Source organism: Gemmatimonadaceae bacterium (assembly GCA_019637445.1).
Taxonomy (GTDB): Bacteria; Gemmatimonadota; Gemmatimonadetes; order Gemmatimonadales; family Gemmatimonadaceae; genus Pseudogemmatithrix.
This window is the reverse complement of the sequence record JAHBVS010000002.1, coordinates 169983-227653: the sequence shown is the minus strand read 5'-3', so window position 1 is coordinate 227653 and position 57671 is coordinate 169983. Positions and strand designations below refer to the sequence as shown.

45 protein-coding genes (2 of these 45 cut by a window edge) are annotated in these 57671 nt (G+C 67.6%); 10 read left to right on the top strand and 35 right to left on the bottom strand.

From position 1 onward, the window contains the following. The 5 genes from KF709_11205 to KF709_11185 form a co-directional block, all read right to left on the bottom strand. Positions 1–194 carry the beginning of an ABC transporter permease gene (locus KF709_11205; protein MBX3174972.1) on the bottom strand. The gene continues 2236 nt to the left of window position 1, outside the view, so the window shows 194 of its 2430 coding nt (coding positions 1–194); its start codon is at positions 192–194; its stop codon lies off the left edge, out of view. Continuing rightward, positions 187–2688 carry an ABC transporter permease gene (locus KF709_11200; protein MBX3174971.1) on the bottom strand — a complete coding sequence of 834 codons (2502 nt, stop codon included), beginning with the start codon at positions 2686–2688 and terminating at the stop codon, positions 187–189. The genes KF709_11205 and KF709_11200 overlap by 8 nt, the downstream gene beginning before the upstream one ends. Positions 2689–2976: 288 nt before the next feature. Then, complete coding sequence (locus KF709_11195) at positions 2977–4011, bottom strand: hypothetical protein (protein MBX3174970.1); 1035 nt, start codon at positions 4009–4011, stop codon at positions 2977–2979. Positions 4012–4229: 218 nt separating this feature from the next. Next, positions 4230–4490, bottom strand: a complete 261-nt coding sequence (locus KF709_11190; GenBank protein ID MBX3174969.1) for a DUF4342 domain-containing protein — start codon at positions 4488–4490, stop codon at positions 4230–4232. Between the two features lie 133 nt (positions 4491–4623). After that, a complete protein-coding gene (locus tag KF709_11185; protein MBX3174968.1) occupies positions 4624–5226 on the bottom strand; it encodes a methyltransferase domain-containing protein in 603 nt (200 codons plus the stop codon). Positions 5227–5574: 348 nt separating this feature from the next. On the opposite strand from KF709_11185, the gene KF709_11180 reads away from it, so the two are divergent. Continuing rightward, the gene (locus tag KF709_11180; GenBank protein MBX3174967.1) at positions 5575–7119 is read left to right on the top strand and encodes a DUF3300 domain-containing protein; all 1545 of its coding nucleotides are present in this window, start codon (positions 5575–5577) and stop codon (positions 7117–7119) included. Positions 7120–7200: 81 nt separating this feature from the next. On the opposite strand, the gene KF709_11175 is transcribed toward KF709_11180, so the two are convergent. Continuing rightward, on the bottom strand, positions 7201–8346 hold the full coding sequence (locus KF709_11175; GenBank protein MBX3174966.1) for a PQQ-binding-like beta-propeller repeat protein: 1146 nt from the start codon (positions 8344–8346) through the stop codon (positions 7201–7203). Then, positions 8343–10469 carry a hypothetical protein gene (locus KF709_11170; protein MBX3174965.1) on the bottom strand — a complete coding sequence of 709 codons (2127 nt, stop codon included), beginning with the start codon at positions 10467–10469 and terminating at the stop codon, positions 8343–8345. Before KF709_11170 ends, KF709_11175 begins: the two co-directional genes overlap by 4 nt. Before the next feature lie 179 nt (positions 10470–10648). On the opposite strand from KF709_11170, the gene KF709_11165 reads away from it, so the two are divergent. Continuing rightward, on the top strand, positions 10649–11824 hold the full coding sequence (locus KF709_11165; protein MBX3174964.1) for a PQQ-dependent sugar dehydrogenase: 1176 nt from the start codon (positions 10649–10651) through the stop codon (positions 11822–11824). Between the two features lie 70 nt (positions 11825–11894). On the opposite strand, the gene KF709_11160 is transcribed toward KF709_11165, so the two are convergent. The 8 genes from KF709_11160 to dcm all read right to left on the bottom strand — a co-directional run bounded on the left by KF709_11160 (position 11895) and on the right by dcm (position 20624). Further along, complete coding sequence (locus tag KF709_11160) at positions 11895–12671, bottom strand: rhomboid family intramembrane serine protease (GenBank protein MBX3174963.1); 777 nt, start codon at positions 12669–12671, stop codon at positions 11895–11897. Between the two features lie 11 nt (positions 12672–12682). After that, a complete protein-coding gene (locus KF709_11155) occupies positions 12683–14803 on the bottom strand; it encodes a S9 family peptidase (protein MBX3174962.1) in 2121 nt (706 codons plus the stop codon). A gap of 181 nt (positions 14804–14984) precedes the next feature. Further along, positions 14985–16910: a pyrroloquinoline quinone-dependent dehydrogenase gene (locus KF709_11150; protein ID MBX3174961.1), complete on the bottom strand. Its 1926-nt coding sequence runs from the start codon at positions 16908–16910 to the stop codon at positions 14985–14987. 103 nt (positions 16911–17013) lie between these two features. Then, positions 17014–17871, bottom strand: coding sequence for a serine/threonine-protein phosphatase (locus tag KF709_11145; protein ID MBX3174960.1), 858 nt, complete (start codon positions 17869–17871; stop codon positions 17014–17016). 118 nt (positions 17872–17989) lie between these two features. Further along, positions 17990–18487, bottom strand: a complete 498-nt coding sequence (locus tag KF709_11140; GenBank protein ID MBX3174959.1) for a carboxypeptidase regulatory-like domain-containing protein — start codon at positions 18485–18487, stop codon at positions 17990–17992. Between the two features lie 170 nt (positions 18488–18657). Next, positions 18658–19086 carry a DNA mismatch endonuclease Vsr gene (gene vsr, locus KF709_11135; GenBank protein MBX3174958.1) on the bottom strand — a complete coding sequence of 143 codons (429 nt, stop codon included), beginning with the start codon at positions 19084–19086 and terminating at the stop codon, positions 18658–18660. Between the two features lie 28 nt (positions 19087–19114). After that, positions 19115–19351: a hypothetical protein gene (locus KF709_11130; GenBank protein ID MBX3174957.1), complete on the bottom strand. Its 237-nt coding sequence runs from the start codon at positions 19349–19351 to the stop codon at positions 19115–19117. 7 nt (positions 19352–19358) lie between these two features. Continuing rightward, positions 19359–20624 carry a DNA (cytosine-5-)-methyltransferase gene (gene dcm / locus KF709_11125; GenBank protein MBX3174956.1) on the bottom strand — a complete coding sequence of 422 codons (1266 nt, stop codon included), beginning with the start codon at positions 20622–20624 and terminating at the stop codon, positions 19359–19361. Positions 20625–20695: 71 nt separating this feature from the next. Here dcm and KF709_11120 point away from each other — a divergent pair, with 71 nt between their 5' ends. Continuing rightward, positions 20696–21955, top strand: coding sequence for a hypothetical protein (locus KF709_11120; GenBank protein MBX3174955.1), 1260 nt, complete (start codon positions 20696–20698; stop codon positions 21953–21955). Between the two features lie 140 nt (positions 21956–22095). Here the strand turns inward: KF709_11120 and KF709_11115 are convergent, their stop codons facing one another. From KF709_11115 to KF709_11090, 6 genes are all read right to left on the bottom strand, one after another. Continuing rightward, positions 22096–24207 (bottom strand): ATP-binding protein, encoded by a 2112-nt coding sequence (locus KF709_11115; GenBank protein ID MBX3174954.1) that lies wholly within the window; start codon positions 24205–24207, stop codon positions 22096–22098. Positions 24208–24212: 5 nt separating this feature from the next. After that, positions 24213–25229 (bottom strand): DNA cytosine methyltransferase, encoded by a 1017-nt coding sequence (locus KF709_11110; GenBank protein ID MBX3174953.1) that lies wholly within the window; start codon positions 25227–25229, stop codon positions 24213–24215. A 144-nt stretch (positions 25230–25373) separates the two neighbouring features. Continuing rightward, positions 25374–27878, bottom strand: coding sequence for a vitamin B12-dependent ribonucleotide reductase (locus KF709_11105; protein MBX3174952.1), 2505 nt, complete (start codon positions 27876–27878; stop codon positions 25374–25376). A 505-nt stretch (positions 27879–28383) separates the two neighbouring features. Beyond that, entirely contained in the window at positions 28384–29322 is a 939-nt protein-coding gene (locus KF709_11100; protein ID MBX3174951.1) for an IS110 family transposase, read from the bottom strand. 289 nt (positions 29323–29611) lie between these two features. Then, positions 29612–30130 carry a gamma carbonic anhydrase family protein gene (locus tag KF709_11095; GenBank protein ID MBX3174950.1) on the bottom strand — a complete coding sequence of 173 codons (519 nt, stop codon included), beginning with the start codon at positions 30128–30130 and terminating at the stop codon, positions 29612–29614. Beyond that, a complete protein-coding gene (locus KF709_11090; protein MBX3174949.1) occupies positions 30130–33213 on the bottom strand; it encodes a hypothetical protein in 3084 nt (1027 codons plus the stop codon). The genes KF709_11095 and KF709_11090 overlap by 1 nt, the downstream gene beginning before the upstream one ends. A 192-nt stretch (positions 33214–33405) precedes the next feature. Here KF709_11090 and KF709_11085 point away from each other — a divergent pair, with 192 nt between their 5' ends. The 4 genes from KF709_11085 to KF709_11070 all read left to right on the top strand — a co-directional run bounded on the left by KF709_11085 (position 33406) and on the right by KF709_11070 (position 38924). Continuing rightward, the gene (locus KF709_11085) at positions 33406–34533 is read left to right on the top strand and encodes an FHA domain-containing protein (GenBank protein MBX3174948.1); all 1128 of its coding nucleotides are present in this window, start codon (positions 33406–33408) and stop codon (positions 34531–34533) included. After that, positions 34530–36251, top strand: coding sequence for a protein kinase (locus KF709_11080; protein MBX3174947.1), 1722 nt, complete (start codon positions 34530–34532; stop codon positions 36249–36251). Before KF709_11085 ends, KF709_11080 begins: the two co-directional genes overlap by 4 nt. Before the next feature lie 100 nt (positions 36252–36351). After that, positions 36352–37533, top strand: coding sequence for a Stp1/IreP family PP2C-type Ser/Thr phosphatase (locus KF709_11075; protein ID MBX3174946.1), 1182 nt, complete (start codon positions 36352–36354; stop codon positions 37531–37533). Next, positions 37533–38924 (top strand): trypsin-like peptidase domain-containing protein, encoded by a 1392-nt coding sequence (locus KF709_11070; GenBank protein ID MBX3174945.1) that lies wholly within the window; start codon positions 37533–37535, stop codon positions 38922–38924. Before KF709_11075 ends, KF709_11070 begins: the two co-directional genes overlap by 1 nt. On the opposite strand, the gene KF709_11065 is transcribed toward KF709_11070, so the two are convergent. From KF709_11065 to murQ, 4 genes are all read right to left on the bottom strand, one after another. Continuing rightward, positions 38921–40813, bottom strand: coding sequence for a serine/threonine protein kinase (locus KF709_11065; GenBank protein ID MBX3174944.1), 1893 nt, complete (start codon positions 40811–40813; stop codon positions 38921–38923). The genes KF709_11070 and KF709_11065 overlap by 4 nt on opposite strands. Positions 40814–40876: 63 nt before the next feature. Beyond that, complete coding sequence (locus KF709_11060) at positions 40877–42340, bottom strand: hypothetical protein (GenBank protein ID MBX3174943.1); 1464 nt, start codon at positions 42338–42340, stop codon at positions 40877–40879. After that, positions 42337–43482 (bottom strand): anhydro-N-acetylmuramic acid kinase, encoded by a 1146-nt coding sequence (locus tag KF709_11055; GenBank protein MBX3174942.1) that lies wholly within the window; start codon positions 43480–43482, stop codon positions 42337–42339. Before KF709_11055 ends, KF709_11060 begins: the two co-directional genes overlap by 4 nt. Then, a complete protein-coding gene (gene murQ / locus KF709_11050) occupies positions 43479–44519 on the bottom strand; it encodes an N-acetylmuramic acid 6-phosphate etherase (GenBank protein MBX3174941.1) in 1041 nt (346 codons plus the stop codon). Before murQ ends, KF709_11055 begins: the two co-directional genes overlap by 4 nt. Between murQ and KF709_11045 the strand changes: the two genes are divergently transcribed. Beyond that, positions 44461–45114 carry a hypothetical protein gene (locus KF709_11045; GenBank protein MBX3174940.1) on the top strand — a complete coding sequence of 218 codons (654 nt, stop codon included), beginning with the start codon at positions 44461–44463 and terminating at the stop codon, positions 45112–45114. The genes murQ and KF709_11045 overlap by 59 nt on opposite strands. A gap of 3 nt (positions 45115–45117) precedes the next feature. Further along, positions 45118–46863, top strand: coding sequence for a gamma-glutamyltransferase (ggt, locus tag KF709_11040; GenBank protein ID MBX3174939.1), 1746 nt, complete (start codon positions 45118–45120; stop codon positions 46861–46863). A gap of 99 nt (positions 46864–46962) precedes the next feature. Here ggt and KF709_11035 read toward each other — a convergent pair whose 3' ends face one another. Then, positions 46963–47739 (bottom strand): hypothetical protein, encoded by a 777-nt coding sequence (locus tag KF709_11035; protein MBX3174938.1) that lies wholly within the window; start codon positions 47737–47739, stop codon positions 46963–46965. A 279-nt stretch (positions 47740–48018) separates the two neighbouring features. Here KF709_11035 and KF709_11030 point away from each other — a divergent pair, with 279 nt between their 5' ends. Then, positions 48019–48531, top strand: coding sequence for a porin family protein (locus KF709_11030; GenBank protein MBX3174937.1), 513 nt, complete (start codon positions 48019–48021; stop codon positions 48529–48531). Positions 48532–48611: 80 nt separating this feature from the next. Here KF709_11030 and KF709_11025 read toward each other — a convergent pair whose 3' ends face one another. The 9 genes from KF709_11025 to KF709_10985 all read right to left on the bottom strand — a co-directional run. After that, positions 48612–49340: a sulfite exporter TauE/SafE family protein gene (locus KF709_11025; GenBank protein MBX3174936.1), complete on the bottom strand. Its 729-nt coding sequence runs from the start codon at positions 49338–49340 to the stop codon at positions 48612–48614. Beyond that, positions 49341–49817, bottom strand: a complete 477-nt coding sequence (locus KF709_11020; protein ID MBX3174935.1) for a transcriptional repressor — start codon at positions 49815–49817, stop codon at positions 49341–49343. Beyond that, entirely contained in the window at positions 49799–50269 is a 471-nt protein-coding gene (locus KF709_11015) for a hypothetical protein (GenBank protein ID MBX3174934.1), read from the bottom strand. The genes KF709_11020 and KF709_11015 overlap by 19 nt, the downstream gene beginning before the upstream one ends. 283 nt (positions 50270–50552) lie before the next feature. Continuing rightward, positions 50553–52808, bottom strand: coding sequence for a primosomal protein N' (gene priA / locus KF709_11010; GenBank protein ID MBX3174933.1), 2256 nt, complete (start codon positions 52806–52808; stop codon positions 50553–50555). Next, a complete protein-coding gene (locus KF709_11005) occupies positions 52805–53794 on the bottom strand; it encodes a serine/threonine protein kinase (protein MBX3174932.1) in 990 nt (329 codons plus the stop codon). Before KF709_11005 ends, priA begins: the two co-directional genes overlap by 4 nt. Positions 53795–53810: 16 nt before the next feature. Then, positions 53811–54857 carry a magnesium transporter CorA family protein gene (locus KF709_11000; protein MBX3174931.1) on the bottom strand — a complete coding sequence of 349 codons (1047 nt, stop codon included), beginning with the start codon at positions 54855–54857 and terminating at the stop codon, positions 53811–53813. Between the two features lie 9 nt (positions 54858–54866). Next, complete coding sequence (locus KF709_10995; GenBank protein MBX3174930.1) at positions 54867–55790, bottom strand: histone deacetylase; 924 nt, start codon at positions 55788–55790, stop codon at positions 54867–54869. Continuing rightward, positions 55791–57101 (bottom strand): hypothetical protein, encoded by a 1311-nt coding sequence (locus tag KF709_10990; protein ID MBX3174929.1) that lies wholly within the window; start codon positions 57099–57101, stop codon positions 55791–55793. Then, positions 57085–57671: the 3' portion of a DUF4159 domain-containing protein gene (locus KF709_10985; protein MBX3174928.1), read on the bottom strand. It continues 25 nt past the right edge of the window; 587 of the gene's 612 nt are visible here — the last part of the coding sequence; its start codon lies beyond the right edge, outside the window; the stop codon is at positions 57085–57087. Before KF709_10985 ends, KF709_10990 begins: the two co-directional genes overlap by 17 nt.

The following is a 57671-nucleotide window of genomic DNA, read 5'->3' as shown; positions in this document are numbered from 1 at the left end:
CCCGGATAGGTGCGATAGATCTGCACCAACTCCTCCGGAGCGCGCACACCCTGCAGCGGGCGCAACACCAAGGCCTCCACCGCCGAGAAGACGGCGGTGTTGAGCCCGATGCCCAGCGCCAGCGTCAGGACGACGACGGCAGTGAAGCCCGGGTACTTGGTAACCTGCCGCCAAGCGAACTTGAGGTCAGTCATAGCGAAGGGCGTGCATGGGGTCCACGCGCGAGGCGCGCAGCGCCGGGATGAGCCCTGCCAGCAGCGCCACGCAGGAGAGGAACAGCACCGCCGAACCGAAGACCACGGGATCGTGGCCTTCCAGCTGGAACAGCAGCGATTGCGCCGCGCGCCCGAGCCCGAAGGCTGCCAGCACACCGATGCTGCCGCCGACGACCACCATGAACGCGACCTGCTTGAGGACCAGCGCGCGCACGTTGGAGCCGTCCGCACCCAACGCCATGCGCACGCCGATCTCGCGCGTCCGCTGCGACACCGAGTATGCCAGCACCCCGTACAGCCCGATGCTCGCCAGGATCGTCGCCAGGATCGCGAACGACGCGGAAAGGATGCTGATCATGCGATCGAGGAAGACGTTCTCGCGAATCTGCTGCGGCATCGTCTTGAGGTCCTCCACCGGCATCGCCGGCTCGAGCCGCTTGATCAGCGTCGGGATCGCCGTGAGCAGCTGCTCGGGCGGCAGCGCCGTGCGCACGTAGAAGTTCATGAAATTCGCACGCCCGTCCTGCTGCCAAGCCGCGTAGAACACCGGCGGGATCTCGCCCTTCACCTCGGAATAGACTACGTCCTTCACGTAGCCCACGATCATCGTGCGCAGCGAGTCGCGCTCACGGCCCCAGCCCATGAACTTCCCCACGGGCTCGTCGCCGAGGTTGAACTTGCGGGCGAAGGTCTCGTTGACCACGGCCACCGGGGTGGAGCCATAGATGTCCGACTGCTGGATGCCGCGACCTGCGATGAGCTCGAGGTCCATCACCTCGAAGAAGTCGGGCCCCACCTGCGTGTAGCGCGAGTTGCAGTCCGTGTCGGGCAGGCACTCGAAGCCCTGCACGCGAACGTCCGTGCCCCAGTTGCTGCCAGCAACCATCGGCACCATCGAGCTGGTCACGCCGGTCACGCCGGGAATGGCCTGCAGCTCCTCGCTGATGCGACGCAAGAGTACGCCGGCGCGCAGCGTGTCGTAGCCCACCCGCGAGGGCGTCACCGCGAAGGTGACCACGCCCTCGGTCGCGATGCCCAGGTCCACCGCCGACACATTGCGCAGGCTCTTGAGGAACAGGCCCGCCGAGACCAGCAGCGCCATCGAGAGTGAGATCTGTACGGTGACCAGCACGGTGCGGAAGCGCGACGCCGCCTTGCCGCCCGTCAACTGGCCGGCACCGGCACGAATCGTCGAGATCAAGTCAGCCCGCGTGCTGTGCATCGCCGGGAATAGGCCGAAGATGAGACCCGTCGCCACCGCCAACGCCGCAGCAAACACCACCACGGAGCCGTTCACCGTGAAGCCGATCGCCGTGGCCGCCTCCGGCGGCAGGAAGCTGGCGATGGCATCGAGCGTGAGCTTGGCCACGAGGATGCTGACCACACCGCCGGCCAGCGCGAGAATCACCGCCTCGGTGAGCAGCTGCGTGATCAGGTGACCGCGCTTGGCGCCGAGGGCCAGGCGCACGCCCATCTCGGTGGAGCGATTGGCGCCGCGCGCCAGCAGAAGGTTGGCAATGTTCGCGCAGGCGATCAGCAGCACCACACCGGTCACGCCGAAGAGCATATACAGCGGCGTCCGTGCCTCATCGTTGATGTCGCTCTGGCCCTGGCGGCCAGGCGCCACGAGCACCTGCTTGGACTTGAACAGCTCCAGCGTGGGCTCGCTCATCCCGGCCTGCAGCGGCGCTTCCACATCGAGCAGGATGGGCCGATACACGGCGTTCAGTCCTGCCGCCGCCTGCTCCATCGAACTGCCTTCCTTCAGGCGCCCGAATACATACAGCCAGTAGTCGCGACGGTTCTCGTAGCCGGAGTACGTCGTGGTCTGGAAGGCCCCACGCATGGTGAGCGGCACATACACACTGGGCCGCGTGCCCACCGTGTGGCCCAGGAACGACTGCGGCGTCACGCCGATGATCTCCATCGTCCGGCCGTTCACGATCATCGTCTTGCCCACGACATCCGTGCGCATCCCAAATCGGTCGCGCCAGAGGTCGTGGCTCAGCACCACCACGTCGTGCGCCAGCGGTGTCACGTCGTCCGAGGGGCCGATGAGCCGGCCGAGCGCCGGCTGCACGCCCAGCGTCGAGAAGAACTGGCCGGAGACCCACACGCCCTGCCCGAGGCTGGGCTCGTTGTCGATGGAAAGGCTCGCGCCGAAGATGCGGCTGGCCGCGATTCCGGAGAGCGCCGTCTGCTGGCTCTCGAGGTCCCGGAACATCGGATAGGACCAGACCTCATCACAATCGCCCTGCTGGTTGCAGGAGTTGCTGCCGTACATCACGCCTGGCGCCGTGAGGTTCACCAGCTGCTCCGGCCGGTGCACCGGCAGCGAGCGAATCAGGAGCTGGTCAAAGAGCGAGTAGATCGCGGCATTGGCCCCGATGCCCAGGGCCAGCGAGAGGATCGCTACCGTCGAGACGAAGGGCGTCTTGAGGAGCATCCGGAAGGCGAGCGTGATATTGCGCATCGGCGGTCGGCTGGGGGAGCAGGACGGGACGCCTCCTTGGACAATTCCCGCGCCGCAATGGTTTAACAGTCTATAGATGGCCGCTGGCCGGGCCGGCGGCCGGACCTGGACCCCTACGCGGGGCCGCCTCGGGGGGTTTCCGGGGGGCTCGCCTGCCCAGCGCCACCGGGAGCGCAATCTTCGCCGTTCGCCCCCAGATGCTCGAGGCGCCAGACGCGCGAGGCCCCGGACGCACGACGCCCCCGGGAGCCGAGGCTCCCGGGGGCGTCAGCCACACGACAGGCGCGGTCAGGCGCTGCCGGTGTCCACGTCGAGCAGGGTGTAGAGCGGCGAGAGCAGCACGTCCGGCGCGTCGAACGCGCCCTCGAAGAACTCGAAGATGCGGTCCAGCGTCTCCGCCTGTTCCGGCGTCAGCGGGTTGCCGTCTGCATCGGCGACGGTCGAGCCACCCTCGGCGTCGAAGGTGAGTCGGGCGAAGACCTTGCCGCCGATCCGCACCACGATGATGCCACCGTTCTCGCCCAGTGTGCCGCCCATCTCAACCTTGCGTGCGCCGGCGCGCATCAGCGCCGAGAAGGCGACACCGTTCGAGCCGATGCCGATCTGCACGCGGCTGGCCAGCCCGCGCGAGGGTACCTCGATGCGCCAGGACACGGTCACATTGCCCGAGAACAGCGAGACGCCGAACGTGAGCTCAAAGTTTACACGGTTTGCACCGGTGCCCACGAAGCCCTCGACCGCCATCGTCGGGGCGTTGGTCGTGCCGCCCACGGTCGCCGTGTAGCTCACCAGCTGCGTGCCACCGGTCGCGTAGACGCCGACAGTAGCGGTGTTGGACGAGCGCGTGAAGTCCGCATAGCCGACTTCCACCAGCGGCTCGGCCGGCGCAAACGCGCTGATGTCGAGCGTATAGAGAATGAAGCGGACGCCGTTGGCCGGTGCGCCTGTGCGTGCCGTGGGTTCGTACTGATCGGTCGTGACGTTCCACTCGAAGGTCTTGCCCAGCGCGCTGAGCGGAATTGCGGCCGAGGTGCCCTCGTCTGCCAGCTGCATCATCCGGGCGCTGTGGCGAGCCAGCGGGCGATCGGCGCCCTCCTTCAGCATCTCCATCGGCAAGCGGATGACCGCGCCACCGGCGGTGGCAAGCGCTTCATCCATCAGATAGCCGAGGCCTTCATAGGAATCCACCTGCGGCACGTCAAAGGCCGCATCCACGGCCGCGATGTCAGCGTCGGTGGCCGCCACGTCCAGCGTGGTCGGCAGGGACTCGCCCTCACCGCAGGCAGAGGCCGCGAGGGCCAGGGCCGCGAGGGAGGTAGTCAATCGAAGACGAATGGGAGACAGCATTTTGACTCTCTGTTGGCGTGAATACCAGCGAAAGGCGGGGCGTCGGCCTGAACCCGACGCACAACCTATGATTCCATCATGTCAGACTCTGCCGCAGGGACCTTCGTCACGTAGTGACAGGTGATATCTGTCACCTATGGGTGACGTCAAAGGTTCGACCCAGGGGGAGCAGCGGCGCGGCCGGGCGCGATCAGCTATTTCGTGACGTTCGTGCCGGGATCGCGCTCGACTTGGACTGTATAGTCCGTGGCCAGTACAAGCACGCTGGCGACGGCAGCCCAGAATGGCAGCAGCGCGGTCGCGGCGATGCCGGCGTTGAGCGGCATATCGAGCAGGACTCGGCCCTCGGGATTCCGCAGGATGATGCGGCGGACATTGCCTTCCTTGACCAGTTCCTTCAGCCGCTCCATCAGTTTGGCGCCGCTGACCTTGAACTCTTCCATCGTGCTGCTCATCGCGCCGCTCCGCGTGGGGGTTGCTGGATAGTACGCGGACTGCACGCCGGAGGATTCAGCGCCGCGCACGGGCGCGGGTGCAGCCGAACGGCGCGGAGCGCGCGTTGGCATAGCGGCATCTCACGCCGCGGCCTCAAGTGATCTCGACGAGCGCAATCTGATACGCCGTGGTCCGTTCCCAGTGCAGCAGGCGTCCCACCGGGCGCAGGAAACGGCGAAATGCCAATCCGGTCCAGAAGTTCACGTGACCGGGGTCTTGCCCGATCCCGAGTGCGATGGACAGCGCGCAGAGGCCGCGGAACACTGGCTCGAAGGGCACCGAAACCAGCAGGTGTCGAGACGTGACCCGAGCGAGTTCGTCGCGGACCCTGTCGGGTGTGGGAATGTGCTCCAGCACCTGAGAACAGAGCACGGCATCGAATGTCGAGCTCTCGAACCGGAGCTTGGCTAGGTCCTCGACGCGCCACTCGTGATGTGGGGCGCGATCCCGCGCGAAGCGCACCGCGCCGGGGCTCAGGTCCACCCCAGTCCAACGCCCGCGATATCCGCGGGCCGTCATTCCCCGCTGCACGTAGCCCTCGCCGCAGCCAGCGTCCAACACGTTCTGTGCCCCACATTGATCGAGCAGGCTGCCCATCCGGTCCAGGTAGCGATGCAGCGCACGCTGGTAGAGTCCGTTCCCGTACTCCCACTTCCGCAGGTTGTTGGAATCGTGCGCGAGGACGGATGTCGCCATGGATGAAGTGACCTGTGGTGATGGTCGGCAACGCATCGCGCGTCCGTGACGCGCGCGTGATGCGCCCCAACGTATGGTTACAGAGTCGGGCATCCAGCCTCTCGCAGTACCGTGGCTCAACCGTGACCGCCCCGTGCCACAGGCCCAATCTGTCCCGCCACGGGGACAACTCGCCGTCCCCGCCGTTTCGGAATGCAACACCACTTGCGCCAACGACTTAGCTATCGGAACTTCGGGTTGTCCGCGGGTAAGACGGCACGGAGGCACGCCGACGTGAGTGCGCCTCTTGAGGTGACACGCGTGTCGGGACACACGTCGCCAACGTCTCGCACTGCTGGAGGGCTCATTATGCGATCGCTCATTCGATTCGGACTCGGCCTCGTGGCCCCGCTCGCCCTCACGTCCATCGGCGAGCCGCAGCTGGCGAAGGCGCAGGACGCCGCGGTGCAGGCCACCGCCGACGATCCGTGGACCTCGGAGGAGCTCGAGAACCTGCTCGCGCCGGTCGCGCTGTATCCCGACCCGATTCTCGCGCAGGTGCTCGTCGCCGCCACCTACCCCGACCAGATCCGCGCCGCCGCGGCCTACGTGGAGCGCTACGGCACCGCGGGCCTCGACGAGCAGCCCTGGGAGATCAGCGTCAAGGCGGTCGCGCACTACAAGCCCGTGCTCAACCTGATGGCCGAGGGTGAAGACTGGACGATCGCGCTAGGCCAGGCCTACGCCACCCAGCCGCAGGACGTGATGGACGCCGTGCAGGGCCTGCGCCGGATGGCGAACGCGCAGGGCAACCTGGTCACGGACGAGCGGCAGCGCGTGGTCGTCGAGCGCGAGGTGATCCGCATCGAGCCGGCGCAGCCCCGTGTCATCTACGTGCCGACCTACGATCCGGCGGTCGTGTACTTCCGGCCGATCTACGTCGCGCAGGCGCATCCCTCGTATTGGTCCTGGGGCGTGTCATGGCCGGTGGGCGTGTGGCTGACGTATGACTTCGACTGGTACAGCCACCGCGTCTACCACCACGGCTGGCACGTGCACGGCCCGCACTGGGTCGTCGTTGCGCGGCCCTGGGTGGTGATCTCGCCTTGGTACGTGGCCCCGCGCCACACGACCATCATCGTGAACCGCGGCATCGTGAATCGGCGCTTCAATCCGTATCCACTGCGCCGCTACACGGTCGTGCACAAGAACACGAACTTCGATCGTCGCGGGAACTGGGACCGCCGCGTTGGCAAGAACGACGGCCGCCCCGACCGCGTGAACCGCGCGACTACTGGCGATCGCCGGGCGGCTCCGGTGCCCACGGGCTCGCGCGTGGCGGATCGTCGCCAGGTGTTGCCCGAGCGTGCGCCGACGTCGGCGCGCCGCGTGACGCCGATCTCCGGTGGCCCATCGGACGACCGTCGCACCGATGCCGCGCGTAGCGAGCGTCGCACGCCGACTCCGGTCGGCGGGACCCGTGCCGCCAGCGAGCGCACGAGCAACGGGACCTGGAATCCGCGTGCTGACCGCGGTGATCGTGGTGCGCAGCCGAGCACCAACCGCAGTAGCATGCCAGATCGCAGCCGCTCGGAAGCCACGCCGCGTCCTTCGACCGTTCGCGACGCGGTGAGCGCCACACGGCAGCGCGCACCAAGCGCGCAGCCCTCAGCGCCCTCGCGCAGCTCGACGGCTGCGCCACGTAGTTCGGCACCGAAGCCGTCGGGATCCGCGCGTGGATCCAGCAGCAGCCGTCCCCCGAGCGCCGCGCGTGGCTCGAGCGGCACTCGTTCCAGCGGAAGTGCCCGTCCTTCCAGCAGCGGCAGCCGCTCCAGCGGTTCCGCCCGCAGCTCCAGCGGGAGCGGCAGCCGCAGCAGCAGTGGCCGGGGCAGCAGCAGCCGTCGCCCGGAGTAGGCTGAACGCAGGGCGGTAGCAGTGGTCGAACGGGGGCGGTCACCACACGGTGGCCGCCCCCGTTCGCTTCGTGCCGAGTGTCTAGCGCGAGCACACCAGCTTGGCCGCATGCTGCCAGCCAAGGATCCAGGCCGTGTCGCCCACAACCACGGGACGCGTGGAGGGCACGAGATCAAGCGGCCAGGAGTCGTTGATGTTCTCGCCGATGACCGCCCCAGTGCGGGAGTCCAGTGTGTGAAGGGAAAAGTTGTTGGCCAGGAGGACGGCACCGCAGTTCGCCAACCCGCGGAGGCTCCCGTCGAACTGCGTTTCCCAGATCGTGCTTCCGGTGCCGAGGTCCAGGGCGCGCACGGTCTTGTCCACCGAGGCAAAGAACACCGTGTCGCCACGGATGATCGGCGGCGCGCGCGAGCCGTACCATCCGAACGGGCCACGGAAGTGCCAGCGCTGCTCGCCGGTGGCCCGATCCAGGGCCATCACGTTGTTGCTCCCGTAGTCGGCCACGACAACCGCATCGTCCGCCACCGACGGTTCGGATATGCAGTAGTTGTACTCTTCCTCGAACTTGATGATGTGCGTCCAGAGCACCTCGCCGGTCGTGGCGTCCATCGCCACCACCGGGCCCTGGGTCAGCGCGCCGTTCATCGTGAGCGCCTGTTCGCCGCAGATGTACAGCACACCTCCGGCGACGGTGATCGCACGGGCGAGGGCGGGATACGGATCCGTGCCGGCGAAGGTTTGCCGCCAGCGCTCGTCGCCGGTCTGGACGTCGAGCGCGAGGACTTCGTTGCCCACGCCGACATACCACACTCCGTTCGCCGTCGCGGTGACGTGATAGATGGCGCTGGACGGGAGGGCGATGCTCCATCGTTCGACGCCGGTCGCCGCGTCGTGTGCGCGCGCCCGATCCGTGGCGGCGAGGACCAGGCCGTCCGCGTACACGGGGGTGCCGGCCCAATAGTCCTCACTGAACGGAATGGACCAGAGCACGGCCCCAGTCTCCATCGACAGCGCCACCAAGTCGCCGTCCGCTGACTCGGCGAACAGGCGCGTGCCGTCCGTGGCCACCGGTGACGCGAGGAAGATGAACGGGTTTGGCACCTGGTAGACCAGCGATGTCGACTGTGGCCGGCCGCCCGTACCGGCGATGCGGGAAGGCTCGAACAAGTCGCACCCCGCCACGAGAACCGTGGCGAGGGCGACCAATGGGCGGAGGCGGGAGCTCACGGCGTCGTTCCCTTGCTGAAGGACGCGAGGGCCTCCCGTGTCGACAGCAGCACGCGCGGGCTCTTGGTCTGCCCAGAGTGCGAGTCGGATTCCTTGGGAGACGCAGCGAAGCGCCGAGGTTCGTACCGGCCCGGTGCGTCGGGATACCGCTGAGACGGCGCGTGCACGAGGCCGTCTGCGGCTTCGCCGTTGCGCGCCACCAGATAGTTCCAGGTCGCGTCCACCCGATTCATCAAGTTCATGATGCGCCCCGTGAGGTCGTAGATCAGGTACAGCAGGTAGGACTGGTACTGCTGGGTGTACCACTGCACCACCGAGGTGGCGTAGCTGCAGCCCGGCCAGAAGTCGCCGAAGTCCACGCGCTGGCAGGTCGGCGCGCTGGAGCGATGCACCGTGAACAACAGGAACTGACTGATGGCGTTCGCGAACTGCAAGCTGCTGTAGACCTTCTCCACGTCCGTCACCAGGGCGTCACCGCCGGGCCGGCGGCCGGCCTGCAGGTTCTCGTAGGGGCTGCGGTCATCACCGATCATGCGGGCGAGACTCCAGCGCGCCTTCGGGGTGGTCTCGATGCTGGCACGCTGGAACTGCTCGTATCCGGCGTTGAGCTGTGCCAGGAACGGCGAGCCCGTGCGGAGGTTCCCAAGGGCCGGAAAGGTGCGATCCAGTCCCAAGGTGATCTCGCCGACGAGGACTTCGTATGCCCAAGTCGAGATGAAGTTGCAGACGATGTCGAGATAGCAGGACGGTGCCATCGCCTGCAGCATCGCGTCCGAGACGAACTCCGACGGCACGTCTGCGAGGTAGGCGCCGCGATTCGGCGTACCGATGGTAATGACCGAGTTCACCAGCTCGGGATAGCGTTGGCCGAAGCGACGGGCCACCAGTCCACCCTGACTGTGCCCGATGAACACTTGGGGCACGGTTGACTTCGACGTCAGCTTTTGGCGCAGGTCGGTGACCTGGTCCTCGACTGAGCGGCTGGACTCGAGACTGAAGGCGCGACTGCGGGAGATCGGAATCGACGCCGATAGCGCGTAGTCGAACACCGAGAAGGTGCTGGCATCCGAGCACAGGCCGTGCTGATAGACGACCTGGATGCCGTTCTGCACATTGCGCACTCGGTCGAAGTCTCCACCACCACGCGGGCAGCTAAGGATGTTTCCCTCTGGGTCCGGCGAAGGCCGATGCAGGACGCTCGAGACGATCGCGGGTGCGGCGGCAGCGGGTGCTGGCCGCACCGCCTCGATGACCCCGGGGCCGGTCGGCGCGGCAGACCTCCGCTCCTTCCGCTCCTTTCGCCTCTTCTCGCGCTCATCCTCGCGCTCCGGATTGCGATGGAAGCTGCGGTACCTGATGCGGCTGACCTGCTTCCTCGCGCCCTTTCCGCGTGCATCCGCACGCGTGACGCTAGACGTCTCGATCAGCTGCCAATCCGGCTCCGCACCGAACGCCGATGGCACCTTACGGTAGCGCTGCAGCATCTCTGAAGGTCCGCCCCGCGTGGCGGCCGAGGCATCGGCTTGCCAGCGCACCTCGCGGATGCCGCCGACGTCTGTCACGGTGGCGCCGCCAGGCGCATCGCGGAGCTCGGCCATCGGGAGGCAGCTCGGGTCGCCGGGCTGGCAGCCAGGCTGCGGCAGTGGCGCGAAGGGGAAGTAGGCGTCGTCGAGCGTGCTGGGCGGCAGGCCGAGCAATGCCATGAACGACTCGTAGAGCTCGCTGAACTGGCGATCACCGGCGTAGTCGTAGAGGTTCACGCGGCCGTACTCCAACCGCGCCGACGCGATCGTGGGGTTCTTGTTCTGATCCTCGAACCAGGTGCCGAAGCGAACGGATCCATCCACGGCATAGCCGCCCTCGACGTAGACCGCCTCGCTCTCACTGCGAGGTAGCGGCAGGCCGGCCGGCGCTTCGTCCAAGTACTCCGTCGTCGTCTCGACCACCGCGCTGAAGTGTGAGTCACTGAGGTCGATGCCCTCGTCGCGCATCTGGAAGGCGGACGTCACTCCATTGTGGAGCTGGGCCGGGCTCGCAGTCGGTGCCTCGAGGGAATCGGTGCAGGCCGCCAGCAGCGTGAGGCTGAGGGCCAAGGGAACAACAGGGCGTCGCGGACTGCGCATAGAAACCTCCGGGGTGGGTTGCGGTGGATCGCGCTCCCGGACGCGCGACGGCGAACGCGCGAAGGTGTCCCTGCGTTTCTCTCCCTGTGGCATCGTTCCCACGCCGTCACCGGCTTGTCATCGCCGCGGATGCCGCCATCTTCCTAGGCGTCACTTCCCCCAGACCTCCCGGAGTCCTGATGTCATCCCGTCTGCGCAGCCTCCTCGCCCTCGTCACGCTGGCCGCCGCGCCGGTCATCGCGACCGCCCAGGGCAACGCCATGCACTCGATGCACCACCAGTTCCGGCTGGTGAAGGTCGTCGATTCGCTGGTGGTGCCGTGGAGCATGGCCTTCCTGCCGAACGGCGACATGTTGGTGACGGAGCGGCCCGGGCGCCTGCGCATCGTGCGCGGCGGCAAGCTGATGCCGACGCCGGTGGCTGGTGTGCCGGAGGTCGTCAGCGGTAACCAGGCCGGCTTGCTCGACGTGGTGCTGCACCCGCGTTTCGCGCAGAACCGGCTCGTGTACATCTCCTACTCCAAGCCGGAGTCAGGCGGCGCGCGCAACACCACCGCCGTCATTCGCGCGCGCTTCGAGAACGACCGCCTCAACGACGTGCAGGAGATCTTCCAGGCCAACGCCTGGTCGCAGGGCCGCGGCCACTACGGCTCGCGCCTGGCCTTCGACCGCGACGGCTACCTCTTCATCACAGTCGGCGACCGGCAGGTGCCACCGCAGGGTGATCTGGACGCGCTGATGGCGCACCCGGCGCAGGGCCTAATGACGCACCACGGCAAGGTCATCCGTCTGCACGACGATGGCCGCGTGCCGGCCGACAATCCCTTCGTGGGACGCAGTGACGCGCTGCCGGAGATCTACAGCTACGGCCATCGCAACCTGCAGGGCCTCATCGTGCATCCCGTCACCAACCAGGTCTGGGAGACGGAGCACGGCCCGCAGGGCGGCGACGAACTCAACCTCATCGAGGCCGGCAAGAACTACGGCTGGCCCGTGATCGGCTTCGGCGTGAACTACCGCACGGGCACGCAGATCCATCCGTCCACGGTGCGCGAGGGCATGGAGCAGCCAGTGAAGGTGTGGGTGCCGAGCATCGCGACGTCGGGCCTGATGGCCTACACGGGCAATCGCTTCCCGGGCTGGCAGGGCAGCGTGTTCTCCGGCGGCCTCAACGGCCAGCAGCTGGTGCGCATCAAGCTCGACGGCAACCGCGTGGTCGAGGAAGAGATCGTGCTGCGCGACCAAGGCCGCATCCGCGACGTGCGCCAGGGGCTGGACGGGCTCGTGTACATCGCGGTCGAGGACCGCGGCGGCGCGCCGACAGCGATCTGGCGGCTGGAGCCGGTCGGGCGCTAAGGCACGATTCGCCGGACACTCCCGCGCCCCGCTGCGGCGACAATCTCGAGCGAAAACGCCGCCGCTGAGCCTAGCTCACCGGCGGCGTCTTTCTGTCATCCAGTGGCGCGAAGTTCGAAAGGAAGCGCAGCTCCTCCGCCGACAGGCTCTGCATCCCCTCCGCGTTGATCTTGTCGAGGATGCGGTCCACCTCCTCGCGCGTGAGTTGGTGCACGCCCTCGAGATTGAGGTTCTCCTTCCGCAGCGTGGGGGCGCGCATCTTCATCACGCGGGGCTCCACGGCGTTGACGCGCTCGCGGAAGCGCCGATGACCCGAGTTGCGCTGCACATACCAGAGATAGGCCCAGGCGCCGACGTAGCCGCCTAGGTGGGCGAAGTGCGCCACGCCGTCCCCGCGCTGGCCGATGCCGAACCAGAGGGCCATCACCGTGGTGATGATCACCAGGACGCGCGCCTCGAGGGGAATGATGCCCCAGATGTAGATGCGCTCGCGGGGCCAGAACATCGCGAAGGCCATCATCACGCCGAACACGCCCGCCGAGGCGCCGATGATCGCCGCCCGGGGCGTGAAGGCCAGCGAGGCCAATGCGCCGGTGATGCCGCTGATGAAGTACAGCAGCAGGAAGCGGCGTTCCCCGAGGCGGGCCTCCACGCGCGAGGCGAAGAAGAACAGCCCCAGCATGTTGAACAGCAGATGCGTGAGGCTGCCGTGCAGAAACATGTAGGTGACGATGGACCACGGCCGCACGAGGATGAGCCGCGGCACGAAGACCATCAGGTCGAGCAGCGCCGCCGGCAGGAAGCCCTGCAGCGCGAAGATCGCCACGTTGGCGATCAGCAATCGCATGACCCAAGGTGTCATGGAACGGGCTTGTCCATCAGTTGGCGTGACAGGTAGGTGTACTCCAGCGCAGAGCGCCGCGCGGTCTCCACGAGATTCGCCGCCGCCGAGTGTCCGCCGTCCGTGTTCTCATAGTAGAGATACGGGTACCCCAGCGACTCCAGTTTCGCCGCCGCCTTGCGCGCGTGACCAGGATGTACGCGGTCATCCTTGGTCGACGTGAAGATGAACGGCGTTGGATAGTTCTTGCCCGCGGCCAGCGCCTGGTAGGGCGAGTACTTCGCGATCCACGCCCGCTGCTCGGGGATATCCGGATTGCCGTACTCGCCGATCCAGCTCGCACCGGCGAGCAACTTGTGGAAGCGCATCATGTCGAACAGCGGCACGCCGATGATGACCGCGCTGAACAGGTCGGGGCGCCGCGTCATCGCCACGCCCATGAAGAGGCCGCCCTGGCTGCCGCCACGAATGCCGAGTCGCCGCGGCGAGGTGAAACCCCTGGCGATCAGGTCCTCTGCCACGGCAATGAAGTCCTCGTGCGCGCGGTCGCGGTTCGGCCCCAGCGCCGCCTGGTGCCAGGCCGGTCCGAACTCGCCGCCGCCGCGCGTGTTGGCCACGGCGTATGCCCCGCCCCGCTCCAGCCAAAGCTTGCCGAGCACGGCGCTGTATCCCGGAAGCTGCGAGATCTGGAATCCGCCGTAGCCGTAGAGAAGCGTCGGCGTGGATCCGTCGCGCGGTGCGCCTTCGCGACGCACGAGGAAGTACGGGATCTTCGTGCCATCGGCGCTGGTGGCTTCGTGCTGCTCCACGATCAGGCCCGTGGCGTCGAACTTGGCCGGCGCCGCCTTGACCGTCTCCGCCGTGCCGCGCTCCGCGTTCACGTAGAGCAGCGTCTGGGGCGTGAGATACCCGGACACGGTCACAAAGAGATTGTCATCAAGCCGTGAGGCCGCACCCAAGCCTACCGTGACGTTCTCGGGAATAGGCAGCTTGCTGCGCGCCCAGCCGCTGCCCTCACGGCGATACGCGTATGCGGCGCCACGCACATTCTCGTAGAGCGCAATCACCGCGCGCGTGCGCGTCAGGCGAATGGACTCGATCGACTCGCGCGGTCCCGGGTGCAGCATCAACTCCGGCACCGACGCATCGGGTCGCGTGAGCAGCGTCCGCAGGTCATAGCTCAGCACGTCGCCGGCGACGAAACCCTGCCAGGCCTCGTTGGTCGTGAACAGCACTCGGTCACCGAGAATCCCGTGGATCTGGTGTCGCTCGGGGAACGGCAGTCGGCGCGTGCCCGTCGCCGTCAGGTGGTGGATCTCGCGCTCGTAGAAGGTCCGACCTCGCGAGAGCAGCGTGGCCTGCACCACGCCCGCCGCATCACGCAGCACGAAGGCGCCCGCCGAGACATCGCTGCGCTCGCCGCGGTACACCTCGGTGGCGCGTTCAATGGGCTGGCCGCGAATCACGCGCTTCACCACATAGGCATAGCCCGACGACGTGAGCTCGCCCGGCGCCCATTCGCGCGACACGAGCAGTGTGTTGCGGTCCACCCAACTCGCGCCCTGCTTGCCTTCGGGGAAGCTGAAGCCGCCCTCGATGAAGCGGCGCTCAACGGCATCGTACTCGCGGATCGTCACCGCGTCCTTGCCACCGTCGGAGAGCGAGACCAAGCAATAACGCTCCGCCGGCTCGAGGCAATTCGCCCCACGATAGACCCAGTTCCTGTCCTCGGCCTTGGCCAAGGCATCCACGTCGAGCGTGACCTGCCAGTTGGGGCTGTCCGTGCGATAGCTCGCCAAATCCGTGCGGCGCCAGATGCCGCGCACGTGCTCGGCGTCCTGCCAGAAGTTCGTGATGACCGAGCCGCTGAAGCTTGGGAAGGCGATGCGATCCGTGGCATTCACGATCTCGAGCGCGTTGCGCTGCAGGCCTTCGAAGCGTGCGTCACCCTGCAAAACACCAAGCGAGCGCGCGTTGCGCTCGTGCACCCAGGCCAGCGAACGCTCTCCCTCGACGTCCTCGAGCCAGATGAAGGGGTCGTCAGGCGTCGCCGCAGGAGCCGGCGGTTGCTGGGCCACGAGGGCCAGCGGGACCAACGAGAGGGCGGCGAGCGCCGCGCGGAGCGAGAATCTCGGCATCGCGGGGGTCCGGGAAGAATGGGACAACGTGGGAAAGATACCCGGCGGACCCCTGAGTTGAACCCGACGCGGCGACGAAGAACGAAGTGCGGCGCCTCCTGAAGTTTGAGGCTGATCCCGCGGCGCGTCCGTGCGGCACAACTCCGGTGGCGGCCCCATATGGGGGCCGCGCCGTGCCATCCTACGGCGAAGGCGGAGTGATTGCCGTCGAATCCGGCAGGGCGAACGCGACGATGCTGTCGGCCTCGCCCCAAAACCCGCCACCGCCGGCAGCAATGACGACGTACTGCTTGCCGCCGTGCGAGTAGGTCATCGGCGTGGCCTTGGCGCCGGCGGGCACGTCGCCGCGCCAAAGTTCGCGGCCGCTACGCGAATCGAAGGCGCGGAACGAACGGTCGGCCGAGGCGCCGATGAACACAAGGCCGCCCGCGGTGACAATCGCACCACCGAGATTCGGCGAACCCCACTCGGCGGGGCCCAGATTGCCGTCCGGCAGGCGCAGCGTGCCGAGCGGCACCTTCCAGGCGATGTTGCCGTCGCGCAGGCTGACCGCGACCAGCGATCCAAAAGGTGGTGGCGAACAGGGCAGCCCACTTGGCGCGCGCAGGATGCTGCGGCGCATCACGTAGCCCGTGCCGCGCATCCGCGTGAACTGGTCGCCGGTGCGCGAGGAGATCTCACGCGCCGCGTCGGCATCGAACTCGCGATCGGGAATCAGCTGCACGTCGGCGATGAGCTCGTTGACGGGCACGATGGCCAGGTCATTGAGCGCGTCAACCGCCACGCCGCCCCAGTGCGCGCCGCCGATGTTCGACGGCGTGACCAAGGTGCCGCGACGGCTCGGTGGCGAGAAGATCGTGCCGCCATCGAGCGCGCGCAGCGCATTCTCGCAGAAGCTGCGGTCCTCCTCGTTGATGCCCCAGGCGTCCGCTGCCGTGCGCCGGTGCGGCGACAGCGGCGGCGTTCGCACGGTAAACGGCTGCGTCGGCCAGGCCTCCTCGGTGGAAATGCTGCTCGGCGGCACCGGGCGCTCCTCGACGGGAAACACCGCATCGCCAGTCTCGCGATGCAGCACGAAGAGCATTCCCGTCTTGGTCGCCTGCAGCACCACCGGCACGCGCGCGCCATTCTCGCGTACGACTTCCGCCAGCGCGGGCGGCGATGCGTTGTCGTAGTCCCAGAGATCGTGATGCACCGTCTGGAAGTGCCAGGCGACCTCGCCCGTGCGGGCGCGCAACGCGACGATGGAGTTGGCGTAGCGATTGTCGCCGGGCCGAAGCCCACCGTAGTAGTCGGGCGCTGGGCTCGAGGTGGGCACGAAGATCAGTCCGCGCGCCACATCCGCGACGAGCACCGACCAAGCGTTCGCACCGCCCGTGCGCCGCGCCGACCCGCCGCGCCAACTCCGCTCCTGCATCGCCTCGTCGTCCTGCGGAATCGGGTACCAGGTCCATCGCAAGGCGCCCGTGCGGGCGTCGAAGGCGCGCACCTCGCCGCTCGCGGGGTTTGCGCGCGAGTTGTCGGCAATCGAACTGCCCACCACGACCAGGTCGCCGATCACCAGCGGCGGCGAGGTCTGCTGGTACGCCTGAAACTCGAAGGGGGCGATGCGCAGACGGCGGCGCAGGTCGACTTCCCCGTCGCGACCGAATCGTTCGCAGGGCACGCCCGTGAGTGCGTCGAGCGCGATCAGGCGGGCATCGATGGTGGCGACGAAGATGCGGCGGCGACAGGCGCCACCCGGCGCGGCGGCCGGGTCGAGATACGTGGACACGCCTCGACTCGTGAAGTCGCCGTAGCCGGCGTTGATGTTCACTTGCGCGTCGTAGCGCCAGCGCACAGCCCCTGTGCCTGGGTCCAGCGCAATGACGCGCCCGAGCGGCGTGCTGATATACATCACGCCATCCACCACGATGGGCGTGACCTCAAGCGATGGCGGTGAGCCGCGCTCGACGCGTGTCCCGAGCTCACCGGTCTGGAAGGTCCACGCGACCGTGAGCGCGGAGACGTTCGCCGTATCGATCAGCGCGAGCGGTGAGAAGCGCGACCCGCCGGCATCACGGCCGTAGTTCGGCCACTGCGCGGCGGTCTGCGCCTGGACGGACACGCTGGCACCTGCGAGGATCGACAGGGCGACAAGTGCGCGCCGGGGCGCGTCCCGTAGCATAGTGCTGAGAATGTGCGGCAGGCCGCGGACGACCGCAACGCCGTTACTTGGGCGTCGTGCGTCCCACGATGACGGTGATGTTGTCCGTCCCGCCGTCGTCGAGCGCGGCCTGCACCAGCCGCTCACACGATTCCTTGGCCGTGGACGCAGACTCGAGGATCTCCGTGATGCGCTCGTCGCTCACGTGCTTCGTGAGCCCGTCGCTGCAGAGCAGATGGATGTTGCGCCAGTCGGCGTTCATCGGCGTGACGACGGGCACGCTCTCGTCCGAACCGAGCGCGCTGGAGAGCACGTTCGCCAGCTTCGACGTCTTGGCCGCCTCGCGCGTCATCGCGCCGACTTCAATCAACGACTCCGCGAAGGTCTGGTCGCGCGTCACCTGCGTGAGCACGCCCTCGCGCAGCAGGTAGTAGCGGGAGTCGCCGAGCTGCAGGAGGTAGTAGCGCGGCCAGACGCCGAGGAAGAGCGTCAGCGTGGTGGCCATCGTGCCCGTGGCACCGGTGGCGGCGCGACGCGCCAGGATGGCCTCGTGCGAGCTCAGCGCCGCGCGCTGCAGCGCCTCGGCGAAACCCGACTCATTGTCCTCGCGCCCGAGATAGCAGGCCATCGAGTCGTTCACGTAGGTCAGGGCCGACTGCAGCGCGGTGGCACTGGCCTCTTCCCCACCCACCCCGCCGCCGACGCCGTCGGCCACCATCGCAATGAACGCCACCCGGTCTTCCCCCACCGAAAAGGCTTCGGTGTCGGGCAGGCTGGTGGCGTTGATCTGCAGGCGCTTGTAGACCGAGGCCAGGAGGTAGTGGTCCTGGTTGTTCTTGCGCACGCGCCCGGGATGCGTCATCCCGAAGACGTCGATCTCGTCGTCGCGGGGCTTGCGGCTAACCGGCGGAAAGTCGGCCATACGGACCTCCAGCTTTGGCTCGCCCAAATGGGCACGGCGGGGGCGTGGGTCCCGAACGTACCCCCGGGACCCGCAGCTCGCTAGCACGACGCGGCGCGGGTCCGGACCGGTTCGCGGCCTACGATCTCGGCAGCGTCACCCACCACGGAAAATCGTGGCTTGTGGCGTGGACCGCAGTCGTCACCCAGATGCCTTGGTATCCCGATGCGGCCGGCGGCGTGAACGTGACCGCATAGTCGCCGCCCGGAATCGTCGGGAAGGTGAACTGTCCCTGGGCGTCCGTGGTGGTCTGGCCGGCCATCTCACCGAGCTGCATGCCACCGGTGGTGTTGGCGGTCAGGGGAAACGCGCGCACGATCACGCCGGCGATGCGCGGCGAGGTGGCGAGCGTGTCACCGCCGGTGCCCGGTGCGTTCGGGCCGCGGACCGTGCCGCGGAAGTAGCCCGGGCTCAGCTCGCCGGTCGGCGGGGTGACGGGGTTGCCGCTGCTGTCCTGAGGTGAGCCGAGGACGAGTCCGGCGAGCGGCGAGCGCTCGGCGGGGCCGGTGGCATCCTGGCAGGCCGTGATGGCGACGGCGGTAAGCACTGCAAGCAGCGCGCGGCGAGGCGTGCGCATAGGGATCTCGGGTCTGGACTGTCTCGGGGGGCGGGCACCGGCAGGTGCTCGCGGAGCGCAGAGGCTCGACTGCATTACCCCTGAGGGTCGACCGTTGTCACCTGTGGCTTGATCTAGCGTTCCGGCGGCGTGGAGCGGCTGCGGGACCTCTCGGCGCCCATTGCTGAGCGCTACACGTCCGCGTCGCGTCGGCGCAGCAGCGTTCGTACGAGGCGGGCGAGCACCGGCCCCTGCTTCAGCTCACACTCCCAGACCACGTGCACGTGCCAGCCGGCGGCGCGTAGGAATGTCCGCACCCGGCGGTCGCGAGCGACGTTTGTCTCGATCTTGTTGCGCCAGAACGCGGCGCGGGTCTTGGGCCACTGTCGTCTGCGACCGCCGCAGTCGTGATGGTGCCAGAAACAGCCGTGCACGAAGACCACCGTGCGAATGCGCGTGAGGACGATGTCGGGGCTGCCGGGGAGGTCGCGCTGGTGGAGGCGGAAGCGAAGGCCAGCGGAGTGGATGGCGCGGCGGACGATCAGCTCGGGCGTGGTGTCCTTGCCGCGGATCGCGGCCATGATGCGGCTACGGGTGGCGGAGACTCGGCCTCGGGGCATGGTCGGAATCTACGCCCCTACCCCGCTGCTACCGCCGGCCGCGCTCGATGTCCCGCAGGATCTCGTCGATATCGCCGGAGGGTGGTCCGGAACGCGCTGCAGCCGCCTGCAGCGCGGCACGCTGGCGTTCCGAGCGCGCCTCTGCGGCCGCGCCGGCGAGTACACGCCGCGCCCAAAGCTCGGGGGATACGCCGTCGCGCTCGGCGGCCCGACGGAGGTCCGCCAACTCGTGGTCGTCCAGTGAAAGTTCAAATCGGTGCTGCATCGTTCTGCTATCCTGCCGCCAGCTCCAGTTCGGGAGCGGTCGGCGCAAATCGTTCTGGGTGGAGCAGTCGCGGGACCAACTCCTTGGCGATTGCCCGTACGACGGGCACCGCGACCGAGTTGCCGAACTGCCGATAGGCCTGCGTGTCCGAGACCGGGATGGTCATTTGCTTCCCCTCCCGCTTCTCGAACCCCATCAGTCGCGCGCACTCACGCGGCGTGAGCCGACGGGGATTCTTTCCTTCTTGGTGAATCAATATCTCGCTGCCATCCTTGTGGTACCGGGCGGACAGAGTTCGGGCGACGTCGTCCGGTCCGAAGACTGAACAACCGAATCCATTGCCCTTGTCGCGATGTTTCGCCGCGTACGCCTGCAGGTAGCCCCACAGGTGGTCGCTGAGCGTGTAGCGATCCGAGACCACCGTGCGGCCCCTGACGCGAGTCGTGTACGGCTCTTCCGGAGTCTCGTCGTGCTTGTGCAGGACGACGTCGCCCAAAGTCGGCGCATGCCGCGGCCGCTTGATGGCTTCAAAGTCGAAGCCAACGTTCAGCGACCTGCGGAACCCAACCAGAAAGACACGCTCCCGACGCTGCGGCACCCAAGACGCTGCGGAGATAACTCGGGTCTCGACTGTGTACCCAAGCTCCCGCAGCGCCCCTACGATGACCTGGAACGTGCGCCCGCCGTCGTGCCCCTGAAGATTCTTCACGTTCTCCAGCAGGAACGCCTTCGGTTTCTTCGCCTTCAGTATCTCGACGATGTTGAAGAAGAGTGTGCCTTGGGTCTTGTCGAGAAACCCATGCGCCCGGCCTAGGCTGTTCTTCTTCGACACCCCCGCCAGGCTGAACGGCTGACAGGGGAACCCCGCGAGGAGCAAGTCGTGGTCCGGAACCTCCTTGGGGTCCTTCTTCGTGATGTCGCCCCAGAGCTGGTGCCCGTCGGGAAAGTTCGCCGTGTAGGTTCTCGCGGCGTGGGCGTCCCATTCAGAAGTGAACACACAGCGGCCGTTCAGCTCCTCGAAGGGCCTCCGGAGGCCACCGATGCCGGCGAACAGGTCAATGAAGGTGAAGTCAGGCTGGCGCGGACGTTCGTCGCGTGCTAGTTCATCCTCGATGCTGCGGACCACGCCCCACTTTGGAGTCGACTCTCCAGCTACCCAGCGCCGAACGGTCCGCGGCTGCACGCCGAGGCGTTCGGCGAGTTCGGCTTGGGTCCAGAAGCGCAGCGCGTGGTGCACCGCGCGGAGTGCCGGATTCTCTTCGGTGGGAGACATGGCGGACAATATGTCCTCTGTTGTTCCCGCCGTCAATATTGCGATTCTCGATGCGGCCGCCTGAGGTCTCCATGAAGTGGAAGTCGCTAACGAGTCAGTTCATAGGCATCGCGTGGAAGCGACTCACGGATCACGAAGTCGACCCGAGAGTCTCGCATGGACATGAATTCCAAGGAGTCGCTTCTCTGCGCGCTTTGCTCGGATCCGACTCCCGGATGGATGTTCCTGCAACGTTTGTCGTGCTGGACGACGACGCAGAACGCTCCATCACGGTTCCTGCAACGGTGAGCTGGTACGACTCTCGGGCGAAGGACACCACGCGATCGGCAGAGTGGCGCCTCTACTACTCCAAGGGCGCGGGCGCGATTCAGTCGCGAATGACCGCCGGCGACCTCATGGTCATAGGCGTTCGCCCGAAAGGTGAGATAGCGGTACTCCTAGCTCGCGCAGGCTCGTCAACCGAGCTTCAACTACGGACGCTATTCGACCTGGGGCCGGTCTCCACTTCTGCCGTAGAGGTGAGGCGGTTCCTAGAAGGCGAGTCACTAGACTTTGTTGCTGCTTCCTTGCTTGAGCGACTGGGGCTCGGCCGGCCCGATCTCGAGCAGACTGCGGAGGCGAGTCAAGCTGCGAGAGTGGCCGAAAGACTCATTGACATGTATTCCGACCGACTGCCGTCCGGCAATGATGTCTCGAGCCTAGTTGCCGAGCACGTTGTCGACGTTGACCCGATTGCCGATCCCGATCACGCTCTAATTAGGTGGATTGAGACTGAAGCCGCCGCATTTCGCCAGTGGGAGGATTGCCTCATCGAGCGGCGCCTGCAACTCGGGTTCAGGACTTCCGGTGACGCGATCGACGTGGGTGCGTTTCGATCCTTCGCTATGACGTTGCGGCAGAGCCGCGTCTCGAGGGCCGGTGGGGCACTTCAGAATCACGTCGCCCGGATTCTGCTCGCGCATCGAATCGAGTTCGAGCCGCAGGCAAAGACCGAGAAAGGCGAGACGCCAGACTTTCTCTTTCCCGGAGCGAAGGCCTACGCGGACACCAGTTATCCCACGGCGAGCCTGCGCCATCTTGCGGCGAAGTTCACGGTTAAGGAACGCTGGCGCCAAGTACTCAACGAAGCCGCGAGAATCCCGCAGAAACACCTCCTGACAGTCGACGCCGCAGTCACGGAACCGACACTCGACGCGATGCTTGCGTCCGGAGTCAGCCTGTGCGTCCCGGAGCTGATCGCGCGGCGCTACCCCAGTTCACTGGGCTCGCGACTCGTGTCCGTTCGCGAATTGCTTGAAGGTCCCCTTAGCGTACACCGCCAAGAGCGCTGATCGTCAGTCTGTGCTCGGTTGCATGTCCACGGTCAGCACTGCTCGCATTCCCGTGCCTCAAGGCAACTCGCGGCCAATCGAAGATGTGCAGCGCTGGTACTCCCTACTGGTTGCTAACGCGGTTTACCTCGCGCATGCAATCAGCCCTCCGGCTTAGTTGCGCTTCTGCGCGCTCGCCGGGTTGGAGCAGGCGACCCGGCTGGACCAAACTCTTCCATCAGCTCTCGCAACTCATCGTGTTCCGCAGAGAGCCGAGCAAGCATCTCCTGCGCCTCCTTGCCGCCCAGTTCAATGGCGTCGGCCAATCGTGAGTCCGTGGCTCCAGAGCCGCCAGTCGCGAGAATCATGGCTGCGAGCAGTTCAAGGTTGCGTGTGCGCGAGACTCTCAATACCTCTGTCCACTCGACGGCAACCATTCTCGCGTCATGAGTCTGGAATCCTTGAGGACGGCTGCCGATCAGGAATCCCTTCAGACTGGCGCTAGAGTAATGCTGCTCGAACCAAGCCATGTAGTCCGACAATTGCTGTCTGTTCGCGATCGTCAACTCCTCTTGAGGATTCTTGAGTTCGACAATTACGATCTGTCTCTCCTCGGGACTGGACATGAAGACGAAATCGGGACGATTCTGATCCGGAACTGTCGCGAGTGACCTGCGACCTGTCGGCACCTGACCACTCGCCTCCGCTCGCGTCAATGCGGTTCGCAGGCTCTCATTGGCTGTCAACACCGCCAAGTCAGGCTCTACGATCCAAGGAAACCGCGTGATAAGCTTCTGCAAGTCCGTCTCGACTCCATGATGTACGAAGTCGTGAAGCCTTGAGAGAGCGAAAGCACGCTGAGCAAAGACAACCGCGAGGTTCAGCGACTCCGGCACCGCCGCGGTCGATAGCCGCGAAATTAGGTCCGTGAAGCCCTGCGGGGGCATCTTTCCTGACGCGCCCAACGAGCTCCACAAGTCCTTGACCAAACGGCGCATAGGCTTCTGCACCCACGCGTCCGAAATCGTCGCTACAAGTTGCTCCTTGCCTTCCTCGTCAGCCCCAAAGGACGGAGTAATGCGACTCACAAGCTCGACAATCTGCTCTTGCTCCGCGTCCGTGACCTTGGCCGCTCCGCCTGACTCGACCGCTGCCTTCACCAACTCTCGGTTGCGGCCCTTCTCCTCCTTCTCGCGCCACTCTGCGAAGTCCGCAATCCAGCGACGGACAGCTTCTTGACCCCAGATGAAGAGATCCTGCACCTCCGCCGAGTCCCAGTTCACGCTGGTGCGATCCGTTGAAATGAGATCTTCAGGCAGCTCGTCGAGCCAATCTGCCTCGACTACAGCGTACATGTAGCGCGTCCAGATCTCTTTGCCCTTGACGCCAAAGAAGAAGGGTCGATCCTGTGCAATTTTTCCGTGAGCGTAGACCCCGACGCCAGCGGCATCCTGAGGCCAGCTCGCCTTGCCGGCGAATCCGGCCCACGCGCGCACCTCGCGTCCACCCACATGGACGGCTTCTACGCCAACCGGCGGAACGCGGAACTCGAGTCTCGGCAGCGATGTCTCAACTGTAGCCTTCTTCTGGTTCACGTGAACCACGAAACCCCGGTCGAGCGCGACGGTGAATCGCTCGCCGAGCGAACTCAATAGTGCGGCCTCGGGAATCGCGCGCGCGAGACTCAAATCGGTCATCAGCACAAGTGTTCCAGATCCGGCCTTCCCGAGACTATCGGCCCATTGCTGGACCTGTCCTGTGTCATCGGTGCGAGGCGGAATCGACAGTGGCCATGCCGCGTCGACAATAACCTCGGGAGGATACTCTACCTGCCCTTCACCTTTTCCTAGTAGATCTGGGAGGCGGAACCTCAGCCAAGTAGCCAAGCCTGGACGCTGCTTCGATCCCTTCGGCCGCGTCACGACATCAACTGTGCGTGCAATCCCAAACGGTGCGAGCTTTCCGATGCCTTTCCGTCCCATTAAAGGCCTTCCGCCTCTACTCCGCTCGCTGGCACTTCTACGCTTCGGCAGGCCGACGACCAGATACTGCCTCGCGAGGTCGTCACGGCTCATTCCGACACCCGAATCATGAACAGCAATCCATTCCTTGCCCGAGTCGCTGGAAAGATTGATTCGCACTGACTCAGCATCCGCGTCCCACGAGTTCGAAACGAGTTCGGCGATGACCCTGGTCGGTCGATTCTGATACAGCTTGAGACCGAGATGCTCTACGACGTTGTGGCTAAAGCGAAGCAGGAGAGGCGAATTCACGAGAGTCAGCCTTTGAGTAGGTGCGCCAGACGGCCGGCCACGACTTCCACGAGCTTCGCTGGGACGGCGTTCCCGATCTGCCGCTCAATCGTTCCGTGAGAACCCACGAACTTGTAGGTAGGGGGAAACGACTGAAGAACCGCAGCCTCGCGAAGAGTGAGCCCTCGATTCCGATCCGGATGCACGAATCGGCCACAGCTAACGGTGGTGCATCGGGTGGTGATGGTGGCGCAGGGTCCCGTTGATCGAATGCGACCATAAGCCTCAGCCGCGGAACGTGAGTCCAGCCGCTGGTGGCACTTGAGCTGCAGGTGCTTTGGCAAGTCGAATCGCGATCCGTTCTGTGGGATTAGATTGACGCGCCGTTGTACCATCGCCGAGAGCTTTCGAGGGCGATCCAAGAGTTCATCCTGGCCTTCGAGCTTCAGCATGCCCCTCAGAATCGCTGCCGCGCTCCGAACACGCTGCGCGACGGGCGTCCAGAAGTCTTCTCCCAGTCCATCGCTATGACCCTTTAGGGCGACGAGGATTAGTCGACGCCGCTTCTGGGGGACGCCGAACTGAGCGGCGTTCAGCACCCGCCAATCCACGTCGTACTCACGAGCACGGAGTCCTTTAACCAAGTCCTTGAAGCCATTGGACGTCGCGACCCCTGGGACGTTTTCAAACATGACGGAGGTAGGTTCGAACGCGTCGACCCACTCCACTGTCGACCGAACTAGCTCTGAGCCAAGTCTTCTGTCCTTGCTCCTGCTTAGGCTGGAGTACGGCTGACACGGTGGACAGGTCTTCAGAAGCGCGAGTTCCCCTGGAGCAAGGTAAAGCGCATCGCGAACTGAGCATGGGCTTAGCTCGCGGATGTCAGCTACTTCAACTTGCGTTCCAGCATGATTTGCGCAGTACGACGCCGCCGCTTCGGCGTCAGAGTCTACGGCGTAGACTACCTGGAAGCCGGCTCCGCGTAGTCCCGCTGTCGCGCCCCCGGCGCCGGCGAACAGATCAACAGCCTTCAAAGTCTGCATCGCGATCCCGAGGGCAGTGGGCTTGTTGGCTGGCTGTGCGCAGTCAGAGTGCATGCAGGTGCGAGGTCGCGCAAGCCCAACACGAAGGCGGACCGGTCCCCGAGGACCGGCCCGCCGTTGATCGCCCTAGGCCGCGAATCTACCTCAGCCGCACTCGCTGAACCCACAGACGTGGCACTTCACGCAGCCCTCAGCGAACTCCAGCTGCGACCCGCAGTCGGGGCAGGTCCCGATGAACGCATCCCCGCTGTTCACCGCCTCGAACTGCATCTGCATCCCACCGGCCGCCGACACTGGCGCAGCCTTGGGCGCAGGCGCGGGAGCAGCCGGGATCTGCTGCTCGGCCGTCGTCGTGAGCAGCTCCTGCTGCACGCCCTGCTTGGAGCGCATCCAGTCCTCGAGCGCGAGACCGATCGCGTCCGGCACCGAGAGCACCTTGTTCGGGCCCAGGCCCACGGCGCGATCCGACGAGATGCCGCGCAGCTGACGGTGCACCTGCTGGATCGGAATCCCCGAGCGCAGCGCGAGTGACACGAGGCGCCCCATCGCCTCGGCGTCAGCCATGGCCGAGCCACCCGCCTTACCGAGGTTGATGAAGACCTCGAAGGGCTGACCCTTATCGTCCTCAGTGATGTGCACGAACATCGTGCCCAGCGGCGTCTCCTTGCGGATGGCCGTGGACTTGAGGACGTCCGGGCGCGAGCGCTTCTGGCGGCGCTGGAGATTCTCGGCTTCAGCATCGAACAGCAGCTTCTGCAGGCGATCGTTGGCGGCGCTCAACTCACCGATGCGCTCGTTGAGGTCGGCGAGCTCCTGACGCGCGGCGGCGTCATCCGCCTTCCCATCACGCTTGGCCGCGGCCTCGGCGGTTGCACCAGTCGAGAGCACCTGGCCATCGCGCGAGCCGTCGCGGTAGACCGTGACGCCCTTGCACTTCATCTCGTAGGCCTGCTCGTAGATGGCGCGGACGTCTTCCTTCGTCGCGGTGTGTGCGAAGTTGGTGGTCTTGGAGATGGCCGAGTCGCAGTGGAGCTGGAAGGCGCCCTGCATCTTGATGTGCCACTCGGGCGCGATGTTATTGGCCGTGGCGAAGACCTGCTGCCACTTGGCCGGTACTTCCGGCTGAATCACCGAGCCGGTCTTGGCGATGCGCTCCATCAGCGCGTCGGAGTACCAGCCTTCCTTCTTGGCGATGGCGACGAAGTCCTCGTTCACGTCGGGCATCATCACGCCGGCCTGGTTGCGCATGAAGGCCACGGCGAAGAGCGGCTCGAGGCCCGACGAGCAACCGGCGATGATGGAAATCGTGCCCGTGGGCGCGACGGTGGTGACGTTGCAGTTGCGGAGCTTCTGCTCGGGACGGATGCGGTTGCCCGCCTCGTCACGCGCAGCCGTAGCATCGGGACCCCAGATCGACTGCGCCCACTCGGGGAACGCACCGCGCTCCTCGGCCAGCTGCTGCGAGGCCTTCTTGGCCTCGACGTCGACGAACTCCATGACCTTGCGGCCGAACTCCACGCCTTCCGGGGAGTCATAGACGATGCCGAGACGGATGAGCGCGTCGGCGAAACCCATCACGCCGAGGCCGATGCGGCGGATGCGCTTGCTGAGCGCGTCGATCTCCGGCAGCGGGTACTTGTTGGCGTCGATGACGTTGTCGAGGAAGCGCGTCGAGAGGTGGATGTCCTTGGCGAAGGCCTTCCAGTCCATCTTCCCGTTCTCGACGTAGAACCCGACGTTGATCGAGCCGAGGTTGCAGACGTCGTACGCGAGCAGCGGCTGCTCGCCGCAGGGGTTCGTGGCTTCGTAGGCGCCGAGGTGCGGCACCGGGTTGTACTTGTTGGCCTCGTCGATGAAGAACACGCCGGGCTCGCCGGTGCGCCAGGCACCGTCGATCATCTTGTCCCAGACCATCTTCGCGTCGAGCTGGCCCGTCACCTTCTTGCTGATGGGATCGATGAGGTCATAGGAGCCGCCGGCCTTCAGCGCCTCCATGAACTTCGTGGTGACCGCGACGGAGATGTTGAAGTTCGTGATCTTCGTCAGGTCTTCCTTGCAGGTGATGAACTCCATCACGTCGGGGTGGTCGACGCGCAGGATGCCCATGTTGGCGCCGCGGCGCGTGCCGCCCTGCTTGACGGCGTCCGTGGACGCGTCATAGAGCTGCATGAAGGAGATGGGGCCGCTGGCAACGCCGGTGGTGGAGCGCACCATCGATCCGCGCGCCCGCAGACGCGAGAACGAGAAGCCCGTGCCGCCACCCGACTGGTGGATGAGCGCCATCGAGCGCAGCGTGTCGTAGATGCCGCTGTGGCCGTTGGACAGCGCGTCGTCGACGGGCAGCACGAAGCAGGCCGAGAGCTGGCCGAGCGGGCGGCCGGCGTTCATCAGGGTCGGCGAGTTCGGCTCGAAGCGCCGCTGCGTCATCAGTTCATAGAACTGATTGGCGGTCTTCTCGATCTGCTTGTCGGTCGCCCCGTACTTGCGGTCGGCCTCCGCGATCGTCGTCGCGACGCGCCAGAACATGTCTTCTGGCGTCTCCACCGACTTGCCGGACTTGTCCTTGACCAGGTAGCGCTTCTCGAGAACGGTGCGGGCGTTCTGCGAGAGCGTGGCCGGCGTGGCGGGAGGATTCGCGGGGAGGGGCATTTCGTACTTCTCCAACAGAAAGGTATGGGGCCGAACCTGAGGGGTTCCGGCAATGTCCGATACGCGGACTGTCCGGCTCAGGGGTTGAGGGCGTCCAAGCTACCGCACACGAGATTCCGCGCAAGAACTTTGGAACGCCTTCACTGACAAGCACTTACGAGCAAGCAATCACGAAACGGTCACGCCTTCGGAATTATCCACGCGGTTTCCACTGTCGCTTCACCCGACCACTTTGACGACAGCGACACGACACGGAAACACCCTCTCGTGATGATCACTCAAATGTTTACACAGCAATGACTTACGACTGCAGTCCCTGTGGCGATTTTCGGGGCATTTTCGCAGGGGGGAGGAACGTATCCCGATTGATCCGGCAATGCTAGGGCTTGCTTCGAGGCACTAGTTCGACTTCGTGATTCTTGGATTCGCAACTTCAGTGCGTGTAACGGATGGATATGTGTTGGGACGGTTCGGTGTGGATGCCACAGAGTGGCTGTGTTGAAGTTCAAGCGGTGGTGGGCGTCACGGACGCCTGCCACCGCGTGTTCGTTCTGACCATGGCGTTGACGATGACGAGCAGGTGCCGGAGGCAGGCGGTGAGCGCGACCTTCTTCGGCTTGCCGGCGGCGACCAGCCGCTGGTAGTGGGCGCTGAGCACCGGGTTCTTGTGCGCGGCGGTCAGCGCCGCCATGTACAGCCCGGTGCGCACGTCCGCACGTCCGCCGCGGATCCGCCGTTGGCCGCGCCAGCGCCCCGACTCCTGCGCGAAGGGCGCCACGCCGACCAGCGCGGCGATCTCCTTCCCCGAGAGCGCGCCCAGCTCGCCGAGCCGCGCGATGAGCAGCCGCGCCGTCTGCGGCCCGATGCCGGGCACCGAGCGCAGCAGGTCCTCCTTCGCCCGCCACGCCGGCGAGTCCTGGATCCAGCGGTCCGTCTCGTCCTCCAGCGCATCGAGCGCCCGCTTGAGCGCGCGGATGGTCTGCTTCACGCTCGGGAGCACGCTGCGCCGCGCCACCGTGAGCCGGTTCTGCTCCATCGTCAGCATCTCGACCAGCTGCTGCCGCCGCAGCACCAGCGCGCCGAGCTCCTGCGTCGCCGCGTCCGGCAGGGGCCGCGGCTCGGGCTTGACCGCCGCCGCGAAGCGCGCGAGCAGCGCCGCGTCCAGCCGGTCCGTCTTCGCCAGCTGGCCCACGCTCTCCGCGAAGCGCCGCACCTGCCGCGGGTTCACGACCGCCACCGGCAGCCCCGCCGCCACGAGCGCGCTCGTCACGCGCCCGTGGTAGGCGCCCGTCGCCTCCAGCACGACCAGCGCCGGCCCGAGGGCCGCGAGCCGCGCCACCGTCGCGGCGATGCCCGCCGCGTCGTTCGCCTCAGCCCACGTCACGCCGCCGTCCGTCGCCCCGTCGAGCGCCGTGGAGCTCACATCGATCCCGACATACGCCATCGTGCCCTCGCCGCGTGGGGATCGCGCGCGCCCGGTCTTGCGCCATGCGGGCTCCAGGCCCCAGCGGCTGTTCGGGCTTCCCGCGATCGGTTCGACGGCGCCCCCACTCTGTGACGGGCTCGACCGGCCCCTGACACGATGCTCGGGCTGCCGCCGCCCCGATGATGTACCACGTACCTTGGGAGACATACAAGGCACAGAGACACAGAGGGGACCGCGAACGGCCGACCCTCTGTGTCTCTGTGTCTCTGTGTCTCTGTGTCTCTGTGGCAAACTTCTGCGCTCCGATCTACCGGTGCGCTTCCTTGAGACGCACGTAGGTCTCGTAGCCGCGCGCTACGCGCTGGCGTTGTTCGTCGTTCAGGGGGCGCAGCACCTTCGCGGGGACGCCCACGACGAGTGAGTGCGCAGGGATCACCAGGCCCTCTGGCACTACTGCGCCGGCGGCAACCAGGCTGCCGGCTCCCACCACTGCATCGTTGAGCACGATCGCGCCGATGCCGATGAGGGCGCCGTCCTCGATGGTGCAGCCGTGCACGACGGCTCGGTGGCCGATCGTCACGCGCGCGCCGACGCGGCAGGGCTTGCCCGGGTCTGCGTGCAGCACCGCCCCATCCTGCACGTTCGACTCGTCACCGACGGCGATGGCATCGCGGTCGCCGCGCAGGACCGCCGTCGGCCACACGCTCGCGTGCTCGCCCAGCGTCACATCGCCAATCACGACCGCGCTCGCGTGCACCCAGGCCGTCGCCGGCACCTGCGGCGCGCGGAACAGATGCGGGGCGAAGTCGCGATACTCCTGGCCCATCAGAACGTGCTCCCGAAGGTGAGGTAGACGGAGCGGCCGGTGATCGCGGCGTCGCCCCCGTGCACCGGAGCGGCGTAGCCGAGCCGGATGCGGTACAGCACATCGTATTGCAGCGCGGCATCGAAGATGAGTTCGCCGCCCGCCGAGGCAATCCACGACTGCCCCGGGCGTGAGAGGCCGCAGAAGCGCGAGTCGGGGATGCGCTCCGAGCACCAGGCACTGCCGGCGTCCGCGAAACCGATCAACGACAGCTTCTGCACGTTCGCCGGCACGAGCCCGACACCGCGTCCGACCCGTGTCAGCGGCGCTCGGTACTCGGCGTGCAACGATGCGGCGCGGTTGCCCACCTGCGCGCCGGGTCGGAATCCGCGCACGAAAAAGTTGCGGCGCTCGCTGCCAAGCGCGTAGCCGGGCAGGATGGTCAGGGTGCCGCCGCTCACCCCGCCGATGTCGTACAAGCTGCTGGAGTAGATGCCGGTCGCGCCGTGCGCCGCGCGCAGGGCGAGCACGTGGCGGGCGAAGCCTGGGAACGGAAGCGACTTCGCGACGCTCAGCTCGGCGATGGCCTCGTTCGTCGCCGCGCCATCGCGGCCCTCGGTGAAGCGGCGCCGCAGAAGAACCTGCCCCGCGACGCCGTCCTCCACGCTCACGGAGAGTCCGGGGCGCTGCATCGTCGAGAATCCCGTGACCAATGCAACGCGTGGCAACACGTCCAGATCAAGCAACTCTTGCGACCCAAGCAGCTGCAGCAGCCCCTCGGGATCCGTCTGGTAGGAGCGGAGCACGAGCTCGGTGGCAACCAACGCATACGTGCTCAAGCGCACACGAGGCCGCGAGAGGAATGCCGAGAGCGTCGCCGTGCGGTCGTAGCGCGACAGGGTGCCCACGCGCGCACCGGACGTGTTGGTGATGGCGCCGTGCGACCACACGTCCTCGTAGCTCGCGCTGAGCACGGGATTGCCCCAGCCCGCATAGTCGTAGCCCGCTCGGATTGTGGTCCGCGGCGCCTTCACGTCGCGCATGTAGGTGATATCCCAGCGATGCCGGCCAACCACGTCCACTCCGCCGGCGAGGAACCCGACGTTCGCGCTGGCGTCGACGGTGCTCTCGATGGCGGGCAACCACCACATCGGATGCGCCGTCAGTCCGGGCTGGTAGCGCTCCAATGACGGGTTGAGCGGCGGCGCATCGTCGAGGGGCACGCGGTCAGCCGTCGTGTCCGCAGGCGGCGGACCAGCGGGCAACGCGCCCAACGCCGGCATCGGCCGCGTGACCACTGCCCAGCCCTCGGCGCGCAGTTCCACCGCAGCAATCTCCCGTCCATCCGGCGAGACGCTCGGATGCCGCAGCGCCGTCGCCGTGCGCCAGAGCTTGGCATACGCGCCGCTGCGCACATCGCCGCGGTAGATGCTGGGCACGCCGTCGTGGTCGCTGGCGAAGAGAATAGTCGTGTCGCCGGGCATCCACACCGGAGCAGAGACGATCGCCAGCCGGCCCTCTCGATCCGTGGCGCGCGGTGCGAAGCGCTGAAATTCGCGGCCGGTGCTGTCCATCAGCACCACCGCCGTGCGTCCACCGAAGTCCCAGCGGACCGCGGCGATACGCTTGCCGTCATTCGACAGGCGCGGCTCGGTCCAGTTGCGGGTCAGGCTGCCAGCGGCGAGTGTGCGCGGAAACGGATAGTCGCGCTCGAGCAGCACGAGGTCCGTGGTGCCGGGGCGCGTCTGCACGGCGACGATGCGCCCGCTGGCAATGTGCGCGTCAGGATGCGCGAGTCGTTCGCCGCGGGTGAAGGCGCGGTGCCAGATGCCGCGCTGCACGAAGAGATCGCTGCGGATCGTGTAGGGGTCGCGGCGCTCGTATTCGGCCGAGAGGGCGAGTCCATCGTCGAGCAGCGTGTTGGCGTCCACGCTGTTGCGTCGACCGCTACGGTTGCACCGCCCTGATGCGGTGGCCTCGCAAAGCGCGGGCGTTTGCCGCTGGTTGTCCGCCACGTAGAGCAACGAGCCATCGGCGGCGTAGCGCGGGAACTGGGCGACCCAGTTGGCGGGCGCGACAATCTGGACATCGTTCTCGGAGCCCAGGGCGCTTCGGCCATCAGCATTGGCGAGGCCGCTTTGGCCTCCCGCGGTTGCGGATTGCCCGGCGCTTCGTGTGGCCGCGTACACGGAGTCCCGCCAGCCGTTGTAGATGCCGGTGAAGCTCGTGCCAAACGCCTCGCGCGCGCTCTTGTCGAGGCGCCAGGGATTGATACGCCCGCTCATCCGGTCGAAGAGTCTCGCCATTGCCTCCGCCGGAGAATGCTGCGGATCAAGGCGCACGGCTCGGTCCGCGATGTAGGCACCGAGCAGGTACGGCGTGTTGCCGCCAGGATAGAACGGACGCCCGGTCACGATGGCGTCGAGCGGCGGCAGGGCATCCTCGAGGGCCAGGGCGCGCACCGCCGCGGGAAACTCGGCGCCGGCGAGCCGCCCGCCACCGGTCAGGCGTGTCTCGTAGTGGACGGCCACCCCCTCGAGCAGCCAGTTCGGCGCGTAGGTGTGCGGGAAGAGCGGCGCCGCCCGACCGAAGATGCGTTGCGCAAGCTTCCACCATCCGCCCACGCGATCAAGCTGGAAGATGTGCGCCATCTCGTGCGTGACGACGAGGCGGTTCCAGTCGACGTGGTTGCGCAGCGCGGGCTCGTCCACCGGCGGGCGTGCATAGATGACGATGCGATTCGACGGATAGGGCGTGGCGTGGCCGTTTGCCCAGTCGGCATTGTCCGCCACGACGATGTCGACGACACCCCGCGGGGTCGGCAGCTCGAGCGCCAGGCGGCGGTAGGCCCAGAGCGCGTTGGCCAGCGTTCGGTACGCGAGGTCTTCGGTCTCGAGCGTGAAGTGCACCCGGATCTCTTCGGTGCGCAGGGTGCGCCACTCGAGGCCTGGGTGCACCTGGGCCTGCACCATTGATCCGGCGCCGGCATTGACGAGCATCCCGACGGCAATCGCCGCGGCAGCTCTCACGAGGGCGTTCGCGCCCAAGGCACGGGCAGCGACGCCCGTCGAGCGGGCGGCGCTGCGAATCGGTGGGGGAGACATCGCGCGAATGCTACACCGCCATCTGACACTTGGGGCAGCGCGTGTTCGTTGGGAGGGCAACGAGGGGGTCGTTGGCGGCTCCGCTGCTCGGAAGGGAGGGCGGCGGCGCCTTATTCTCGGTGTGGCCGTCCTCTCCCCTCCCCCCTCCACGGCCCGTATATTCGCCGAGCCGTCCCCTCCTGCCCCGTATCCGTGATCCGTTGCAGCTTCTGCGGCCGTGACAACGACGCCTCCCTGAAGTTCTGCCAAGACTGCGGCAAGCCAGTCGTGGCCAGTGGTGCGCGCGTGATCCCCGTCCCCGGCATGCCAGTTGCAGCAAGTTCGAGCGGCGCCTCGTCCCGGGCGCCGAACCCTATGGATATCACGCTTCCCGACACGCGCATCTCACGCCAACCGGCCACGGGCCAGGGCGGCGGCGCCGGCATGAAGACCCCCTGCCGGCTCTGCGGCACGCCCATCGACCCGGCGCTGCCCTTCTGCCCGCGATGCGGTGCGCGGGCCAACGAAGGGCCGCCTGCTCCCGACGTGAGCGTGATGCTCTGTGGGTCCTGCGGCAATGAGGTCACCCCGGGTGTCGACGTCTTCTGCGCCCGCTGCGGCACGCGCGTCGCGCACACGGCCGAACCGCCCTCGGCGTCGCCGGGCACGGCGGTGTTCTCCGCGCGCGCGACGCATCAGGGCCCGACAATCGCCATTCTCGATTCGGCGGGCCAGCCGGCGCGCACGTGGATGATGGATGGCCCCGAGGCCACCATTGGCCGCGCCGACGGCGAGATCCGCTTCGGCGACGACGTCTACATGAGCCCGGTGCACGCACAACTGTCGTTCCGCGACGGGCAACTGTTCCTGCGCGACCTCGGGTCGCGGAACGGCACCTGGCTTTACCAGCAGGAGCCGTACAAGCTGCAGGACGGCGACACCATCCTCGTGGGTTCGCAGATCATCCGGTTCCGCCGCCTCGGCTTCCCCGGCCCGAATCCGCCGGAGGCCGATGCCACGCGGCGCCTTGGATCCGCCGTGCCAAGCGCTGACGTCGCGGTCGTGCAGCAGCTGCGCGCCGACGGCTCGGCGCGCGACTCCTGCCATCTCTCGCCAGCGCGCTCGGTCGTGATTGGCCGCACGGACGGCGATTGGCTGTTCCCCTACGACCAGACGATGAGCGGACGCCACGCCGAAGTGCGCAGCGAGGACCTTGACTTCATCGTGCTCGACCTTGGCAGCCGCAATGGCGTTGCCGTGGCAGTGCGAGGCGAGCGTCCGGTGAAGGCCGGCCAGCGCATCCTGCTCGGCGACCAGACCCTGCGCGTGGAGAGCCTGTGAGCGAGCAAAAGGTCTGTCCGACCTGCGGCACCGAGTATCCGCTGAGCGAGCGTTTCTGTCCGCGCGACGGCACGGCGCTGCGCTCGTCGAATGCCAGTGGGGACCTGCTGGGCTCGGTGATCGCCGACCGTTACCACATCATGAAGAAGCTGGGCGAGGGCGGGATGGGCACGGTGTACCTCGCCGAGCACGTGAAGATGGGTCGCAAGAGCGCGCTGAAGGTGATGAACCCGGGGATGAACAGCGACCCCGATGCCATTGCGCGCTTCAATCGCGAGGCGTCGAATGCGTCGCGGCTCAGCCATCCGAACATCTGCGGCATCTACGACTTCGGCGAGACCAGCGAGGGGCTGATCTACCTCGCGATGGAGTTCATCGAGGGCAAGCCGCTCACCGACTTTATCGAGGAAGGCAACGGGCTCGAGCCGGCGCGGGCGGCGAGCATCGTGCACCAGACGGCCGACGCGCTGCAGGTGGCGCACGACGCGGGGATCGTGCATCGCGACCTGAAGCCCGACAACATCATGGTCGCCAAGAACCGTGATGGCTCGGACCTCGTGAAGGTCGTGGACTTCGGCATCGCGAAGGCGAGTTCCAGTGATGCGCAGAAGGTGACGAAGACCGGCCTGGTGGTCGGGACGCCCGAGTACATGAGTCCCGAACAGTTGTCGGGCGACAAGCTCGACGGGCGCAGCGACATCTATTCGCTGGCGCTGGTGGCGTTCAATGCGCTGACGGGCACGCTGCCCTTCCCGAGCGAGACGGCGCAGGAGGCGATGATCATGCGCCTGACGGATCGGCCGCGGACATTGGCCGAGATGCGCAGTGACATCGCGTGGCCGGCGCAGGTGCAGTCGGTGCTCGACAAGGCCTTGGCGCGCGATGCTGCCGAGCGCTACCAGAGTGCGGCGACGTTCGGGCGCGACTTTGCCGAGGCGCTGAGTGCGATGCCGTCGGTGGCGGCGACGGCGGGCGCGACGGCGGTGATCGGGGCGCAGTCGGCGTCTGCCGGTGCGCCGCCGGTGCGACAGAGTGCGAAGACGGCGGCGATGCCGGCGACGCGCGTGGCGCCGAAGTCTCCGGACCGGGCGTCGTCGGCGACGCCGGTGGTGCCGGAGAAGAAGTCCAAGCTCGTGCCGATGATCGGCGGCGTGGCGGCCGTGGCGGTGTTGGGCTACTTCGGGTACTCGCAGTTTGCGAAGCCGGGGACGGACCCATCGACCGCGACGCCTGGCGCGCAGACAAACACGGCGCAAGCGCCGGACTCGCAGGCAGGCGGGGCCCCAGTGCCGCCTGCGGGTGGTGGCACACAGAACATGAACAGGCCGCTGGACGGTGGGACCAAGGTTCCGGAGACGAATACGCGGCCGGCGGGGAATCCGGGCACGACGCCGACTACGACACCGGGCACCACCCCCGCGCGCGACGTGGATGCGGAGTTGCTGCAGACCTGGCGCGACCGCTTCCTCGGCAACGTGGACAGCGCCGATGCGCCGGTGCTCGGGCAGCGCGCGAGGCGTGAAGTGGAACCGATGCTCGATCGCCTCTCGGGCACCAAGCTCGAGAACGCGCAGTTCGTGCTCTTCTACGCCGCCCTGCTGCGCGATGACGACGTCGGTGTCTGCCGCCACGCGCCCCAGGTGCTGGCCTCGTCGCTCTCGGACCTCGAGAAAGGGATGGCACGGCAGATGCGCACCGCCTACGGGTGCCCTCCGTGACCAACATCACCATCCCCCCGTCACCCATCGCCTCGCGGCCCCGTGGCCCCGCACATAGAATGTGCGGGTCCCCTGTCCTCCCTCCCTGCACTCCCACTCCGTGACGGGCAACTCCCCTTCCGGCGGCACGGTCACCATCCACGTCTTCGGACGCACGGATGTCGGTCGCACGCGTGAGCACAACGAGGACACCTTCGCGGTCGCGGACCTGACGACGTTCAATGCGTCGTTGCAGCCGGAAGTGCGCACGCACACCGCCGGCGAGCGCGGCACGCTGTTCATGGTCGCCGACGGCATGGGCGGCGCGGCCGCCGGCGAGATCGCCAGCTCGATGGCCGTCGAGGTCATCCTCCGCGAACTCGACCAGCGCTGGCGCAACGTGCAGGCCACCGACGCAGAGACCTTTGCGCACGCGCTCAAGGGCGCGACGGACTCGGCCAACTCGTCCATCCACAGCTACGCGCAGCAGCATCCGGAGAACCGGGGGATGGGCACGACCGCGACCATCGCCGGCTTCCTCGGCGATTCGCTGTACCTCTGCCAAGTGGGCGACTCGCGCGGCTACATCGTGCGCAACGGCGAGGCCATCCAGATCACGAAGGACCAGTCGTTGATGCAGAAGCTCATCGAGGCCGGCGAGATGACGCCGGAGGAAGCCGAGGTGAGCGAACGGCGCAACATCATCCTGCAGGCGCTGGGACCGGAACCGCGCATCAAGGTGGATCTGACCTCGCAGCAGGTGATGCGGGGCGACGTGCTGATCCTCTGCTCGGACGGGCTCTCGGGCCAGGTGCGGGCGCCGGAGATCGCGCAGGTGGTGCGGGAGGAGAAGGACCTCGTCGATGTCTGTCGGCGCCTGATCGACCTCGCCAACGAGGCGGGTGGCCCGGACAACATCACGGTGGTGGCGGCGCGCTTCGAGGGAGACGGGTTGCCGACGCAGGGGGGCGAGGCGCCGGAGCACCGCGTGTATCGCGGCTCGCAGGAGCGGGCGACGGTACCGATCGACCGCGCGTCGATCCCGCAGCTCAGCGCCGTGGACGAGGACGAGCCGACGATGGACGAGTCGGAGATACCGACGCTCGAACTCGAGCCCGTGAAGCCGCAGGGGGCGCAGGTGGTCGGCCGCGCGGGTGACGGCCCGACGGTGCGCATCGCGCCGGCGCCGGAGCCGAAGGTGCCGGCCGGTGGGCGAATTCCCGTGAGTACGCTGCGTTGGTTCTTTGGCGCGCTGACCGGGATCGTCATCCTGATGATGTTGATCAGCTGGCTGCGCGACTGATGGCTATCGAGCTCCGCATCACCAGCGGCGCACGAAGCGGGGCACGCGAACGCTTCGACAAGGCAGTGGTGGCCATCGGGCGACATCCGATCAACGACCTGCGCTTCGACGTGGACCGCGATCTCGAGGTCTCGTCGCGGCACGCGGAGATCCGGGCGGTGGAGGGCCGGCACCTGCTGGTGGATATCGGTTCCACCAACGGCACTTTCGTGAATGACAAGCGCCTGAGCGGCGAGCACGAGCTCAAGGACGGCGACGTCATCCGCTTCGGCGGCGAGGGTCCGACTGCGGAGTTCCGCGTGGCGGCCTCGGCCGCCGCGGGCGCCGCACCGTCCACCAAGCTCTCCACGCCATCCAAGGGCGCGCCCAAGCAGGGCCAGGGCCGCTTGGGGACGGAAGTCCGCGTGGCGATGGCGGTGGAGAAACAGACGGGCGCGCTGAAGCGATTCGTGATCGGACTGACGGCAGTCGTCATCGTCGGCGCCGGGGCCGCCGTGTGGATGACGCAGAAGACGGCCGCCGAGGGCCGCGCGCAGTTGCAGGCGCTGCTGGCGGCCAATGATTCGCTGTCCCGCGCGCTGGAGCGCAAGCTGGAGGAGACGGGCATCGCCGACGCCTCGCTGGCGGCCGCGCGGGCTGAGACGGAGCGCATCGCCTCGGAGCTGCGGGCGCAGCAGGCGCGTGGTGGCGACGTGGCGCCGTTGGCCGCCGAGATGCGGGACCAGCAGGCGCGCACGGCCCGCATCGCGGCGATGGACTACGGGACGATCGCCGCCGCGAACCAGCCGGCCGTGGTCTTCCTGGCCGTGGAGTTTGCGGACGCCACGCTGGCCAGCGGCACCGGGTTCAACGTCCTCGAGAGCGGCCTGATCGTCACGAACCGCCACGTGGTGCAGCGGGAGGACGGCACGCGGGCGCAGCGTATCGCAGTGGCCTTCGATGGGACCAGCGGCGAGTGGAAGCGCGCGAGCATCGAACTGGTGAGCGCGACGGACGAGATTGCGCTGCTGCGTATCACGACCAGTGGCCGTTACCCGGTGGTGCGCGGCGTGGCCCGCAACGGTGCGGCCACACGACTCGGCGCACCGGCGGCGATCCTCGGCTACCCGCTGGGCACCGGGCTCGAGGGAATGGGCGGCAACATCAACACCCTGCGCCCCACCGCCACGCTCAGCGTGGGCACGGTAAGCCGTATCCTCGCCGAGACGGTGCAGCTCGATGCCTTTGCGGCGCAGGGATCCAGTGGCTCGCCAGTCTTCGACAGCAACGGCCACGTGATGGGCGTGATCTACGGCGGCGCCACGGAAAGTGGGGGGCGCATCGTGTACGCGGTGCCGTCGAGCCGCTTGGCGTCCATGCTGCCGATGGACGCGCTCGAGATTCTGCGCTAGGGCTTCGGCGCCTCGCGAGGCGGCTGCGGATCGCGCGGCCGCAGCGTCTGCCGCGCGGTCTCGCGCTCCAACTGCTGCATCGTGCGCAGCGTCATCGGAACTAGCCGATCAAGTCCGCCGGCGGGGTCAGACGCGGGCACCGTCGTGCTGACCACGCGCATCTCGAAGCCGCGGGCCGCCGTGAGATCGCGGATCTGTACCAGGCGCACGACGCTGTCCCGTGCGGGGATCAGCGTGAACGAGATGATGAGGTCGGCGTCGAGCCGTTCCTGCACCGCGTTGACGGTGCGCGAGGACGCGAGTGCCGCGGTCACGGAGTCCTGCGCGACCGCGACATAACGCGGGTGAGTGTCGATGGCGCGGCGCAGCGTGTCCACCAGCGTCGCCGCGACGGCGTCGAGATCGGGGCGACCCCGTGAGGAGCGCGGCGGTGCGATCACCACACGGCGCGGACCGCGCAGCAGCGGTGGCTCGCGAACCTCGGGCGGCGCAAGGCGGAAAGCCGTTGCCCCTTCGCGCGGACCATCGCGCGGACCGTCGCGCACACCCACGCGCGGCGTCTCGGCGACCTCGGGCACGACCGTTGACAGGACGTTCCCGGCCACCTGCAGCGCGGCATTCACGCCGGCCGCGACCTCCTGTGCCTCGGCGGCGTCAAGCGCCTGCCGGCGCAGGAGCGAGTCGAGGACCATGCGTTGTACCTGCACGCGGATGGAATCCGCCACAAGCAGGTTGTTGCGCGCATCGTCGCGACGGCCACGCGTGGTCGTCGGCGTGGGCCGCGCCGCCATCCGCTCGCTCACGGCGTTGGCAATTGCGATGGAGTCTTCACGTGTGAGCAATGCCGCGGTCGGCGCCCAGGCTTGCAGGGACTCCGCTGCGGCCAGCGAGTCGCGCAGTTGCGTCACGACGGCCTCGGAGCCCTGTCGCTGCCCCATCGCCCACGCGGCCGCAACAAGCGCGAGGCCGACCAAGGCCGCGACGGCGGTCTGCGCCCGCTGCCGTCGCGGGCGCGGCATCGCCCGGAAGGCCGCCGTCTCACCCGAGAGCGGAATGCCATCCAGCGCCTCGACCACCGCCTGCGCGCTGGCCGGCCGCTCGGAGGGCAGCTTGGCGAGCAACTGGCGCACCAGCGCGGCCAGCGGCGCCGGCACATCCGGCCGGATCTTCTCGATGGGCTCGGGATCGCGCGTGAGCTGCGCCGCCATCGTCTGCTGCGGCGAGGCCTCCTTGAACGGCACCTTGCCCGACAGCAGTTCGTAGGCGAGCAGGCCCAACGCATAGAGATCCATGCGATGGTCGGCGGCGGGGTCCGCCGCGATCTGCTCCGGCGCCATATACGCCGGCGTGCCAATTGCCATGCCGGCGCTTGTGTAGCCGGAGGTCGGCATCGCCGCCGAGATGGCCTTGCTCACGCCGAAGTCGGTGACCAGTGCGTGAGTGCCCTGCACCAATACGTTGCCCGGCTTGATATCGCGGTGCACCACGCCGAGCCCGTGCGCGTACTCAAGGCCCTCGGCCACCTCGCGCATCAAGCGGATGACATCCTTTGGCGAGTAGGTCTCGCCGCGGGCCAGTGCGTCGCGCAACGAGTGCCCGTTGATATAGGGCATCGTGTACCAGATCAGCGCGCCCTGCTCACCGGCGGAGAGCAGCGGCACGATGTGCGGATGCTGCAGCTGCGCGGCGACCTGGATCTCGCGGCGGAACCGCTCGTGGTTCACGCCCGCGGCGAGCTCGGGCGGCAGCACCTTCACGACCACCTTGCGGCCCAGCGCCGTGTCCGTGGCCACGAACACTCGACTCATCCCGCCACCAGACAGCTCCCGCTCGAGCGTGTAGCCCGGGGCGAGTGCGTCCTGCAGGGTCTGGGTGAAGTCGTCGGTCAATGTCTACTCAGTCTTGGCTTGCTAAGGTACGTACGGAACAACGTCGCTGCGAGGTTCGGATTGTTACGCCAATCGCCGCGCAGCCGCTGCTTGCATCGCGCGATCGCCGCTCCACGCGCAGACGAGATTCGGCAACTCCGGGAGTTCCTCGGCCAGCGCGGGTGGCCCGAACACCAGTCCCAGCACCGACCGTCGTGCCGCACGCGACTCCGACACCGCGCGGGCCACGCGTCGACGCGTGTCCTCGCGGTACCCCGCACGACCGCGACCTTGCCGCGGCTCTCCCAGCACAACCACCAGCACGGCGCCGCGGCCCTCGTCCGTCGGACCCTCGACCACACGCGGCGCGAGACCCACGGCGCGCAGCGTCTCGAGCAACGGCGCACAGCGCCGCTCGGCATTCTCCCAAGCCCGATCGGCGTCGTCGTCCACCAGTATGACGTCGACCACGGGCCCAACGTTTGCGATGACGCCGCGCGTGGCGTGCACGACGGTGTCGGCAACCTGGCGTGCCCAGAGCACATCGTCGAGTGTGGCCTCACGCAGCACCTCGCCGCGAGCCCACTCGGCCCAGAAGTGCCGCCGCTCAAGCGCGGCGTCCACGCGGTCGGGATGCAGCGCGCCATCGCGCAACGCGGCATCCACGCCTTCGACCGCCGCGGCGACATCGCTGGGCGCGAGCGCGAGATCACAGCCCGCCGCGATCGCTCGCAGCGCTGCATCCGCTTCGGTGCCACCGCGCATCGCGGCGGCCTGGCCAGGCGCATCGCTCACCAACAGTCCCTCGAAGCCGAGTTCGCCGCGCAGGAGTCGCTCCAGCACAAGCGCCGACTGCGCGGCGGGGACGGCACTCGTATCCAACTGGGGATACGACACCTGTGAGACGAGAAGCGTTGCCACGCCGGCGTCCACCAGCGCGCGGAACGGGACCAGATCTGCGTTCCAAAGCGTTTCTCCGGACGCGGTGATCGCGGCGTTGGTGTCGAGCGCCGGATCAGTGTGGAGTCGACCGACTCCCGGCAGATGCAGGCCGCAGGCCATCACGCCCTCGGCCTGGCAAGTGTCGCTCCAGGCCACGACCCACTCGGCCACCTTCTGCACGTCGGCACCGAAGCTACGCGAGCCGAGCAGTGGGTTCTCCGTTGTCAGGGCAAGGTCGGCGCAGGGCGCCAGCGCCCAGTTCACGCCGATCGCGCGCAGTTCGCGCGCAGTGAGCCTCGCGGCGCGGCGCACGAGCTGTTCGTCGCGCAGCACGCCGAGTGCGGCGGCAGGCGGCAGGCCCGTCGCATCGGTGAACGCCTGCCCCGCCCCGCGCTCCGCCTCCGCGGCAATGAGCAATCCCAGGCGCGACGCCGACTGCAACTCCGCAATGAACGCACGCGCCGCCTCGCGGGGCCCGCCGCGCAGCACGAATCCCCCGACGCCGAGCGCGAGGCATTCCTCGACCAACTCGATGAGATGGGAGAAGCCGTGATCGCGGTCCCAGCGCAGTTCGGGAACGAACAGCGCGGCGAGTGGGTCGCTCACGCCGGGTAGCGGGCGCCGAGGACGCGTGGGCCACGCGCGCCCGTGGCGCCGACCACGTTCCCCGGCAGGCCGCGTAGGTGCAGCCAGCCGAGGAAGGCAAATGCAACGGCTTCCTTGGCGTCGCCGTCGAAGTAGAGCTCGCCGAAGGGCCGCACGAGTCGCGGGCTCAGCGACATTGCGATGGCTTCGCGCAGGGCTGGATTCCGCGCACCGCCGCCGGAGAGCAGCACGTCGGCCACTGGCTGCGGCACGAAGCGCTCGACAGCGCGGGCGATGCTGCGCGCGGTGAGCCAGGTGGCCGTGGCCACGATGTCCTCGTCGCTGCAGTGCGGCTTGGCACTGCGGCAGCGCGCGATGACGTCGGCGATGTACGCGGCGGTGAAGCGTTCGCGGCCGGTGCTCTTGGGCGGCGGGGCGTCGAACCAGGGGTCGGCGAGGAGGAACTCGACTACCGACTCGATGGGTCGCCCTGCTGCGGCCAGCTTGCCGTCGCGATCGAAGTCCATCTCGGGACGCAGCAGGCGCACGACGCCGTCGATCACGCAGACGCCGGGGCCCGTGTCGAAGGCGCGCACGGCGGTGAGGGCGTCGTCTCCCGAAGCGCGCGGCGGCAGTACGGTGACGTTGCCGATGCCGCCGAGGTTCTGCAGCAGCCGCCAGCCGTCGTCGCGCGAGAAAAGCATCGCGTCGGCGATCGGCACCAGCGGGGCACCTTCGCCACCGGCGGCTACGTCGCGCACGCGGAAGTCGGCGATGACGTCGACGCCGAGCCGCTCGGCGATGACCGCCGGCTGGCCGAACTGCCAGGTGGCCTCACGCGGGCTGTGCCACACCGTGTGGCCGTGCGAGGCGATGGCACGGATGTCCTCGCGCGCCACACCGGACTCGGCGACGGCGGCGAGGGCCGCCTCGGCGAGCCAGCCACCGAGCGCGAAGTCGAGGGCCGCGTACTCGGCGGGCGAGACGCCCGAGAGCGCGGCGGCGAGTCGCGCGCGTTCGGCAGCGGCGTAGGGGCGCGTCACGTGGGCGAGCAGCGACGGCGAGGGATTCCCCTGCTCGTCTTCCTCAAAGCGCACGACAGCAGCGGTGATGCCGTCGAGCGAAGTGCCGGACATCAAGCCGACAAGCACGTCGCCGATCACTCGCGCTCCACGGCAGGCGGGGCGTCGAGGATGACACGTCGTACGACGCCGCCGGCCTGCTCGAGCTTCGCACGCGCCTCGTCGGCGGACACGCCCAGCTTCTGCATCACCAGCGCCAGCTTCACCGAACCATCGGCGCGCCCAAGCAGTTCGCGCGCGCCATCGCGTGATCCGCCGCAGAGCGTGAGGACCATCCGTACGGCACGATCGCGCAGCTTGTCGTTCGTCGCCTTCAGGTCCACCATCAGGTTGCCGTAGGTCTTGCCGATGCGGATCATCGCACCCGTCGTGATTGTGTTGAGCACGAGCTTGGTGGCCGTTCCTGCCTTGAGCCGCGTGGAGCCCGTGACGACCTCTGGTCCGGTGATGGGCAGGATGGCGATCTCGCAGTCGGCCAGGGCGTCCGCCGGCGGCGGTGAGCAGGCGAGGATCACCGGGTGGGCGCCGATCCCCTTGGCGTGCCGCAGTGAAGCACGCACGTATGGCGTGGTGCCGCTCGCCGCGATGCCGATCACGACATCGCCCGCCGCCACGCCCGCGGCAGTCAGGTCGCGGGCGGCGTCTTCCAGCCGGTCCTCGGCGCCCTCCTGAGAACGCGTCAGAGCCGCGGGTCCGCCCGCGATGATGCCCTGCACCAGTTCGGGATCGCTGCCGAAGGTTGGCGGACACTCTGAGGCGTCCAGCACGCCAAGTCGGCCAGAGGTCCCGGCGCCGACATAGTAGAGCCGATGCCCCGCGCGGAAGGCCTGCTCCACCAACGCGATGGCGCTGGCGATGGCCTCGCGCTGCGTGGCCACGGCGTCGGCCACGGTCCGGTCCTCGGCGTTCATCAGGTCCACGATCTCGAGCGGCGAGGCGAGATCGATGTCGGCGCTGCGGGGATTGCGACGCTCGGTGACCCTGGGATCGAGCACGATGGGGGAGTCGGGGTGGGCTCGGTGTCGCGGTGGCGACCTGCGCCCTAAGTTATCGGGCGTGATGAGCCTCCGCACCCGGTTGCGCCTCCTCGGCGCCGCGGCAGTCTGCAACGCCGCCATCGGCACCTCGAGTGCCGCCCAGATCATTCGTGTCCCCTCCTCGGACGCGTCGGACCGCCCCATCGGCATCCAGGCGCACGTCGGCTACTTCCAAACCACGGATCGAGTGGACGGCCAGAGTGGCGCGCTTTGGGCCTTCGGCGAGGCGTTCCAGTACCGACTGGGCGTCGACTTCGGCCTGCGTTCCGGCAGCCTCGGAGTGACCGGAACCATCGCCACCGTGCCGGTGGCCTTCAGCAGCGCACCGGGCGCCGACGGCGAGATCCAGTTCCGCCAAGTGATGGCGACGTTCCGTTCGCCTGAGGCGCGGGTGTTCCACCAACTGCTCGAGGTCAGCGCGGGCTGGGCGCAGTGGACCAACTACTCGGGCGAGGCCGTCCTCTCGAGCGAGGAGAGCAAGCCACGCAATGCGCTGTCGATCGTGATCGGCTACGGTTTCGCCTTCCCGCTTGGCGAGCGCGCGGCGGTCACGCTGGTCCAGGACGCCGGCACGACGATTGGCTCCAAGGAAGGACTTCCGGCGGGCGCGCGGCGCTCGCAGACGCAGTACGCCACGAGACTGGGGCTGCGGTACCGGCTCCGGGGAGGACGGTAGACGATGTTGGCCTTCTTTCGCGGAATGCGGCGGCCCGGCGCGCTGCTGCTGGCAGCGACCTTTGCGCTGACGGCCTGCCGCTCGACGAGTTCCACCACTGATGCGCGCTACTCGGGCACCTTCCCCGGGGGCTGGCGCCTCAACGACGTCAAGGAAGCATCGTTCGGGGCCTCGGCAATGGTCTCGAGCAACAGCGACCTGGCGTCCGAGGCGGGCAAGGAGATCCTCGAAGCCGGTGGCAACGCGGTGGATGCCGCCGTGGCCGTGGGCTTCGCGCTGGCGGTGACGTATCCGTTTGCCGGGAACATCGGCGGCGGCGGATTCATGACGATCCGCATGGCCGACGGGCGGACGGCGGCGCTCGACTACCGCGAGATCGCCCCGTTGGCGGCCACGCGCGATATGTACGTGGACTCGATGGGCAAGCTCACCGACCGCAGCGTGGTCGGACACTTGGCGTCCGGCGTACCCGGCGCGGTGGCTGGAATGAACGCGGCGTTGGAGCGCTTCGGCACGATGCGTCTGGCGCAGGTGATGGCGCCGGCGATCCGCTTGGCGCGTGATGGCTTCGCGGTGGACAGCGCGCTCTTCCGGTCGTTGCGTGGCAGCCAGGAACGCCTCTGCCGCTTCGCCGGCTGCGCGCTGTTCTATCCCGGCGGTGCGCCCGTGCCGCCCGGCGGGATGCTCGTGCAGTCCGACCTGGCTCGCTCGCTGCAGCTGATTGCCGACCAGGGCCCCAAGGCGTTCTACGATGGGCCGGTGGGCCAGACCATCGTGGATGAGATGCAGCGCGGCGGTGGCATCATCACGCGCGAGGACCTGCGGCGCTACGAGGCCAAGTGGCGCGAGCCCGTGATCTCGACCTACCGCGGCTACACGCTGATCACGATGCCGCCGGCGAGCTCGGGTGGCATCACGATGACGGAGAGCTTCAACATCCTCGAACAATTCGCGCCGCTGCCGCCGTTCGGCACGGCGCAGTACGTGCACCTCTTGGCCGAGACGTTCCGGCGGTCGTTCATGGATCGCAACGCGAAGCTGGCCGATGCCGATTTTGTGCCCGTGCCGCGCGATGAGCTGACCTCCAAGGACTACGCCGCGAAGCTGGCGTCGGACATCAATCCGCGGAAAGCCTCGGAGACGCCGGCATTCGACGCCGCGCCCGAGCCAGAGCACACGACGCACTACTCCGTGGTGGATGCCAAGGGCAACGCCGTCGCGACGACGACGACGATCAACGGCGGCTATGGCTCGGCGGTGTGGGTACCGGGCGGCGGCTTCTTCATGAACAACGAGATGGACGACTTCGCCGCGCAGCCGGGCACGGCGAACATGTTCGGGCTGGTGCAGGGCGAGGCCAACGCCATCCAGCCTAGCAAGCGCATGCTCAGCGCGATGTCACCGACGATCGTGCTGGACCGCGAAGGGCAGGTGCTGCTCGTGGTCGGCGCGGCGGGGGGGCCGACGATCATCACAGCCACCTCGCAGGTGATCCTGAACGTGATCGAGCACGGGATGTCGTTGGTGGACGCGATGCGGGCACCGCGGATGCACCACCAGGCGCTACCGGATGCGATCCGTTATGAGGCGCAGGGCTTTGCGCCGCGGGAGCTGCGGCGGCTGGAGCGGATGGGACACACGCTCACGATGCAGCAAGGGATTGCGAACGTGAATGCGGTGATGCGGGTGCCGGGGGGCTGGCACGGGGTGCATGAGCCGCGCGGGAGCGGGGGCGCGGTGGGATACTAGGTCGGAGGTTGAAGGACGAAGGACGAAAGAGAACGGCGATGCGGGGCTCGAGGCTCCGCATCGCCGTTCTCTTTCGTCCTTCGTCCTACAACCTTTGTCCTACCGAAGATTCATCGCCTCGGTCAGCGTCACCGTGATCGGCGCATTGGCGGCGAGGCAGCCGTTATAGTCCGTGGTCGCGGCGGCGACGGCGCCACCGGCCACGGCGCCGACAGCGGCGCCGGCGACGGTGCTCTTGGTGTCCTTGCCCAGCAGCTGGCCGGCGACGGCGCCGATGGCGGCACCGGTGGCGACCTTCTTGGCCTGGGTGCCGGTGCTCTGGACGCGCACATACTCGAGCTTCGCGACTTGGGTGATGTCAGCTGCGAGGGTCCGGGTCTGTCCGGCGACATCAATCGAGATCGGCTTGAAGGCCAGCTTGACCTTCTCCTGAGAGTTCTCGCCGCGCTCGGACTCCACGACTTCGAGCGTCACGGCCGTTCCGGCCGCGAGCGAGCCGCCGTTGGACCCGGCGACGGCCTCGGTGACCGTGGCGGTGAAGCGGTCACCGACCTTGTGGGTGTTGGTGCAGATCTTGTCGGCGGAGGCGACCGTGATGGCAGTACCGACGGCGAGCGAGGCGCTGCGGTTGCTGGCCGTGCTGGTCGACGGGCGGGCAGGCGCGGGGGCGGCGGACTTCGTCGGGGCCGGCGCCGGGGTCGAGGTCGAGGAGGATGGCGGCGTGGCCGCGGCGTCGTTCATCGGGGCGTCGGCGGCGGCAGGGGCGAGTTCGATCTCGCGCCCCTCGTCGGCGGCGGGATCACCGCCACCGCAGGCGGCAATGAGGGTCAGGGCGGCGAACGCGAGGGCTACTCGACGCGTCGTGGTGGCAATCATGGCAAACCTCAATCGTGATGGGGAGTTTCGGACGCCTAAATCTCGGTGGGTACACAGCTAGCCACAACCGAGGGCAGCGGGTGTGACCTGGCTCACGAGGCGGACCGCCAGTCGACCTCCAGATGCCGGGGTGGCAAGGATTAGTACACCGGTGATGTATAGGTGAAACCTTTACGATTTCCGCGCGTCAGAAGGGCAAGAATGCAGGGCCGGCACCCTGGTCTCGTCGTCCGACGGGTCCGAAGGGCGCCGTGAACACTTCTCCTAGAGAGGACTCTGATGATCGCTCGTTTTGTTCGCGGCGCCATTGCCGCCACCGCCCTCCTCGTGGCTGTTTCGTCCACCGCGGAGGCCCAGGGCCGTTTCGGTGCGATGGCGGGTATCGCGCTGCCGACTGGCGAGTTCGGTGACTTCGCCGACATGGGCTTCAGCATCGGTGGCAACTTCTATCAGCCGATCAACGACAAGCTCAGCCTGCGCGTCGACCTCGACTGGTCGACCTTCTCGCTCGACGGCGTCGACGAGAACTGGACCCAGCTCGGCGTGATGGTCAACGGCATGATTCCGATCAACACGGGCACGGGCCTGATGCCCTATGCGCTCGTCGGCATCGGCTACTACCAGCAGAAGCTTGACGTGTTCGACGAGTCGGATCTGGCCTGGAACGTCGGCGCCGGCTTCAACTTCGAGATGTCCAGCGCCAAGCTGTTCGCCGAAGTTGTGTATCGCAGCATCATGAGCGAAGGCGACGCCACCACGTCGCTCCCCGTCCGCGTCGGCATCCGCTTCTAAGCGACGCTCCTGCAGGCAGACGCCCCGCCGCGCTCAGCGCGGCGGGGCGTCTTTGCGTCCGGACCACTCGTCGCCGGACCTTATATCCGGTTCAGGATGAACTCCGGCGTGAAGTCCTGTAGCCAATTCGAAAGCATCGTGAACCGGTTGGTCGCCATCAGCACCCCGACGAAGACCAGCAGGGCGCCCGCCGTACGGTTCACCCAGACCATGTACTGCCGCACACGCTGGAAGAGTGCCAGGAAGCGTTCCACCATCAGCGCGGCGAACAGGAAGGGCACCGCCAGGCCCAGGGAGTAGGCAAAGAGCAGCGTCAGTCCACGCCCCAAGTCGGCCTCGTTGGCCGCCATCGTCAGGATGGCCCCGAGGATAGGCCCGATACAGGGCGACCAGCCGGCGCCGAAGGCAATCCCAACCACAATGGTCCCAAGGAAGCCCAGCGGCTTGTCGGCCAGGTGCAGCCGCGTGTCCTTCATCAGGAAGGAGAGGTTGAACACGCCCATCAGGTACAGGCCAAAGATGATGATCAACACCCCGCCCGCCCGCGCGATCACGTCGCGATAGCGCAGCATCAGCTGGCCGAAGACGGTGGCCCCGGCGCCCAGCGCGAGGAAGATCAGCGTGAAGCCCGCCACGAACAGCGTCGCGTGGATCAGCGTCGTGCGCTTGGAGCGCTGCAGGTCCTCGAGGTTCATCCCCGTGATGAACGTGACGTAGCTCGGCACCAGCGGCAGCACGCAGGGGCTGAGGAAGCTCAGCAAGCCGCCGGCAAAGGCGATGAAGAGGCCGAGCGAAGCTCCGGATTCCATTTACTGGCGACCCCAAGGGGTTGAAGCGGAGGGGCGCGCGCCGCCACGCTGGCAGCCGCTGCAGATCCCGTGGATGACCAATCGATGCCGCTGCCGCGCGAAGCCCCGCGACTCGGCCACGATGGTCGTCATGCGTTCGAGGCGCTCGTCGCGGAACTCCTCAACCTTGCCGCACTGCGTGCAGACGAGGTGCTCGTGGTTCGGCACATCGCGCGTGGGCTCGAAGCGCCGGAAGCCCTCACCAAAGTCGCGCTCGGTGATCAGCCCGCTTTCCAGCAGCGTGTCGATGGCGCGGTACACGGTCGCGGTGCCGACCTTCCGACCGCGTGCCGAGACCTCCTCGGCGATCTCCTCGGCCGAAAGGTGGCGATCGGCGGTGAGCAGCACCTCGGCGATGGCGAGCCGCTGCGCCGTCACGGGCAGGTTGTGCTCGCGCAGGTAGCCGATGAAGCGCTCGACTACGGGGTGGTCTGCCACCGCCGCTGGGCCTGGGCAATGAGGGCGCGGGCGGCGTCGCCGCTCATCCGCTCGGACTCGTAGGGCTCGTCGGCGCGGGCCTTCACGCCCTGGACCACGGTGTCCACGGTCAACAGGGGCACATCGGCCTCGGCGATGACCTCGGACTCCCACTTGCCGCGGTCTGGCCCCTTGCGGGTCCAGCGATAGCGGGCCGTGTAGACGACGTGGCGCGAGGAGATGGTGGCGCCCTCGGGGAACTCCTCGGCTGCGGCGGGCTCGGTTGGCTCGTCGCCGGCCGGGCTCGCTCCTTCCGGCATCGCGGCGATCACAGCCACGCCGGTCTCGATGGTGCCCTGGCGAAGCGGTGGAAACAGATGGACCTCTGCCAGGCGCTGCGGCGGGACCACGGCGGCGATTTCCATCAGGAAGCGCTCGCGGGCGTCCGAGGCGAGGGGGATGCTCTGCGTCATCCTGAAATCTCGCCGGTTTGAGGGGCTTATTCAACGCGTGGGGTGCTGGAAAACTGCCTTCAACCACGGAGACACGGAGACACGGAGATACTGCGCGCGCCCAGGAAAGCTCTACGCCTTCTTCAAGTGAGTTCTTTGAAAGCCTCGGAGACAGATCCGTCCGCCGAGCGTCCAGAGAAGAGGGTCAAAGTGGACACGGAGTAGATCGCCCACGCTGACGTTCTCCGAGTCTCCGTGTCTCCGTGGTAACCAGCAGTTCCAGAACCGGCTGCCAACGGGTCGGTCAGAGCAGGCTCACCGGATCCCGATCCGCCACCAATCGCATGTCGTGCACTGTTGGAATCTCCACGCCCGTCATCACGCCGCGCAGGAGACGCGTGAGCGCCGAGGCGCTGGCGGACTTGAGCACCACGTGCCAGCGCCAGCGCGTCTTGATGCGCTCGATCGGGCAGGGCGCGGGCCCGAGCACCGTGATGCCGAGATTGAATTTGAGGTCCGCCTTGATGCACCACTCGGTGAGCTCGGTGGCGAACTGGGCCACTGCCGCTTCGTCGAGTCCGCTGACCACGAGGTTCGCGAGCCGCAGTGTCGGCGGGTACGGCGGTGACTCGCGCGCCGGCAGCTCCTCGGCCACAAAGGCGTGGTAGTCGTGCGTCACCGCACAGCGCAGCGCGTGATGCGAAGGCACGCGAGTCTGGATGAACACGTCCCCGCCCTTCGGGCCGCGGCCCGCGCGGCCGGCGACCTGGCTCAGCAACTGAAAGCTGCGTTCCGACGCCCGAAAGTCGGGGAGATTGATGCCGATGTCCGCGTCAATCACGCCCACCAGCGTGACGTTCGGGAAGTCGAGCCCCTTGGCGATCATCTGCGTGCCGAGCAGGATGTCGACCTCGCCTCGGGCGACGCGGTCGAGGATGGTCGTGTGCGCCCACTTCCCACTGGTCGTGTCCACATCCATCCGCGCCACGCGCGCTTCCGGCAGGCGCTCGAGCAAGAGCCGCTCGACCTGTTGTGTGCCGAGCCCGCGCTGGCGCCGCAGCGGCTGGCCGCAGTCGGCGCAGGGATGAGAGGCGTCCTCCTGGTGCAGGCAGTAGTGGCAGACCAAGCGCTCGGGCGTACGGTGGTACGTGAGTGAGATGGAGCAGTTCGGGCAGGTCGCGACGTGCCCCTCATCGCACTGCACGAAGCTGGCGTAGCCGCGGCGATTCAGCAGCAGAATGCTTTGCTCCTTCCGCTCCAAGCGATCGCGCAGCGCGCGCTCCAGCGGCGCGGAGAGCACCTGTCGGCGAGCGCGGTCCTCCGGTGTAGCAGCCTTCTGTTCCTGGCGCAGGTCCACGACCTGCACCGAAGGCAGCGAACCGCCACCGACGCGATCAGGCAGCTCCAGCAACTGGAAGCGGCCATCGCGCGCATTCACCCAACTCTCGAGACTCGGCGTGGCGCTGCCGAGCACGCAGATGGCCCCGGTCTCGCGGGCGCGGAGCACGGCCACCTCGCGCGCGTTGTAGCGCGGCGTCTCGCCCTGCTTGTAGCTGCCCTCGTGCTCCTCGTCCACGATGATGGCGCCGAGGTTCTCGAGTGGCGCGAACACCGCGGAGCGCGCGCCCACGGCGATGCGGCGCTCGCCGCGCTGCAAGGCGCGCCAGGCGTCGAGGCGTTCGCCATCGCTCAGGCCTGAGTGCAAGACGGCCACCTGGTCGCCGAAGACAGCGCGGAAGCGATCCACGGCCTGCGGCGTGAGGGCGATCTCGGGCACGAGCACGATGGCGCTCTGTCCGCGCTTGTGCACGACTTCCTCGAGCACCTTGAGATACACGAGCGTCTTGCCGCTGCCGGTGATGCCGTGCAGCAGGGTGACGCTGCCGATCTCCGACGCCAGGATCGCATCGATCGCCGTCTGCTGCGCGGCCGTGGGCTGCTGCCGCGGTGCCGGCGGCGCAGGCCGGTCGGCAAAGGGATCGCGAAGCAGCGAGGCCTGCTCAATGTTCGCGAAGCCACGCTTGGCCAGTGCGGTCACCACGGCGGGCGTGCAGCCCAGTCGCTCCACCAGGTGCTTCACGGGTGCGCGCCCGCCGAGCTGCTCGAGGAGCTCGAACAACGCGCGCTGCTGTGGGGAGCGCCTGAAGGCTTCGTCCCGGGCCGTAAGCGTGGGCAGCTCGCGCGAGAGCACGAGGATGCGCTCCTGCTTGCCGGCGGCCTCGGGTTTCGCGGCTACACCGAGTGCGGCGGGCAGCACCGAGCGCGTGACCAAGCCTATCGGCGCCACATAGTACTCGGCCATCCAGCGGCAGACGGCGAGCAGGTCCGCGCGCAACGCTGGCTCGGGGTCCGGCGCGGCCAGCAGCGCCTTGGCCTCGCGACCACCAAGGGCACGGCCATCGGACTCACCGAGGCAGATGCCGACGACGCGCTTGCCACGTACAGGCGCGACGACGCGGCTGCCGGCGACGACCGGATGCTTGAGCGAGTCGGGGACCGCGTAGGTGAAGGTGCGCAGCAGGGGCAGCGGCAGCGCGACCTCGACGAGCCGGCTGCTCACCCCACGCTGGTCGGGCGCGTGGCCCGCACCGGGGGCGTGGACCGCGCGCCCTCGGCGTGCATCCACGCGTAGATGTCGTCGGCCAGCTCGTGCCCGCGCTGGTAGCGCTTGTCGGGGTTCTTCTCGAGGCACTTCATGATGATGCCGGCGAGCCGGTCCGGGACGTCGGGCACCAAGGTCTGGATGGCCGGCGGCGCCTCGTGCACGTGCTTGTAGCCGATCGAGTAGCCGTCGGGCCCGTCGAAGGGCGTAACGCCGGCGAGGCACTCGTAGAGCATCACGCCGATGGCGTAGAGGTCGGCACGGCCGTCAACGAAGCGGCCCATCGCCTGTTCCGGGGCCATGTAGTGCGGCGTACCCATCGCGCGGCCACCGGCCGTCATTCGGCCGTGGAAGTACGCCGTGGCGATGCCGAAGTCGGTGAGAATGGCGTTGCCGTCGGTGTCGAAGAGCACGTTGTCCGGCTTCACGTCGCGGTGGATGACGCCTTGGCGCGCGGCGTAGTCCAGCGCGGTAGCCACCTGCGCGCAGATGCGCGCGGCGCGGACGGTCTCGATCGTCCGTGTGCGCGTGAGGTCGTCGGCGAGGCAGCCGCCGTTCAGGAACGGCAGCACAAGGTACACGGCCTCGTCCGTCTCGCCGTAGTCCAGCGGCGCGCAGATGAAGGGATGCAGCAGTCGACTCGCCGACTCCGCCTCTCGGCGAAAGCGCACCTTCATCTCCGTGTCGCGGGCGAGGTGGGCGTGCATCACCTTCACGGCCAGCGGGCGACTGAGCAGGTGGTGCCGGGCCTCGTACACGTCCGCCATGCCACCGCTGCCGATGCGGCGCACGACCTTGTAGCGATGGCCCGTGGCGTGGCGCAGCGACGTGATCAGGTGATCCGGCGCATCAACGGCGGAGGGGATGTCCGGCAGCGTCTCCCCACACTGCAGGCAGGCGCGGACGTTGCTCCGGTTCCAGGTACCGCAGTCAGGGCAGAACACTTATGGAATATGGGGCCTAGAGCCAGCCGTTGCGACGGAGGAACCAGATGAATCCGCCGCCCAACCCGAGCTGCAGGGCGAGCATCACCCAGAAGCCGTGCGGCCAGTTGGAGAGGGGGATGTCGTTGAAGTTCATCCCCCACATCCCGCTGACGACCACAAATGGCACGCTGAGCGTGGCGACGACGGTGAGCCCCTTGGTCACCAGGCCCATCCGGTTCGACACCTGCGTGAGATACGCGTCCAAGGTGCTGGAGATCAATTCGCGATAGGTGTCCAGCGATTCGTTCTGGCGGATCACGTGGTCGTAGACGTCACGGAAGTAGATCTGCGCCTCGGGCGAGACGTGGGCGCAGGGACGGCTCTGCAGGATGTTAAACACCTCACGCATCGGCGAGAGATGGCGCTTGAGCTGCAGCACCAGCCGCTTGACGCTGAAGATGTCACGCATGGCCTCGTGGTCGAACTGGACGAACACGCGCGCCTCCAGCTGGTCCACGAACTCGTCGAGCTGGTCGATGATGGGAAAGTACGCGTCGACCGTCGCATCGAGGATGTGATGCAACAGCCTCGCGGCGCCGCGGCCCATCGTCTCGGGCGCGCGGTCCAAGCGCGCGATGGTCGCGTCCACGCCGGGGGCGTGTGCTCCGTGCACCGTCACCACGAAGTTCCGGCCGACGAAGCTCCAGAGGTTGAAGGTCTCGATGTCGTAGAGATCCTCGGTCTCGGTCACGAAGCGGACGCCACGCACCACGGTGAAGGTGTAGTGCGGGAACTCCTCGAACTTCGTGCGTCCCTCGGAGGAGGTCGTATCCTCGACGCTCAGCGGGTGGAACTTGAAGACCTTCGCCAGCAACTGCTGCTGCGATGCGCTGTTGGCGTCGAGGTCCACCCAGAGCAGGCCCGTCCCGCTCTCAAGGATTGCCGCGAACTCAGCGGGATCGATATCGCGGCGCATCGCGCCGCCGTCGTCACGGTACCAGGAGCGCGGGGCGTCGGAGGCCGTGGGCACGGCCTGCTTGCGGGCCTTCTTGATGCGGAGCGCCGGGCTGCGCTTGGGCATGCCGAGAAGCTACCGCAGTGCCTCCAAGTGCGCGATGACGCCCTCGGCCAGGCGCTGCGGCGCGTAGCCGCCTTCGAGCGCGCTCACGAGCCGCCCGCCGCACCAGCGATCGGCGCGCGTCACCAGTTGGCGCGTCAGCGTCTCGATGTCAGTCGGCTCAAGCGTGAAGCCGCCGAGCGGGTCGCCGGCCATGCTGTCGAAGCCTGAGCTCACCAGTACGATGTCCGGCGCCCAATTAGCGGTCGCGGCGTCGACGGCGCCGAGCAGGGCGTCGAGATAGCGCCCGGCCTCGAGGCCAGGCGGCATCGGGACGTTCAAGACATTCTGGTGCGGCCCGCGGTCGTCGGCCGCGCCGGAGCCCGGATACCAGGGCCACTGATGCATCGACACAAACCGGATCTCGGCTTCCTGCTCCACCAGCGCCTGCGTGCCGTTGCCGTGGTGCACGTCCCAGTCGACGATGAGGACGCGATTGGCACCCTTCTGCCGCGCAAAGTGCGCGGCGATGGCAACACTTCCGAACAAGCAGAATCCCATGCCTTGGTCGCGCAGGGCGTGGTGGCCGGGAGGCCGTACGGCGCAGAAGCTGCGCGCATTGCGTCCGTCGAGCGCGCGCTCAACGGCATCGAGCACCGAACCGGCCGCCGCCCGCGCGGCATCCCAACTGCCCTCGCTGACGATGGTGTCGGCGTCGAAGCGCCCGCCACCGCTCTCCGCGAGCTCGCGCACCCTATCGATGTACGCACGATCGTGCGCAAGCGCGAGCTCGTCCTCGGTGGCGTGGCGGCCTTCGAGCAGTTCCAGCGCCATGAACAACTCGGGGTGGTACTTCATCTTGCTCGTGATGGCGCGGACGCGCCCCACGTGCTCAGGATGGTTCCAGCCGTTGTCGTGCCGGCCGCAGTCGGAGTGGGAGATAAAGGCCAGCGACACCTAGCGTGCCCCTCGGGCTCGGCGTGAGGACCACTCTCCAACGAAGAGTAGGAGCAGGAGCGCGCCGAGCCAGGTAGGCAGTGCGGGCAGGCCGCGCGGCTCGGCCACAGGCACGTCCTGAGCGGGGCCGAGTGCCTGAACAAGCGCCGCACGCGGCGCGGGATCCGCGAGCGTGAGGGGATCTTCGCCTTGGGATGCCGTGTCGGGCCCCACTGCGCCTCGTGAGCCAGCGGCAGCCTCTGTCGAGTTGGCACCGTCGCCGGCGCGCGCCAGTTCAGCCGCCGCCGCGAGCCCAACAATCCGCGACCAGTACGCCCGATGCTCGGCGGGGCCTCGGCCCTCGCCCTCCATTCGCCAACGCCAGGTGTCGGTGTAGCCAAGTTGGATCACGCGGCCTGCTTCGACGCGGCGCGCCACCAGCGCCGCGCTGCCTGCGCGACGCTCCAGCACCGTGGACGCATCGGAACCCGCCGCCAGCGTGAGGAGTGGCAGTGCTTCCAGTGGCGGGATGCCTTCTAGCCGGCGCGCCTCGGGTTCGTCACGACCGCTGACCGATGCTGCAGCAATCGCGCGGATAGCCGGCGGCGTGGCGAGCGCGGCCTCACCGGCGAGCACGAGGCCCGTGCCGGCACGCACGGCGCGTGCGATGGCAGCGGCCTGCGCTCGCAGAGAGGCCGTGTCGAGCACGACGACGGCCGCGTGTCGCGTGACGTTGGGGACGATCACGCCCTGCTGCACGTCGCGCTCGCGCCCGACGGTCAGTTGCGCATCGACCGCCCAGCCGGCTTCCTCAAGTGCGACGATGACAAAGCGCGACTCCCACGTGGCGCGCCCCAGCACCAACACCCGACGCAGCGCGACGGGCTCGGGTGCAAGGAGAGTGGCGATCGCCGCCGCGCCGTCCACCCGCAGCGCGCCACGCAATGGATCGGTGGTCAAGGTGCCGACACCGGACGCGATCGAGTCGAGCACGCCAAGCGAGTCTCGCAGCACGAGGGCGGAGTCCGCCACGACCGCAACCTGCCAGCGGTTCCCGGGTTCGCGCAGCATCTCCACGCTCGCCGCCGTCGCGCCGACGCGGCCGTGCCAATGGACCTCGCGCCCGCTGCGTTGCAGCGCCGCCAAGGAATCGCGCGTCGCCGCCGAGGGTGCCGTGGTGAACTCGAGCATTGCCGGCGCCGCACCGCGCGAGGCGCTTAGTGCCGGCCACCACGCGAGCAGCAACGCCAGCACGAGCCCAGCCGCCGCCGCGGCCCGAAGACTGCGCTCGACGAGCACTCGACGCCAGCGAAGCTCAGCGGGTGAGTGCATACACCACCAGGTTCACGCCGAAGCGCGTGTTGTCCACCGACAGGAAGCGCTTGTTGTCGGGGTGATAGTTCCATTCCGAGCTGTAGTCCTTGCTCGAATAGAGCACCGCGATGCGCCCCTCGTGCATCACCGCCTGCAGATGCTTGTGGATGAGGTTGTCGCCCCAGCCGTTCAGCTCGTGGCTCGTGGTTGGCGGGCCATCAGGAAACTGGAAGAAGCAACGGTAGAGGTCGTGATCGTTCGGCAGGTCCTGCAACGGAGAGAGCGTTGCCGCGATCTCCTCCCAGGCCGTGCGGTGGAACTCGCCGTCGATATCGTGGTTGTGGTCATCGACAAACAGCAGCCCACCGCGCCGCACATACTCGCGCAGCATCGTGCGCTCGGCGGTGCTGAATCGCACGGGCAGATGGCCGGTGAGATAGACGAGCGGATAGCGCAGCAGATCGCGCGAACCCAGCGGCACCACCACGCCCGTTGGCGACACGTCGATGGCGGTGTATCGCGCCACGGAGTCGATGAGATTCGGCGGCACCATTGGCGCCGAGTCCCAGTCACCGGAGTCGTACTGCG

Bases quoted from the DNA above. Each gene is read 5' to 3' on its own strand.
- KF709_11100 (MBX3174951.1), bottom strand. From the start codon at position 29,322: ATGGCGTATGTCGGGATCGATGTGAGCTCCACGGCGCTCGACGGGGCG.
- KF709_11035 (MBX3174938.1), bottom strand. From the start codon at position 47,739: ATGATTGCCACCACGACGCGTCGAGTAGCCCTCGCGTTCGCCGCCCTG.
- KF709_11110 (MBX3174953.1), bottom strand. From the start codon at position 25,229: ATGCAGACTTTGAAGGCTGTTGATCTGTTCGCCGGCGCCGGGGGCGCG.
- KF709_11200 (MBX3174971.1), bottom strand. From the start codon at position 2,688: ATGCGCAATATCACGCTCGCCTTCCGGATGCTCCTCAAGACGCCCTTC.
- KF709_11090 (MBX3174949.1), bottom strand. From the start codon at position 33,213: ATGTCTCCCCCACCGATTCGCAGCGCCGCCCGCTCGACGGGCGTCGCT.
- ggt (MBX3174939.1), top strand. From the start codon at position 45,118: ATGTTGGCCTTCTTTCGCGGAATGCGGCGGCCCGGCGCGCTGCTGCTG.
- KF709_11105 (MBX3174952.1), bottom strand. From the start codon at position 27,878: ATGCCCCTCCCCGCGAATCCTCCCGCCACGCCGGCCACGCTCTCGCAG.
- KF709_11095 (MBX3174950.1), bottom strand. From the start codon at position 30,130: ATGGGCCAGGAGTATCGCGACTTCGCCCCGCATCTGTTCCGCGCGCCG.
- KF709_11015 (MBX3174934.1), bottom strand. From the start codon at position 50,269: ATGACGCAGAGCATCCCCCTCGCCTCGGACGCCCGCGAGCGCTTCCTG.
- KF709_11160 (MBX3174963.1), bottom strand. From the start codon at position 12,671: ATGCGATTGCTGATCGCCAACGTGGCGATCTTCGCGCTGCAGGGCTTC.
- KF709_11170 (MBX3174965.1), bottom strand. From the start codon at position 10,469: ATGCGCAGTCCGCGACGCCCTGTTGTTCCCTTGGCCCTCAGCCTCACG.
- KF709_11000 (MBX3174931.1), bottom strand. From the start codon at position 54,857: ATGCCCAAGCGCAGCCCGGCGCTCCGCATCAAGAAGGCCCGCAAGCAG.
- dcm (MBX3174956.1), bottom strand. From the start codon at position 20,624: ATGTCTCCCACCGAAGAGAATCCGGCACTCCGCGCGGTGCACCACGCG.
- KF709_10990 (MBX3174929.1), bottom strand. From the start codon at position 57,101: ATGCACTCACCCGCTGAGCTTCGCTGGCGTCGAGTGCTCGTCGAGCGC.
- KF709_11045 (MBX3174940.1), top strand. From the start codon at position 44,461: ATGAGCCTCCGCACCCGGTTGCGCCTCCTCGGCGCCGCGGCAGTCTGC.
- vsr (MBX3174958.1), bottom strand. From the start codon at position 19,086: ATGCCCCGAGGCCGAGTCTCCGCCACCCGTAGCCGCATCATGGCCGCG.
- KF709_11185 (MBX3174968.1), bottom strand. From the start codon at position 5,226: ATGGCGACATCCGTCCTCGCGCACGATTCCAACAACCTGCGGAAGTGG.
- KF709_11130 (MBX3174957.1), bottom strand. From the start codon at position 19,351: ATGCAGCACCGATTTGAACTTTCACTGGACGACCACGAGTTGGCGGAC.
- KF709_11030 (MBX3174937.1), top strand. From the start codon at position 48,019: ATGATCGCTCGTTTTGTTCGCGGCGCCATTGCCGCCACCGCCCTCCTC.
- KF709_11070 (MBX3174945.1), top strand. From the start codon at position 37,533: ATGGCTATCGAGCTCCGCATCACCAGCGGCGCACGAAGCGGGGCACGC.
- KF709_11120 (MBX3174955.1), top strand. From the start codon at position 20,696: ATGAAGTGGAAGTCGCTAACGAGTCAGTTCATAGGCATCGCGTGGAAG.
- murQ (MBX3174941.1), bottom strand. From the start codon at position 44,519: ATGGCGGCGTTGCAGACTGCCGCGGCGCCGAGGAGGCGCAACCGGGTG.
- KF709_11190 (MBX3174969.1), bottom strand. From the start codon at position 4,490: ATGAGCAGCACGATGGAAGAGTTCAAGGTCAGCGGCGCCAAACTGATG.
- KF709_11140 (MBX3174959.1), bottom strand. From the start codon at position 18,487: ATGCGCACGCCTCGCCGCGCGCTGCTTGCAGTGCTTACCGCCGTCGCC.
- KF709_11165 (MBX3174964.1), top strand. From the start codon at position 10,649: ATGTCATCCCGTCTGCGCAGCCTCCTCGCCCTCGTCACGCTGGCCGCC.
- KF709_11025 (MBX3174936.1), bottom strand. From the start codon at position 49,340: ATGGAATCCGGAGCTTCGCTCGGCCTCTTCATCGCCTTTGCCGGCGGC.
- KF709_11180 (MBX3174967.1), top strand. From the start codon at position 5,575: ATGCGATCGCTCATTCGATTCGGACTCGGCCTCGTGGCCCCGCTCGCC.
- KF709_11145 (MBX3174960.1), bottom strand. From the start codon at position 17,871: ATGGCCGACTTTCCGCCGGTTAGCCGCAAGCCCCGCGACGACGAGATC.
- KF709_11155 (MBX3174962.1), bottom strand. From the start codon at position 14,803: ATGCCGAGATTCTCGCTCCGCGCGGCGCTCGCCGCCCTCTCGTTGGTC.